49 protein-coding genes and 9 pseudogenes (1 of these 58 running past the window's edge) are annotated in these 56,084 nt (G+C 70.0%); 30 read left to right on the forward strand and 28 right to left on the reverse strand.

The features are described from left to right. Nucleotides 1–120, forward strand: a pseudogene (locus ACFYY1_RS35615) (IS5/IS1182 family transposase); the annotation flags it as partial. Between the two features lie 97 nt (nt 121–217). Here the strand turns inward: ACFYY1_RS35615 and ACFYY1_RS35620 are convergent. Continuing rightward, nucleotides 218–946 carry a DUF4253 domain-containing protein gene (locus ACFYY1_RS35620; protein WP_388593044.1) on the reverse strand — a complete coding sequence of 243 codons (729 nt, stop codon included), beginning with the start codon at nt 944–946 and terminating at the stop codon, nt 218–220. 65 nt (nt 947–1,011) lie between these two features. Here ACFYY1_RS35620 and ACFYY1_RS35625 point away from each other — a divergent pair, with 65 nt between their 5' ends. Further along, the gene (locus ACFYY1_RS35625) at nt 1,012–1,341 is read left to right on the forward strand and encodes a YidB family protein (protein WP_388593046.1); all 330 of its coding nucleotides are present in this window, start codon (nt 1,012–1,014) and stop codon (nt 1,339–1,341) included. A 220-nt stretch (nt 1,342–1,561) separates the two neighbouring features. Here the strand turns inward: ACFYY1_RS35625 and ACFYY1_RS35630 are convergent, their stop codons facing one another. Both ACFYY1_RS35630 and ACFYY1_RS35635 read right to left on the reverse strand, forming a co-directional pair. After that, complete coding sequence (locus ACFYY1_RS35630) at nt 1,562–2,770, reverse strand: amidohydrolase (RefSeq protein ID WP_388593047.1); 1,209 nt, start codon at nt 2,768–2,770, stop codon at nt 1,562–1,564. Next, nucleotides 2,767–4,176, reverse strand: coding sequence for an MFS transporter (locus ACFYY1_RS35635; protein ID WP_388593048.1), 1,410 nt, complete (start codon nt 4,174–4,176; stop codon nt 2,767–2,769). The genes ACFYY1_RS35630 and ACFYY1_RS35635 overlap by 4 nt, the downstream gene beginning before the upstream one ends. A 110-nt stretch (nt 4,177–4,286) precedes the next feature. Between ACFYY1_RS35635 and ACFYY1_RS35640 the strand changes: the two genes are divergently transcribed. Both ACFYY1_RS35640 and ACFYY1_RS35645 read left to right on the forward strand, forming a co-directional pair. Beyond that, nucleotides 4,287–5,303 (forward strand): Lrp/AsnC family transcriptional regulator, encoded by a 1,017-nt coding sequence (locus ACFYY1_RS35640; RefSeq protein ID WP_388593049.1) that lies wholly within the window; start codon nt 4,287–4,289, stop codon nt 5,301–5,303. A 627-nt stretch (nt 5,304–5,930) separates the two neighbouring features. Beyond that, a pseudogene (locus ACFYY1_RS35645) lies at nt 5,931–6,098 on the forward strand (transposase); the annotation flags it as partial. A gap of 78 nt (nt 6,099–6,176) precedes the next feature. Here ACFYY1_RS35645 and ACFYY1_RS35650 read toward each other — a convergent pair. From ACFYY1_RS35650 to ACFYY1_RS35665, 4 genes are read right to left on the reverse strand one after another with little or no spacing between them, the layout of a single operon-like run. Continuing rightward, entirely contained in the window at nt 6,177–7,661 is a 1,485-nt protein-coding gene (locus tag ACFYY1_RS35650) for an AMP-binding protein (protein WP_388593051.1), read from the reverse strand. Further along, complete coding sequence (locus tag ACFYY1_RS35655) at nt 7,658–8,884, reverse strand: thiolase family protein (protein ID WP_388593054.1); 1,227 nt, start codon at nt 8,882–8,884, stop codon at nt 7,658–7,660. Before ACFYY1_RS35655 ends, ACFYY1_RS35650 begins: the two co-directional genes overlap by 4 nt. Further along, nucleotides 8,881–9,813 (reverse strand): fumarylacetoacetate hydrolase family protein, encoded by a 933-nt coding sequence (locus tag ACFYY1_RS35660; protein ID WP_388593056.1) that lies wholly within the window; start codon nt 9,811–9,813, stop codon nt 8,881–8,883. Before ACFYY1_RS35660 ends, ACFYY1_RS35655 begins: the two co-directional genes overlap by 4 nt. Before the next feature lie 53 nt (nt 9,814–9,866). Beyond that, nucleotides 9,867–10,658 carry a cyclase family protein gene (locus ACFYY1_RS35665; RefSeq protein ID WP_388593059.1) on the reverse strand — a complete coding sequence of 264 codons (792 nt, stop codon included), beginning with the start codon at nt 10,656–10,658 and terminating at the stop codon, nt 9,867–9,869. A gap of 141 nt (nt 10,659–10,799) precedes the next feature. Between ACFYY1_RS35665 and ACFYY1_RS35670 the strand changes: the two genes are divergently transcribed. Then, nucleotides 10,800–11,408 carry a TetR/AcrR family transcriptional regulator gene (locus tag ACFYY1_RS35670; RefSeq protein WP_388593061.1) on the forward strand — a complete coding sequence of 203 codons (609 nt, stop codon included), beginning with the start codon at nt 10,800–10,802 and terminating at the stop codon, nt 11,406–11,408. 493 nt (nt 11,409–11,901) lie between these two features. On the opposite strand, the gene ACFYY1_RS35675 is transcribed toward ACFYY1_RS35670, so the two are convergent. Genes ACFYY1_RS35675 through ACFYY1_RS35705 form a run of 7 tightly spaced genes read right to left on the reverse strand, consistent with a single transcriptional unit; the run spans nt 11,902 to nt 20,265 of the window. Further along, the gene (locus ACFYY1_RS35675) at nt 11,902–13,566 is read right to left on the reverse strand and encodes an ABC transporter ATP-binding protein (RefSeq protein ID WP_388593063.1); all 1,665 of its coding nucleotides are present in this window, start codon (nt 13,564–13,566) and stop codon (nt 11,902–11,904) included. Then, nucleotides 13,563–14,765, reverse strand: a complete 1,203-nt coding sequence (locus ACFYY1_RS35680) for a serine hydrolase domain-containing protein (protein ID WP_388593065.1) — start codon at nt 14,763–14,765, stop codon at nt 13,563–13,565. The genes ACFYY1_RS35675 and ACFYY1_RS35680 overlap by 4 nt, the downstream gene beginning before the upstream one ends. Beyond that, nucleotides 14,762–15,943 carry an anhydro-N-acetylmuramic acid kinase gene (locus tag ACFYY1_RS35685; protein ID WP_388593067.1) on the reverse strand — a complete coding sequence of 394 codons (1,182 nt, stop codon included), beginning with the start codon at nt 15,941–15,943 and terminating at the stop codon, nt 14,762–14,764. Before ACFYY1_RS35685 ends, ACFYY1_RS35680 begins: the two co-directional genes overlap by 4 nt. Next, entirely contained in the window at nt 15,943–16,863 is a 921-nt protein-coding gene (gene murQ, locus ACFYY1_RS35690; protein WP_388593070.1) for an N-acetylmuramic acid 6-phosphate etherase, read from the reverse strand. Before murQ ends, ACFYY1_RS35685 begins: the two co-directional genes overlap by 1 nt. Then, nucleotides 16,860–17,747 carry an ABC transporter permease gene (locus ACFYY1_RS35695; RefSeq protein ID WP_388593072.1) on the reverse strand — a complete coding sequence of 296 codons (888 nt, stop codon included), beginning with the start codon at nt 17,745–17,747 and terminating at the stop codon, nt 16,860–16,862. The genes murQ and ACFYY1_RS35695 overlap by 4 nt, the downstream gene beginning before the upstream one ends. Next, nucleotides 17,744–18,721, reverse strand: a complete 978-nt coding sequence (locus ACFYY1_RS35700; protein WP_388593074.1) for an ABC transporter permease — start codon at nt 18,719–18,721, stop codon at nt 17,744–17,746. The genes ACFYY1_RS35695 and ACFYY1_RS35700 overlap by 4 nt, the downstream gene beginning before the upstream one ends. Continuing rightward, entirely contained in the window at nt 18,721–20,265 is a 1,545-nt protein-coding gene (locus tag ACFYY1_RS35705) for an ABC transporter substrate-binding protein (RefSeq protein ID WP_388593077.1), read from the reverse strand. Before ACFYY1_RS35705 ends, ACFYY1_RS35700 begins: the two co-directional genes overlap by 1 nt. A gap of 247 nt (nt 20,266–20,512) precedes the next feature. Here ACFYY1_RS35705 and ACFYY1_RS35710 point away from each other — a divergent pair, with 247 nt between their 5' ends. Further along, nucleotides 20,513–21,379, forward strand: coding sequence for a MurR/RpiR family transcriptional regulator (locus ACFYY1_RS35710; RefSeq protein ID WP_388593078.1), 867 nt, complete (start codon nt 20,513–20,515; stop codon nt 21,377–21,379). On the opposite strand, the gene ACFYY1_RS35715 is transcribed toward ACFYY1_RS35710, so the two are convergent. Further along, nucleotides 21,324–21,935 carry a hypothetical protein gene (locus ACFYY1_RS35715; RefSeq protein ID WP_388593080.1) on the reverse strand — a complete coding sequence of 204 codons (612 nt, stop codon included), beginning with the start codon at nt 21,933–21,935 and terminating at the stop codon, nt 21,324–21,326. The two genes, ACFYY1_RS35710 and ACFYY1_RS35715, sit on opposite strands and share 56 nt — an antisense overlap. A 402-nt stretch (nt 21,936–22,337) precedes the next feature. Between ACFYY1_RS35715 and ACFYY1_RS35720 the strand changes: the two genes are divergently transcribed. The 10 genes from ACFYY1_RS35720 to ACFYY1_RS35765 all read left to right on the forward strand — a co-directional run bounded on the left by ACFYY1_RS35720 (nt 22,338) and on the right by ACFYY1_RS35765 (nt 30,266). Then, on the forward strand, nt 22,338–22,901 hold the full coding sequence (locus ACFYY1_RS35720) for an alpha/beta hydrolase (protein WP_388593083.1): 564 nt from the start codon (nt 22,338–22,340) through the stop codon (nt 22,899–22,901). Nucleotides 22,902–23,093: 192 nt separating this feature from the next. Further along, complete coding sequence (locus ACFYY1_RS35725) at nt 23,094–23,567, forward strand: hypothetical protein (RefSeq protein ID WP_388593084.1); 474 nt, start codon at nt 23,094–23,096, stop codon at nt 23,565–23,567. Nucleotides 23,568–23,573: 6 nt separating this feature from the next. Continuing rightward, on the forward strand, nt 23,574–24,773 hold the full coding sequence (locus tag ACFYY1_RS35730) for a peptidoglycan-binding protein (protein ID WP_388593086.1): 1,200 nt from the start codon (nt 23,574–23,576) through the stop codon (nt 24,771–24,773). A 74-nt stretch (nt 24,774–24,847) separates the two neighbouring features. After that, complete coding sequence (locus ACFYY1_RS35735) at nt 24,848–25,543, forward strand: ABC transporter ATP-binding protein (protein ID WP_388593195.1); 696 nt, start codon at nt 24,848–24,850, stop codon at nt 25,541–25,543. Next, nucleotides 25,540–26,730 (forward strand): ABC transporter permease, encoded by a 1,191-nt coding sequence (locus ACFYY1_RS35740; RefSeq protein ID WP_388593088.1) that lies wholly within the window; start codon nt 25,540–25,542, stop codon nt 26,728–26,730. The genes ACFYY1_RS35735 and ACFYY1_RS35740 overlap by 4 nt, the downstream gene beginning before the upstream one ends. A gap of 66 nt (nt 26,731–26,796) precedes the next feature. Further along, on the forward strand, nt 26,797–27,480 hold the full coding sequence (locus ACFYY1_RS35745; RefSeq protein WP_388593090.1) for a response regulator transcription factor: 684 nt from the start codon (nt 26,797–26,799) through the stop codon (nt 27,478–27,480). After that, on the forward strand, nt 27,477–29,090 hold the full coding sequence (locus ACFYY1_RS35750) for a sensor histidine kinase (RefSeq protein WP_388593091.1): 1,614 nt from the start codon (nt 27,477–27,479) through the stop codon (nt 29,088–29,090). Before ACFYY1_RS35745 ends, ACFYY1_RS35750 begins: the two co-directional genes overlap by 4 nt. A 324-nt stretch (nt 29,091–29,414) precedes the next feature. Continuing rightward, the gene (locus tag ACFYY1_RS35755) at nt 29,415–29,654 is read left to right on the forward strand and encodes a hypothetical protein (protein ID WP_388593093.1); all 240 of its coding nucleotides are present in this window, start codon (nt 29,415–29,417) and stop codon (nt 29,652–29,654) included. Beyond that, nucleotides 29,632–30,141 (forward strand): hypothetical protein, encoded by a 510-nt coding sequence (locus ACFYY1_RS35760; RefSeq protein WP_388593095.1) that lies wholly within the window; start codon nt 29,632–29,634, stop codon nt 30,139–30,141. The genes ACFYY1_RS35755 and ACFYY1_RS35760 overlap by 23 nt, the downstream gene beginning before the upstream one ends. Continuing rightward, entirely contained in the window at nt 30,126–30,266 is a 141-nt protein-coding gene (locus tag ACFYY1_RS35765; protein WP_388593097.1) for a hypothetical protein, read from the forward strand. The genes ACFYY1_RS35760 and ACFYY1_RS35765 overlap by 16 nt, the downstream gene beginning before the upstream one ends. Nucleotides 30,267–30,275: 9 nt before the next feature. On the opposite strand, the gene ACFYY1_RS35770 is transcribed toward ACFYY1_RS35765, so the two are convergent. Beyond that, nucleotides 30,276–31,205, reverse strand: a complete 930-nt coding sequence (locus tag ACFYY1_RS35770) for a hypothetical protein (RefSeq protein WP_388593098.1) — start codon at nt 31,203–31,205, stop codon at nt 30,276–30,278. After that, a complete protein-coding gene (locus ACFYY1_RS35775) occupies nt 31,202–31,603 on the reverse strand; it encodes a hypothetical protein (protein ID WP_388593100.1) in 402 nt (133 codons plus the stop codon). Before ACFYY1_RS35775 ends, ACFYY1_RS35770 begins: the two co-directional genes overlap by 4 nt. Nucleotides 31,604–31,825: 222 nt before the next feature. On the opposite strand from ACFYY1_RS35775, the gene ACFYY1_RS35780 reads away from it, so the two are divergent. Beyond that, nucleotides 31,826–35,689, forward strand: a complete 3,864-nt coding sequence (locus ACFYY1_RS35780; protein WP_388593102.1) for a CHAT domain-containing protein — start codon at nt 31,826–31,828, stop codon at nt 35,687–35,689. Between the two features lie 205 nt (nt 35,690–35,894). Here the strand turns inward: ACFYY1_RS35780 and ACFYY1_RS35785 are convergent, their stop codons facing one another. The 4 genes and pseudogenes from ACFYY1_RS35785 to ACFYY1_RS35800 all read right to left on the reverse strand — a co-directional run bounded on the left by ACFYY1_RS35785 (nt 35,895) and on the right by ACFYY1_RS35800 (nt 38,383). Continuing rightward, nucleotides 35,895–36,092: a hypothetical protein gene (locus ACFYY1_RS35785; RefSeq protein WP_388593105.1), complete on the reverse strand. Its 198-nt coding sequence runs from the start codon at nt 36,090–36,092 to the stop codon at nt 35,895–35,897. 793 nt (nt 36,093–36,885) lie between these two features. Then, nucleotides 36,886–37,032, reverse strand: a complete 147-nt coding sequence (locus ACFYY1_RS35790; RefSeq protein WP_388593106.1) for a hypothetical protein — start codon at nt 37,030–37,032, stop codon at nt 36,886–36,888. Then, a pseudogene (locus ACFYY1_RS35795) lies at nt 37,026–37,314 on the reverse strand (hypothetical protein). Before ACFYY1_RS35795 ends, ACFYY1_RS35790 begins: the two are co-directional and overlap by 7 nt. 436 nt (nt 37,315–37,750) lie before the next feature. Continuing rightward, nucleotides 37,751–38,383, reverse strand: a complete 633-nt coding sequence (locus ACFYY1_RS35800; protein WP_388593108.1) for a helix-turn-helix domain-containing protein — start codon at nt 38,381–38,383, stop codon at nt 37,751–37,753. A 145-nt stretch (nt 38,384–38,528) separates the two neighbouring features. Between ACFYY1_RS35800 and ACFYY1_RS35805 the strand changes: the two genes are divergently transcribed. Then, a complete protein-coding gene (locus tag ACFYY1_RS35805) occupies nt 38,529–39,515 on the forward strand; it encodes an alpha/beta fold hydrolase (protein WP_388593110.1) in 987 nt (328 codons plus the stop codon). 1,042 nt (nt 39,516–40,557) lie between these two features. On the opposite strand, the gene ACFYY1_RS35810 is transcribed toward ACFYY1_RS35805, so the two are convergent. Then, entirely contained in the window at nt 40,558–41,007 is a 450-nt protein-coding gene (locus tag ACFYY1_RS35810; protein ID WP_388593112.1) for a VOC family protein, read from the reverse strand. A gap of 97 nt (nt 41,008–41,104) precedes the next feature. Here ACFYY1_RS35810 and ACFYY1_RS35815 point away from each other — a divergent pair, with 97 nt between their 5' ends. Then, on the forward strand, nt 41,105–41,686 hold the full coding sequence (locus ACFYY1_RS35815) for a TetR/AcrR family transcriptional regulator (RefSeq protein ID WP_388593114.1): 582 nt from the start codon (nt 41,105–41,107) through the stop codon (nt 41,684–41,686). Between the two features lie 1,163 nt (nt 41,687–42,849). On the opposite strand, the gene ACFYY1_RS35820 is transcribed toward ACFYY1_RS35815, so the two are convergent. Beyond that, nucleotides 42,850–43,218 (reverse strand): hypothetical protein, encoded by a 369-nt coding sequence (locus ACFYY1_RS35820; RefSeq protein ID WP_388593116.1) that lies wholly within the window; start codon nt 43,216–43,218, stop codon nt 42,850–42,852. Between the two features lie 270 nt (nt 43,219–43,488). On the opposite strand from ACFYY1_RS35820, the gene ACFYY1_RS35825 reads away from it, so the two are divergent. Further along, a complete protein-coding gene (locus ACFYY1_RS35825) occupies nt 43,489–44,055 on the forward strand; it encodes a dihydrofolate reductase family protein (protein ID WP_388593118.1) in 567 nt (188 codons plus the stop codon). Nucleotides 44,056–44,475: 420 nt separating this feature from the next. On the opposite strand, the gene ACFYY1_RS35830 is transcribed toward ACFYY1_RS35825, so the two are convergent. Then, nucleotides 44,476–45,108, reverse strand: coding sequence for a DUF2461 family protein (locus ACFYY1_RS35830; protein WP_388593196.1), 633 nt, complete (start codon nt 45,106–45,108; stop codon nt 44,476–44,478). Between the two features lie 99 nt (nt 45,109–45,207). Beyond that, nucleotides 45,208–45,576, reverse strand: a pseudogene (locus ACFYY1_RS35835) (alkaline phosphatase family protein); the annotation flags it as partial. On the opposite strand from ACFYY1_RS35835, the pseudogene ACFYY1_RS35840 reads away from it, so the two are divergent. Both ACFYY1_RS35840 and ACFYY1_RS35845 read left to right on the forward strand, forming a co-directional pair. After that, nucleotides 45,512–45,984, forward strand: a pseudogene (locus ACFYY1_RS35840) (hypothetical protein). The pseudogenes ACFYY1_RS35835 and ACFYY1_RS35840 sit on opposite strands and share 65 nt — an antisense overlap. Before the next feature lie 359 nt (nt 45,985–46,343). Beyond that, a complete protein-coding gene (locus tag ACFYY1_RS35845; protein WP_388593120.1) occupies nt 46,344–47,081 on the forward strand; it encodes a VOC family protein in 738 nt (245 codons plus the stop codon). A gap of 195 nt (nt 47,082–47,276) precedes the next feature. Here the strand turns inward: ACFYY1_RS35845 and ACFYY1_RS35850 are convergent, their stop codons facing one another. After that, nucleotides 47,277–47,591 carry a transposase gene (locus tag ACFYY1_RS35850; protein ID WP_388593122.1) on the reverse strand — a complete coding sequence of 105 codons (315 nt, stop codon included), beginning with the start codon at nt 47,589–47,591 and terminating at the stop codon, nt 47,277–47,279. A 159-nt stretch (nt 47,592–47,750) separates the two neighbouring features. On the opposite strand from ACFYY1_RS35850, the pseudogene ACFYY1_RS35855 reads away from it, so the two are divergent. From ACFYY1_RS35855 to ACFYY1_RS35875, 5 genes and pseudogenes are all read left to right on the forward strand, one after another. Continuing rightward, nucleotides 47,751–47,921: pseudogene (locus tag ACFYY1_RS35855) on the forward strand (ATP-binding protein); the annotation flags it as partial. A 298-nt stretch (nt 47,922–48,219) separates the two neighbouring features. Then, complete coding sequence (locus ACFYY1_RS35860) at nt 48,220–49,086, forward strand: helix-turn-helix transcriptional regulator (protein ID WP_388593125.1); 867 nt, start codon at nt 48,220–48,222, stop codon at nt 49,084–49,086. A 151-nt stretch (nt 49,087–49,237) separates the two neighbouring features. Further along, nucleotides 49,238–49,993 carry an SDR family NAD(P)-dependent oxidoreductase gene (locus ACFYY1_RS35865; RefSeq protein WP_388593126.1) on the forward strand — a complete coding sequence of 252 codons (756 nt, stop codon included), beginning with the start codon at nt 49,238–49,240 and terminating at the stop codon, nt 49,991–49,993. Between the two features lie 187 nt (nt 49,994–50,180). Continuing rightward, a pseudogene (locus tag ACFYY1_RS35870) lies at nt 50,181–51,543 on the forward strand (NF041680 family putative transposase); the annotation flags it as partial. Nucleotides 51,544–51,589: 46 nt separating this feature from the next. Next, nucleotides 51,590–52,012: a hypothetical protein gene (locus ACFYY1_RS35875; protein WP_388593128.1), complete on the forward strand. Its 423-nt coding sequence runs from the start codon at nt 51,590–51,592 to the stop codon at nt 52,010–52,012. A gap of 249 nt (nt 52,013–52,261) precedes the next feature. On the opposite strand, the pseudogene ACFYY1_RS35880 reads toward ACFYY1_RS35875, so the two are convergent. Beyond that, a pseudogene (locus ACFYY1_RS35880) lies at nt 52,262–53,256 on the reverse strand (IS110 family transposase); the annotation flags it as partial. Nucleotides 53,257–53,626: 370 nt separating this feature from the next. Between ACFYY1_RS35880 and ACFYY1_RS35885 the strand changes: the two are divergent. Then, on the forward strand, nt 53,627–54,394 hold the full coding sequence (locus ACFYY1_RS35885; protein WP_388593130.1) for a transposase: 768 nt from the start codon (nt 53,627–53,629) through the stop codon (nt 54,392–54,394). A gap of 191 nt (nt 54,395–54,585) precedes the next feature. After that, nucleotides 54,586–54,729, forward strand: a complete 144-nt coding sequence (locus ACFYY1_RS35890) for a hypothetical protein (protein ID WP_388593132.1) — start codon at nt 54,586–54,588, stop codon at nt 54,727–54,729. 71 nt (nt 54,730–54,800) lie between these two features. Here ACFYY1_RS35890 and ACFYY1_RS35895 read toward each other — a convergent pair whose 3' ends face one another. Beyond that, nucleotides 54,801–55,733 (reverse strand): type II CAAX prenyl endopeptidase Rce1 family protein, encoded by a 933-nt coding sequence (locus ACFYY1_RS35895; RefSeq protein ID WP_388593134.1) that lies wholly within the window; start codon nt 55,731–55,733, stop codon nt 54,801–54,803. 82 nt (nt 55,734–55,815) lie between these two features. Between ACFYY1_RS35895 and ACFYY1_RS35900 the strand changes: the two are divergent. Further along, nucleotides 55,816–56,084: pseudogene (locus ACFYY1_RS35900) on the forward strand (transposase) (its annotated part continues 292 nt past the right edge of the window); the annotation flags it as partial.

The following is a 56,084-nucleotide window of genomic DNA, read 5'->3' on the forward strand; positions in this document are numbered from 1 at the left end:
CTGACCGGCTACCGCCGACTCAACCACCGCTACGAACGCCACCCCCGCAACTACCTGGCCTTCCTAGGCCTCGCCGCCACCCTCTGCTGCTACAAGCGACTGGTCCGACTCACCACATAGGACACGGTCTAAGAACGCAAGCCCGAGCAATTCCTCGCCTTCGCCGACATCGCCGCCACGCTCATCTGCCACCGCCGCCTCGCCAAGAAGGCCACTCTCAATCCCACCAAAACCGCCACTCGCGACGCTGCATGAGCTCCTCGTGGTACGTGGACCAGTCCAGGTCTGGGTCCTCGTAGAAGACGTCCGGGCAGGCGAGGTAGTGCTCCGCGGCAAGGACACGGGCCTGGCGGGCGTCCATCGGCGGAGCAGCAACCGAGAGATACAGGCTTCCGTGTCCAAAACCCACGACACGGACACCAAACCGGTGCTCCCAGGAGCGCAGCACTGCCGACAGTTCCTGCGCTGTCATGTGATTCGTCATGCCCCGCCAGCTGAGGGCAGCGGGGGCATCAGCGCCCCGCGCGACCTGGACGAGTGCGAGACACCGGGCTCGGCCGTCGCGGGCGACAGAAGCCGCCACTTCCCCCGCGCACACGTCAGCGTCCGTCGCCACGGCGGCAGGCGTCGCGAGACCGGGCCACTCCTTGAAAGGCGGCCACGAGTCGTCCGTCCACTTGCTCCGGAAGTACGATTCGGCATCGGCGTCGGCCCCGTAGCCCCCGCCTGCGGGCTCGAACGAGCCGTCGGGGTATTCGAGCAACAGCGGGTACAGGCCGGTCTCACAACGACGCGCGTGCAATCGCTTCCACCAGTCAGCCGCGCCCGCGACCGGGCCGTCGCTCATCCACACCACCGGATGCGGATGATGACACGGCCCTATCAGCCTGCCAGATGGCAAGTCGTCCAGCAGCTGTCTGAGAACTTCACTCAAAGACCCGGTCACGACCAGAATCTACGCGACACCTCTGACAGCCATCAGAAACGATGTCTTGAGAAAGGCAGCATGTGATGGGTGATGAGGTTCTGCCGCAGTTCAGTTCTTGGCTTGGTGACGGCCCGAACGAGCCGGTCACTCCTGGCCAGGTGACCGCAGCGCTTGGCGATGAACGCCTGGCCGGGCTTGCCCAGGCGAGTGAGCTGGACCGGAGCACGGTCGCTGAGACGCTGGCGAAGAAGTTTCCGACGTTCGTCGACTCCGCCTCGCCCGACGGACGAATCGATCAGGGCCTCGTTCAGTCCCACTCAGCGTCCCTCGATCTGGGCGAGCTCGACCTTCTCAGCCAGACTCTGGACGGCTTCAACGACTGGCTCCTCCAGCAGGATGGCCCGGCCCTGTAACCAGCCGCGGAGATCATGCCAGCTGCCCCCGTCCGGGCAACTGCCCGGACGGGGGCAGCGCATCGGGGATCGTCTCCCATGTGGAAGGACTCAGGCGCCGCGCCCCACCCGTCCGTCCGGGAGCTGCCGCAGCGGATCGGTCGAGCGTGATGTAGAGCCGCCACGGCGTCCTTGCGGGCGCCGGGCCGGCTGCCGCACTGATCCACTGATTCACGGCGGGTCACGAGTCGAGGGCAGTCGCGGCTCGGCGGTCTGCGAGCAGGTCGAGGTAGCGCTTGCGCTGGGCCTCGTCCGTCGCCACCTCCACACCGACGTGGGCGAGGGCGATCGCGGCGTCGACCACGGCGCGGTCTGCGCCCGGCGAGTCGCCGTACCGGGCGAAGAGTGCTGTGTGGTGGTGAGCGCCTTCGGTGTCGTAGCCGATGGTCGGGTGGAGTGCGGGCAGGAGGTGGGAGACGTTTCCCATGTCGGTGGAGGCCATGACTTCGCCCCGGCGGTCCACGGGTTCACGGCCCAGGGCCCGGGCCGCGCGGGTGTAGGCGTCGGTGAGGAAGTCGTCTTGTCGTAGGTCGGCGAAGTCAAATCCGTGCGGGGTGAGTTCCAGCTCGGCGCCGGTGGCCAGGGCGGCCGCCTCCAGGCAGGCCCGTATCCGGCGGCGGGCGTGGGCGAGGTCCTCGGTGGTGCGGGTGCGCAGTTCGTAGCGGGCCCGGGCCGTGTCGGGGATGACGTTGACCGCTCGGCCGGCTTCGAAGACGACGTCGTGAACCAGGGTGCCCGGCGGCAATTGCTGGCGCAGCAGTCCCACGGCGGTGTGGGCGAGGGTGATCGCGTCCAGGGCGTTGACGCCTTCCCAGGGGGCGAGCGCGGCGTGGGCCGGCTTGCCCCGGTAGACGACGTCCCAGGCGCCGATGGCCAGAGAGGAGGCGCCGACGGAGTCTTCGGGCGCGGCGTGGGCCATGAACGCGACGGCCACGTCGTCGAAGACACCCGCCTCGATCAGCAGCGCTTTGCCGCCGATGTCCTCCTCGGCGGGCGTGCCGATGAGTTTCACGGTGATCCCGACGAGGTCGGCGACTGCGGCGAGGCCGAGGGCGGCTCCGGCCGAGGCGGCTCCGTTGACGTTGTGGCCGCAGGCATGTCCGATGCCGGGCAGCGCGTCGTACTCCGCGCACAGGGCCACCACCAGGTCGCCGGTTCCGTAGGTGGCGACGAAGGCGGTCGGCAGGTCCGCCACTGCGTAGGTGACATCGAAGCCGGCTTCCTCGGCGATGCGTGCGATCTTCGCCGCCGACTTGTGCTCCTGCATGGCCGTCTCGGGTTCGGCGTGCAGGCTGTGGCTCAGCGCGACGAGCGTTTGTTCGCGGTCGCGTACGAAGTCGGCGGCGACGGCGAGCGCGTGGTCCCGCGTCGGCGTGATCGGGTCGGTCATGCTGCCCTCCCGACGTGGGCGACGCGTGCTTCGGGCCCGGGCGCCGAGGACGGGTTACGGAAGAGCATGCCGACCGCGGCTCCGGCGAGCGCCACGACGGCACAAACGGCCCACGCCCACTGGTATCCCGCACCGGTGACGGCGCCCTGGGAGGTGGTGTGGCCGGCCCACAGGGCGCCGATCACTGCCGCGCCGATGGCCGCTCCGAGCGACAGCGCCATCTCGTTGACGCCGACGGACAACGCGGTCTCGGCCTCGCCGACCACCTCGACCGACAGGGACCGGGTGGCGGCTTCGAACATGCCGGTGGACAGGCCCACGATCAGCGCACCCACCAGGTACTGCGGCAGCGAGGAGTGGAAGAGGCACAGGCTCAGGAATCCGAGGGCGCCGGCGCATCCGCCGACCGCGAGCACGGCGCGGTCGCCTATCGCCCGGGCCAGCCGGGGCGTCAGGGTGGATCCGGCGAAGCCGACGGCGACCATGGCGAGGGACACCAGGGAGATGGCCCGGGCACCGAGTCCGAGCCCGCCGCCGTCCGGTTCCGTGCCGAGATACACGGCGTTGGCGCCGAGGAAGCCGATGGCGCCGAAGGCGATGCAGAACGTGTGCGCGCTGACCGCCGCAAGACGGGGGTTGCGCAGCATGCGGATGTCCACCAGCGGATGCGAGGAGCGCCGTTCGACCTGCACCCAGACGGCCAGCAGCACGAGTGCCCCAACGATCGTGAGCAGCGAGGACGCCGACGTCCAGCCCCAGGACCCGCCTTCGGTGAGCACCAGGATCAGGGCGCCGAGCCCGACGGTCAGCAGCAGAGCGGCGAGCGAATTGAACCGGCCCGCGCGAGGGGCGGTGCTCGTCGGCAGGGCGACAGCGGCAGCGACGGCGAGGGCGCAGAAGGGGACCGCCGTCCACAGCCCGGCGAGGGCGTGCTCGTCGCTGAGCGTTCCGGCCACGAAGCCGCCGGTGCCGATGGACAGGAGCAACGCGCCGACCAGAACCGACATGCCGACACGGCCGTGTTCGGGCGAGCGGGACCGCAGGATGCCCGCCAGCAGTGGGAAGAAGCCGACCACCGCGCTCTGGAGCACCATGCCGACCGCGAGCGTGGTGGCGGTGGGCCGGGCTGCGATGAGCAGCGATCCGACGGCGACCATGGTGACGGCGATCAGCAGCAGTCGCCGGTGGCCCCACATATCGCCCCAGCGCGAGAGCAGCGGGGTCAGTACGGCGAAGGCGACCTGCGACAGCAGGTACAGGTTGTTCTGGCCCACGCCGCCGATGCCGACATGGGCGCCCACGACGGGCAGCAGCGGGGTCAGATACCCCTGGACGACACCGCTGCAGACCACGATGAGGATCATCGTCGCGATCAGTCCACGGCCTCGGCTGATGGAGTTCGTCACGGTCTCACCTTCTTTCCCTTGGCTGGAATACGACGTGGTGGCTAGAGTGCGACCGGAGAGCCAACGGGACGGGAAAACGACGGAAACCGTCACTTCGAGAGGACTTGCTGTTGGATTCAGACATCGTGAGCGAGCTCGATCTTGCTCTCGTGCACGCGCTGCAGGTTCGCCCCCGGGCGCCATGGACGGATCTGGCGCCTCTGCTGGGTGTCACCCCGGTGACACTGGCCCGCCGCTGGGAACGGCTCACCACGCAGGGGCTGGCCTGGGTGACGGCGGTGCCAGGGCCGTCGTTCTCCTACGGCGGCTGCACGGCCTTCGTCTTCGTCCGGTGCGCTCCGGCGGCCAGGCAGCGCCTGGCCGGGCAGGTGGCGCGACTGCGGGAGGCGGCGACCGTCGAACTGGTCGCTGCGGGAGCCGCCGATCTCCTGGTGGACGTACTGACACCGGACCTCGCGGGCATGCACCGGTTCGTGAGTGAGGACCTGGCCGCCCTGCCCGACGTCCTCGACATGGAATGCGTGTTCGCCACCTCCCTCTACGCAGAAGGCTCCCGGTGGCGACTGGGGTCGCTCGACGCGTCCCAGCTCTCCCTGCTGGGAAGGACCGGCACCGCGGACGGACCGGGGGGCGCCGTCTTCGATCCGGGCCCACTGGACCACGTGCTCCTCGACGCGCTGGTGCGGGACGGGCGCACCCGGCTCGCGGAGCTGGCCGCTCTCACCGGGAGCAGCGCCGCCACCGTCCGCCGGCGGCTCGGCCGGCTCACCGCGAGCGGAATCGTGGCGTTCCGCTGCGACATGGCACCCGCCGTGTCAGGACTGCCGGTGTCCGTCACCTTCCGCGGCCGGGCCGCAGCGAGCGACGTGAACCGGCTGCACCGCACCCTCGCCACACTGCCCGAGTGCCGCTTGCTGGCCGCCGTCACCGGTTCCGCCAACGTGCTCGCCACCTACTGGCTCCGCGACGTCGGCTCGGTCCAGCAGCGCGAGACCTCGGTCTGCGCCCAACTGCCCAGCCTCGACGTCACCGACCGCGTCCTCGGCATGCACACCGTGAAGAGAATGGGGCATCTGCTGGACGGAGAGGGACGACGGGTGGAGATCTGCCCGATCCGGCCGTGGTGAGGCGGTCCGGCCCCGCCGACCCGGCGGGTCGACTCCCCTACTTTCCACGCCACATGGCTGGCGATGCGGTGGCGTTCCGTCTCGTCGAAAGCGTCGCCGGGGAAGGTGACGGGGACCCCGGCAATCGGGTATGCGTGGTGATCCAGCACGAGCGCGGCAATGAACGCCAGGCCGAGGCGACCTCGCCCTCCTCCGCCGCGTAATCCCTGCGTCGCGCCCGGGCCAGCAGTCCCCGCAGCGCCATCAGCGAGGCGGGACCGGCGCCGTGCCGCACGACGAAGGCGGTAACATGCGGTGACGCAACGGAGCCCCAGCCACCAGCAGAACCGGAGCGACGACGACGGCACCAACCGACACGGCGAGCCGGACTGCCTGAATCCTGATGGCGCTCTCTATCCGCATCGCTCCAGTCTGCCGATCAGAAGAGACTCGTCCACCGCTCTCACGGAATGTGTGCCAGAACCGACTCGGGTTCTGGTCCACTTCTTACTTCTTGTGGTCGCGTACGCAGCGTGAGTACCGATCTTCGTGTGATGGCGGTTGAGGTCGCCCGAAAATCGCCCGGCCGGAAGGCGGTGTGGTCGACAGTGCTGCGCTGTGAACGAAGTACAGCCGCAGCTGGATGAGCTGTTCAAACAGACTCTCGGCTGGGCCTGCCCAAAGATCCGCGCCCTGGAAGCGGCCGACTGGTGGACCTGGCTCACCCTCGCCGCCTACACCCGACTCCATCTCGCCCGCCCGTTGGCAGCCGATCTCCGAAGGCCATGGAAGAAACCGAGGGTGAGGCCGGCGCGGGAGCACGCGCCAGGGTGCGCTCGGTGCCGGCCGTGTGTCATCCGAGGAGGTGGAGCGGTTTGCGCGCCCGAGCCCTGTTCAGGGCTGGTTGCGGAGTTTCTTCTTGTCGATCTTGCCAAGGGCGGTGAGGGGCAGCGAATCGGCGAGATGGAGCAGTTTCGGGGCCCAGAGTGCGCCCTTGCGGGCGCGGACGTGGTTCGTCAGATCGGCTGGGGTGGCCTGCTGTCCGGGGCGCAGGACCACGGTGGCTGTGACGGCTTCGCCCCAGTGCGGGTCGGGTGTGCCGTAGACGGCGCTGGTGGCGACGGCCGGGTGTGTGGCGAGGGCGTCCTCGACTTCGCGCGGGTAGATGTTGAATCCGCCGGTGATGATGGTGTCCTTGATCCGGTCGATGATTGTGATCAGGCCGGTGTCGTCCCGGCGGGCGACATCGCCGGTGTGCAGCCAGCCTCCGTCGAGCACGATTGCGGTTTGTTCGGGCTTGTTCCAGTAGCCGTCCATCACGAGCGGTCCTCGGACGCACAGCTCGCCGGGCTCGCCTGCCGGTACGTGCCGGCCGTGCGGGTCGAGCAGGGCGATCTCCACGCCGGGCATCGGCCGACCGCAGCTGCCCAGGACGTGCGGGTCGTCGCGGTGCTGGGCCGGGTCCAGGACGGTCAGGGCATTGGGGGCCTCGGCCTGGCCGTAGTGCTGGCTGAGCACGGGGCCGAGGAGCCGGTGCGCCTGGGCGAGCCGGGCGGGGTCGGCGGGTGCGGCACCGTAGAGGACCCAGTTCAGCCCCGACAGGTCGGCTGCGGGGAGTCGAGGGTGGTCGAGCAGGGCGTACAGCATCGTGGGGACGACGAACGTGGCGCTCACGCCGTCGCGTTCGATCGCGTCGATGACGCGGTCCGGGTCGAAGGAGGGGTGGAGCTCGAAGCCGGCGCCGTGGAGCAGGCCGGGGGCGACCAGGAGCCCGGCCGCGTGCGACATGGGGGTGGTGATCAGGAAGTGGGTGTCCGGCGGCCAGGCCCAGGTGGAGCAGGCCCAGGCGTTGGCGAGCAGTGAGCGGTCGCGCAGCATCACGCCCTTGGGTTCGCCGGTCGTGCCGCCGGTGTAGAAAAGGTAGAGCGCGGGGCCGCGCGGGTCGTTCGGACCGGGGGGTGTGTCGGCGGCGAGGCGGTCGAGTTCGGCGAGGGTGATCGCCTTGGTGCCGTCGGGGCGGGCGCGGGCGGCGAAGCGGGTGTCGTCCACGACCAGGTAGTCGGACGCGCTGTCGCGCAGGACGGTCCGGTCGGTGTCTGCGGTGGCCAGCGGGTGCAGGGCGGTGTAGCGCAGTCCGGCGAGGCAGGCGGCGGCCATGACGGTGAACGCCTGCGGGTTCGGGCCGCACAGCAGGGCGAGCCCGTTGCCGGGCATGAGGCCCAGTCGTCCGAACGCGGCCGCGGTGCGTTCGATCCGTTCCGCGGTCTCACCGTAGGTCCAGGTGTGCTTTGTCCCGTCGTCGCCGGAGAAGCGGAAGGCAGTGCGCTCGGGCCGCCTGCGCAGCGCCGACAGGATCAGGTCCGCGTATCCGGGTGTCATCGGGTCCTCCCCAGGATGGTCACGGCGGCCACCGCCTCCTCGATTCCGTAGAGGCCGCCGCCGTTCTCGGCGATGGCGATGCGCGCGTCGGGGACCTGGCGCTCGCCCGCCCGGCCGCGCAGCTGTGTGACCAGTTCGAAGACCTGCGCCAGTCCGGTGGCGGAAACCGGGTGGCCGCGCGATTCGAGTCCTCCGGACGGGTTCACCGGAACGGTGCCACCGAGCGCGCCGGCGCCCGAGGCCGACCACGGGCCGCCGTCGCCGATCGGGCAGAATCCCAGGTTCTCCACCTGCTGGATCTCGCCGAAGGCAGTGGCGTCATGGACCTCCGCCACGTCGACGTCCTGCGGGCCGATGCCGGCCTTCTCGTAGGCGGCGAGCGCGGCCCGGCGGCCGATGTGCCGCCCGGCGTCGTCCGGCGCCCGGTCGGTGCCCGACAACAGGACACTGCTCAGTACCGCCACGGCCGACTCGTCGCGGATGAAGTCGGCGCGCGTCACGACGACGGCGGCGGCCCCGTCGCTGACCGGCGAGCACATCGGCACCGTCAGTGGCCACGCAACCCGCCGCGCCGTCAGGATCTCCTGCGCGGTGAATGCTCGACGGAAGTGGGCCCGGGGGTTGTGGACGGAGTGGGCGTGGTTCTTCGCCGAGACCGCGGCCAGGTGGGCTTCGGTGGTACCGAAGCGCTGCATGTGGGCGCGGGCCAGGGAGGCATAGATCTCCATGAACACCGATCGGTTGCCGTCCACGGTCAATTCGAGCGGCAGGGAGTCGGTCAGGGCGGTGAGCGCGGCCAGGGTCTCCTCGCGGTGGGCGATGTCCATGGCCCCGTCGAACACCGCCAGCCCCTGGGCGGGATCGGCGCAGACGAGTTTGTCCACGCCGACGGCCAGCGCAACGTCCGACAGGCCCGCCCGTACATGGGCGATCGCCAGCCACAGGGCCGTGGCACCGCCCGCGCAGGCGTTCTCGACATTCACCACGGGTACCCCGGCGAACCCGTGCGGGCGCAGGGCGACCTGGCCGGGGATCATGTGCTGGCCGTCGATAGCCTTCTGGCTGACCGTGGCGTGGAAGACTGCGCCGACGTCGGCCGGGGTGAGTCCGGCGTCGCGCAGTGCCTCGTGTGCGGCCTGGCCGGCGAGGTCGCCGGCTCCGCGGTCGAGGTGGCGGCCGAAGGGGGTGGCGCCGACGCCGAGGATGAGTGCTTCGCGGTTCATGACACCACTCGGTTGCGCAGCACGCCCAGGCCGGAGACTTCGAGTTCCACGGTGTCGCCCGGTTCCAGGTAGCGGCCGTGCTCCAGCCCGCAGCCGGTGGGCACGGTGCCCGAGCACAGGACCTCTCCGGCGTGCAGCCGGGTCGACTGGGAGGCGAAGGCCATCATGTCGGCGAAGGTGTGGTGCATGTCGGCGGATGTGCCGCGGCTGACCTCCTCGCCGTTGATGCGGGCGGTCATCGTGAGCCGGTACGGGTCGCCGAGCTCATCGGCGGTGACGATCCACGGGCCCAGGACGTTCGAGTCGGTGAAGTCCTTGCTCTTGCTCAGGCCCAGCCCGGTGGCGATCTCCTCCAGCTGGGTGTCGCGGGCGCTGAAGTCGTTGAAGATCGTGTAGCCGAAGATGTACGACGGAGCGTCCGCTGCAGAAATGTCCGTGCCGTCGCGGCCCAGCACGCAGGCGAATTCCAACTCGTAGTCCCGCACGGAGGAGTACGCGGGCCAGCGGATGTCGCTGTCGTGGCCGGTCACGGAGAGCCGGTTGGTCACGTAGTACAGCGGGCGTTCGAGCATGATGGCGGGCAGTTCGACCTGGTCGGCCGGGATGCCCTGGATCCGGGAGCGGGCGTTGCGGAAGTGATCCATGAAACTGCCGAAGTCCCGGATCTGCACGGGCCTGGGCAGCGGGGAGAGCCAGCGCACCTCGGATGCGGCGACGACCGCTTCGGGCGGGGCCTGTGCGGCGAGCCGCTCCAGGGTCTGTCGCGCGGGTTCGCCGCCGTCGATGATCGTCTGCATGGTGGTCAGCGCGGGGGCGTGCTCGCCGGTCACCAGGCGGTGGGCGCGGTCGAGCAGCAGCAGGCGCTCGCCCTGATCGAGTACGAGCGCGGTCCGCTCGATGCGGTCGTGCTCCACGGTTGCGAGTTTCATGGTCGGTTCCTCTCCTCAGCAGGGTGCAGGGGTCGGTCTGCGGGGATCGGGGGTCAGACGAAGGCCACGACCCGGGCGGGGGCGGCGCTAGCGCGGGCGATCTTGATCGGGAAGAACGCCACCCGGAACCCTGACGGGGGCAGTGCGGCGAGGTTCGTCAGCTGCTGGACGATGAAGACCTCCCGCTCGCGGCCGGCCCGGTGGCCGTCCCACAGCACGGAGTTGTCGCCGCTGGTGCGGAACTTGCGCGCCATCACGGGGAAGCTCAGGTCCCAGCCCGCGGCGTCGGTGCCCAGGACCTTGGCCCCGAGGTCGGCCAGGAGCAGTGTCGACTCGCGGCTCATGCCCGGGTAGCGGAAGAACTCGGGGTCGGACAGCCCGTACCGCTCCTGGCCGGTGCGCAGCAGGACCGCTCCGCCGGCCGGGACCGGGGCGCCGTTGTCGGCGAGGGCGGACTCCAGCGCCTCCACTGTGATCGGGGCGTCAGGTTCGCACCGGTCGCGCAGGTCCAGCACGAGCGCCTCGCACCACAGCTCGTCCAGGCCGATGTCGGTGATGGTGCGGGCGGGCCTGCCCTCGCAGGTCGAGCCGTAGTGCAGCGGGGCGTCCACGTGGGTGCCGAGGTGGGAGTTGAAGTCGGTGAGCAGTTCCGCACCCCAGCCCTCGCCGTCGGGCAGGTCCTCGACGCTGCAGTGCATGGCGGCGGCGAACTGTTCTCGGCCCTCGCCGGTCGGGTGCGCATAGGCCACGGCCGGCGCGATCACCGGGGCGAGCGGGCGCAGCTGCTCGGGGAGCCGCTCGCGGTCGGCGGGGTCCAGCGTCCTGGTGAGGTCGATCAGTTCCATGACAAAACCTTCCTTAGTTATTGGACGCTCAGCATAGAACTGGACGGATAACATAGCAAGAGCTCACCGGCCCCGGCGCCGCCCGGCCGACGTGACAGAATCGGCCGTGTCAGGCCGCCGCAACATTGGGAAGGACACCGCGTGGGTGCGACCCGCAAGCAGGAGATCTCCGCCGAGACCCAGCGCCGGCTGGTGGCGGCCGCGTGGGAACTCGCCGCCGAGGGCGGGTCCGCCGCGGCATCCGTCCAGGCCGTGGCGGCGCGCTCCGGCATCAGCCGGGGCTCCGTGGCCTGGCACTTCGGCTCGAAGGACGGGCTACTGAAGGCGGTGATCGAGGAAGCGTTCCAATGGGGCACGGACTTCATGCGCGAACGCCTGGCCGTCGCCGGGCCGGACGCCGGAATCGAGGCCCTGATCGAGGCGAACTTCGCCCTGATGTCCCGGCCCGAGGCGCACATCTTCTCGACACTGCTGATCGAGGCGGTGAGCCGCGAGTCGGCCCTGCGCACGACGTACGCCGAGGAGTACGCCAAGATCCGCGGCCTGTACGCCGACCACCTGCGCGCGACCGGTGCGCACGTCACCGACCCGGAGGCCGTCGCGGCGGCGCTGCTCGGCAGCACCCTGGGAATCAACATCCAGCACCGCCTGGACCCGTCCCTGGACCGCCGACGGGCTGTGACCGCGATGACCGGCATCTACAGCGACGCGCTGTCCGGAACCAGACCTGACACCCCGTCCGACACCTGACCCGCACCTGCCTCCGGGATGCGCCGGGCGAGATCGGAAACCAGGCCCGCGCGGCGAGCGCCCGAGGCTCCGGGCGCAACCGCGCGGCTTGTATGGGCGTCTCGCTCCCGAATACCGGTACGGCCGGGGCCTCGGCTGCCGCCGTGTCAGCCCGGCCCGGCTTCGGCCGGCCCCAGCGACGACGCCGCCGTAGTGCACACCCCTGGCCGGCCAGGACCTTGCTGGCGGAGCATGGCCGGTGACCACCTGCCAGGATTGGCAGCACTTCGCCACCACGCCTTCCCGGCTGCCCCTGCCCGGACCCGGAGCGCAGCGACGAGGTTCGCGGATCCGACAGCGGTCCGATGGGAACCCGTCCGCCCACTTGGTGTTTACGGCGCAGAACGAGTGGGTTCGGCCCGGCTGGCCGCATGGGCCCGGTGCTGGCCTCGGAGGTCCGGCCCGTCCGATGCTGCTGGTCGGCGAGTTGCGGACGGCCGGACGCGGGATGCGGTCACACGTGCATGCTCTTTCCGGGGATGGCGTCGATGAGTTCGCGGGTGTACGGGTGGGTGGGGCGGTCGAAGATGGCTTCCGGGGTGCCTTCCTCGACGACACGGCCCTTGCGCATCACCAGGACGTGGTGGGAGACGAGGCGGACCACGTCGAGGTCGTGGCTGATGAACAGGTAGCCGAGGCCCAGTTCGCGCTGAAGGTCGACCATCAGGTCCAGGATCTGCTCCTGCACAAGCACGTCCAGCGCGGAGACCGCCTCGTCCATGACGATCAGGCGGGGCTTGAGCGCGAGGGCGCGGGCGATGGCGACGCGCTGACGCTGGCCGCCGGAGAGTTCGTGGGGGTAGCGGTCGGCCGCGGAGGCGGGCAGGGCAACCTGGTCGAGGAGTTCGACCACCCGTGCCCGGTGGTCGGCGCGGCGGTCGCCGATGCGGTGCACGCGCAGCGGTTCGGCAATGATCCGGTCGATGGTGTGGCGGGGGTCGAGCGAGGCGTAGGGGTTCTGGAAGACCGGCTGGACGGCGCTGCGGAAGGGCAGCAGGCCGCGGCCCTTGAGGCGGGTGATGTCCGAGCCGTCGAAGCGGGCCTCGCCGGTGTCGGACTCCTCCAGGCGGAGCGCGATGCGGGCGGTGGTGGACTTGCCGGATCCGGACTCGCCGACGATGGCCACGGTGCGCCCGGCTTGAACACTGAGGCTGACGCCGTCCACGGCGCGCAAGGGCTCGCGTCGGCCGCGGAGCCTGAACTCCTTGGTGATGTTGCGCAGTTCCAGCACCGGCGGGGGGTCATGGCGGTCCGGGTCGGCGGGCACCGGCTCGATCTTGGGGCGGGCCATGCCGGGGGCCGCCGCAAGGAGCCGCTTGGTGTAGGGGTCCTGCGGGTCGGCGATGACGGTCGTGGACGGTCCGCTCTCGACGAGGCGGCCGTTGTGCATGACGACGATGCGGTCGGCGCGCTCGGCGGCCATGGCCAGGTCGTGGGTGATGAGAAGGACGGCGGTGCCGAGTTCGCGGGTCAGAGCGGCCATCTGGTCGAGCACGACGCGCTGCACGGTGACGTCCAGGGCTGAGGTGGGTTCGTCGGCGATGAGGACGTCGGGGCGGCAGGCGAGGGCCATGGCGATGAGCACGCGCTGGCGCATGCCGCCGGAGAACTCGTGCGGGTACTGCTTGAAGCGGGCCGCGGCATCGGTGATGCCGACCCTTTCGAGGAGCTGGGTGGCTTCCTTGCGGGCGGCCTCGCCCTGGGCACGGCCGTGCACTTCGAGCGCCTCGACGATCTGCGCGCCGACGCTGACGACCGGGTTGAGGTTGGTCATCGGATCCTGCGGCACCATGCCGACGCGGGCTCCGCGCATCTGCCGCATGGCCCGGTCGGAGGCTGCGGTGATGTCGAAGTCGTCCAGGTGTATGGTGCCGCCCGCGATCCGTCCGTTCTCCGCCAGCAGCCGGTTCACGCAGGCGGCCAGGGTGGACTTGCCCGACCCGGAGGCGCCGACCACGGCGACGGTCTCGCCTGCCGCGAGGTCGAGGTTGACCCCTTCGACGGCGGTGAAGTCGCCGCCCGCGGTGCGGAAGACCACGGAGAGGTCGCGGATGCGGAGCTTGGGGTCGGTGCCTGCGTTGTCGGTGCCCGCGGTCCGGGCTGCCTGAGTGGCTTTCATGGTGACTCCTGAGCCTGCGGGGTGGTGCCGTGGCCGGCGGACCGGGACGGTGCGGGGAGCGCGGCCTCCAGGTCGAGGGCCTGGACGATGCCCTGGCGGGCGTCGTGGGCCAGGTCCGCGACGGAGAGGAGGTCGGCGCGGGCGCCGGTGGCGCCGTGCAGCCGGGTGGCGGCCATCGCGACGACCAGGGAGCGGTCGGTCGCGGCGGAGAGGTGGGTGCCGGTGAACCCGTCGTGGCCGATCATGGGGACCGGGCCGTTCGGGGTGCTCAGTTCGAACCGGCGGAAGCCCAGCCCCTGGGAGGGTTCGTCGGGCGAGGCGGCGGCGGTGAACCGGGCTCGTACGGCGGCCGGCACGAATTCCTCGTCCCGGGCGAGCGCGGCCCCGAGCCGGAGCATCTCCTCGACCGGTGCGAAGAGCCCGGCGTGGCCGGCCGCGCCGCCGAGGGCATGGTGGGCGTTGCCGTCGGCAGCGTGGCCACGGACCGCCGTGGTGCGCCAGCCGGTGAAGTCGGCCGGGGTGAAGGGCACGGGATAGGGGACGCCGTCGGCGATCATGGCGTACTCGATCTGGTCGCCGTCGGCGCAGACCACCGCCCGGGTGGGATCGACGGGCCCGTAGCCGGTGCGGGTCAGGCCGAGCGGCGCGGCGACCCACGTCTGGTAGGCCTCGGCGATACCGGTCCCGGTGATGCGCTCGATGAGGCGGCCCAGGAGCTGGAAGCCGACGTCGGAGTAGACGCGCCGCTCGCCTCGGGGGTGGCTCAGCGGCAGGCCCTCGGCGAGGTCGAGGGCCTGCTCACGGTTGGTGGTGGCGCAGTACAGCGGCCACCATGGCGTGAGGCCTCCACGGTGGGCGAGCAAGTCGGCGGCCGTGACGAGATTCTTGTCGCCGCCCCGGAATCCGGTGAGGTGGCGGTGGACGGGCGCGTCGAGGTCGAGCAGCCCGGCCGCCGTCAGTCGCATGGCCAGGGCGGTGGTGCCCGCGATCTTGCTGACCGAGGCCAGGTCGAAGACGGCCGAGGTGGTCAGGTGCTCGCCGGGGGCGGTCCCGGTGGGGAGAGCGGCCCACCCGGCGGCGGCCAGGACGGTGTCGGTGGCGGGGGTGAGCACGCCGAGGCACACCCCGGCGGGCGGGCCCTCGCCCGCACCGCCGCTGCGGCGGATCCCCTCGGCGACGGAGGTGAGGTGCTGCCTCATGCACCGGCCCTTTCCAGGACCAGGATGCGGGGCCGTACCGCCGGGGTGGCCGGGAGGGTCAGGGGCGCGGTGCCGGGTGTGAGGCGGCCCAGGACGCGTTCGGCGTCGGCGCCGGTGCAGCTGGGGACGTTGCCGGGCAGGCCGTGCAGCGTCTTCCAGCCGAGCAGCGCGAAGGCGATGGCCTCCTTGGCGTCGGAGGGGGCGGCGAGGGCGTCCGTGGTGTGGACGCGGACCTGCGGCAGCCGGTCTGTGATGCCTTTGAGAAGGACCGGGTTGCGCACTCCTCCACCGGACACGTAGAGGGCGTCGAGCTTGGCCTCCACGACCGTGCGGGCAACCGTCTCGACGGTCAGCACGGTGAGGGTGGCGACCAGGTCGTTCAGGGCGGGGCGGGCGCCGATGCGGCGCAGCACCTCGTCGACGTACCCGGCGTGGAAGATCTCCTTGCCGGAGCTCTTGGGGGGCGCGAGGTCGTAGTACGGCTCGTCGAGCAGAGCGGCGAGGAGGGGGCGGTCGATCCGGCCGGAGGCGGCGATGAGGCCGTCGCGGTCGAAGCTGTCGGGGTGCGCCGGGTCAGCCGCGACGGCCGCGTCGATGAGGGCGTTGGCCGGGCCGATGTCCCAGGCGACGGGCTCGGCGCCGGGTGCGAGCACCGTGATGTTGGAGATGCCGCCGAGGTTCAGGGCGCCGGCGGCCAGGCCGCGCCCGGTCTTGGCGGCCAGGAGCATACGGTCGAGGGCCGGGACCAGGGGGGCGCCCTGGCCGCCGGCGGCGATGTCGGCGCTGCGCAGGTCGGAGACGACCGGCAGCCCGGTGGCCTCGGCGATCCAGGCGGGCTGTCCGAGCTGGAGGGTGCCCAGCGCGGTGGTGCCTTCCACCCAGTGGTAGACGGTCTGGCCGTGGGTGCACACCACGTCGGCGGGGGCTGCGGCGAGCGCCGTGCGGGCGGCGTCGGCGAAGGCCTGGCCGATCCGGGTGTCCAGGGCGCAGATGTCGGCCGCGGTCACCCGGCCGGGGGGCAGAGCGTCGACGAGGTCGGCGCGGAGCTGCTCCGAGTAGGGCACGGTGTCGTGATGGGTGACGGTTCCGTGCAGGGTGGTGCCGTCCTGCTGGAAGTCCACGACGGCCACGTCGATGCCGTCGTGGGAGGTGCCGGAGATCATGCCCAGTACACGCATCAGTGGTCCTCCAGAATGGCGCCGAGCCGGCCGGCGGCGGCGGTCAGCGCTGCGTTCGCGGTTTCCCGGTCGCAGTCGAGGGCGATCATGGCGATGGCGGTCTTCGCCTTCCAGCCGGCCTCGGCCAGGACCCGGTGCGCGGTGTCTTCGTCGGTGCCGGTGGCGGTGACGACGATCCGGACTGCGCGGTGGCGCAGCTTCTCGTTGGTGGCCTGTACGTCGACCATGAGGCTGCCGTAGGTCTTGCCGAGGCGGACCATGGCGAGCGTGGAGATCATGTTGAGCACCATCTTGGTGGCGGTGCCCGCGCGCAGCCGTGTGGACCCGCGCACGATCTCCTGGCCGATGACGATCTCCAGCGGGTGTTCCACGATTGCGGAGAGCGGGGCGTCTGCGTTGCAGGAGAGGCCCACGGTCAGGCAGCCGTGCTCGGCGGCTCGTCCGACGGCTCCCAGGACGTAGGGCGTACGGCCGCTGGAGGCGATGCCGACGACGGTGTCGAGGGAGCCGACGCCGAGGGCGTCGATGTCGGCGCGGCCCTGTTCCTGGTTGTCCTCGGCCGCTTCGACGGCGTCGGTGATGGCGCGCGAGCCGCCCGCGATGACGCCGACGACCCGGCCGGGGGGCACGCCGAAGGTGGGCGGGATCTCGGAGGCGTCGAGGACGCCGAGGCGCCCGGAGGTGCCCGCGCCGACGTAGATGAGGCGTCCGCCTCCGGCCATGCGGGGGCAGGCCGCGTCGATGACGGCCGTGATGGCGGCGGACTGCCCGCGCACGGCTCCCGCGATCTCCGCGTCGCCGTCGTTCATCAGGTGGACGAGGTCGCTGGTGGGCAGGGCGTCGAGCATGACGCCGATCCCGTCCATGCGCTCGGTGAGCAGGGAGTCGAGGGTGGTGGCGGCCGGTTCGGTGGAGCTCATCGGCGGTCTCCGGATCGAGGGTCGAGGACGTCACGGAGGCCGGCGCTGAGCATGTTGAGGCCGAGGACGAAGACGACCAGGGCGAGACCCGGCCCGGCCAGGAGCCAGGGCGCGATGCTGCTCAGCGCGCGGGCGTCGTAGACCATGACCCCCAGTGACGCCGCGGGGGGCGGGGTGCCGAAACCGAGGAAGCTCAGCGCCGCTTCGGTGAGGATCGCCCAGGACATGGTGAGGGCCACCTGGACGAGGATGATGCTCCGGATGTTCGGCAGGATGTGCTGGAAGAGGGTGGCCGTCCTGCGCTGTCCGAGGGCCGCGGCGGCGGTCACGTAGTCGGCGGAGCGCAGGGTGAGCACCGGGCCGCGGGCGACGCGGATGAAGATCGGCAGGTAGACCACGGCGATGGCCAGGGACACGGTCTGCCAGCTCCGGTCGAGCGTGGCGGCCAGGGCGAGCGCCAGGAGCAGTGACGGGAAGGCGAACAGGATGTTCGTCACCACGCCGATGATCCGGTCGGCCACCCCGCCGAAGAAGCCGGCGAAAACGCCGAGCATGATGCCGAGGACGCCGGAGATGGCGACCGAGACACTCGCGACCAGCAGCGAGCTGCCCAGGCCCGAGGCGACGCGGGCGAACACGTCGCGCCCGAACTGGTCGGTGCCGAGCCAGTGGGAGCCGTTGGGGCTCTGGAGGGCCGCGGCGACGTCCTGGGTGGCCGGGTCGTAGGGGAGCAGGCCGAGCGCGCCCACGCCGACGGTGAGCAGCACGATCAGGGTGAGAACACCGCCGATCAGGCTGGACCGGTTGCGCAGCAGCGCTGTGAACACGTGCTCGCGCTTGGCCGTCTCCTCCACGGGAGCGGGGGCGAGCGTGGTCGTCGTCATCGCGACCACACCCTGGGGTCGACCAGCCGGTAGACGAGGTCGGTCAGCAGGTTGACCAGCACGAACAGAACGGCGATGACCAGCACCGTGCTCTGTACCACGGAGTACTCCTTCTGTCCCATGCCGATGAGGACCTGTCGGCCGATCCCCGGCAGGGAGAAGATCTGTTCCACGACGACGGCTCCGCCCAGCAGGAACCCGAACTGGAGGCCGCTCATCGTCACGATGGGGATCAGGGCGTTGCGCAGCACGTGCCGGGTCTGGAGCAGGCGTTCGGGTACGCCTTTGGCTCGTGCGGTGCGGATGAAGTCCTCGCCGCGGATGTCGAGGATCGCGGTCCGGGTGGTCTGCATGATCGGCGAGGCGATGCTCACCCCCAGGACCAGGGCCGGCAACAGCATCTGCTGGAGGTTGAGCAGCGGGTCCTCGGCGAGCCGCGCGTAGTTCAGTCCGTTGGGGTTCCAGCCGAAGCTGTTGGCCAGCACGGTGGCCAACACCGTGCTGGTGAGGAACACCGGCGCGGACAGCGACAGCAGGCTGAAGGTCTGCGCGGTGGTGTCGCGCAGGGCACCGGGACGGGAGGCGGCGAAGAGACCCGCGGGCACGCCGATCAGGAGGGCCAGCAGGATCGCCAGGACGGCCAGCTCCGCGGTGACGGGCAGGGCCTGCGACGTCAGCTCCGCGACGCTCTGTCCCGCGTTCGAGGAGACACCGAGGTTGCCGGTGAGGACACCGCCGAGCCACGAGAAGAACTGTTCCACCAGGGGCTTGTCCACCCCGTAGTAGGCCTGCAACTGGGCGACCTGTTCCGGGGTGAGCTCGCCGGCGTCGATGCCGTAGGAGGCGGTGATCTGGTCACCAGGCAGCACGCGCAGCAGGACGAACGTCAGGACCGAGACGCCCAGCAGGGTCAGGACGGCCTCCCCGACCCTGCGCAGGACGGGGTGGCCGGCGAGATAGGACAGGGTCCGCATCAGGAAACCTTCGTCTTCCAAAGGCTCTGCAGGCCGGCGTCGGTAATCGCTTCGAAGCCGGTCACCCGGGTGTTCGTGGCGATGTAGCTGCGGCCGCTGTAGAGCCAGATCCAGACCGCGTTGTCCTCCAGCTCCTTGGCGATCTTGCCGTAGATCTCCTTGCGTGCGGCGATGTCGGAGGTCTCGATGCCCTGGGCGAACAGCTTGTCGAGGCTGGCGGAACGGTAGCCGGCCAGCTTGTTGAAGTTGCCGTCCGAGGTGAAGTAGCGGGTGTACGAGGTGGCCGGGTCGCTGCCGGTGCCGTTGAGGGCGATGGCGGCGTCGAAGTCGCCGGCCAGCCAGCGGTCGACGTAGGCGCTGGAGTCCAGGGTCTCGATCTTCATCGTGATGCCGGCCTCAGCGAGCTGGGCCTGGATGTTCTGGGCCTCGTCGGCGGCGCTGGAGTACAGGCCCTGCGGGACGATCGCGGTGAAGGACACCTTGGACTTGCCGGCTGCGGAGAGGTGCTTCTTGGCGGCAGCGAGATCAGGGTCGGGGCAGGGACGGGCGTCCGGCGAGGAGGCGTAGGCGGGGGAGGTGATCGGGCCGACGACCTCGCCCTGGCCGAGGGCAGCGGTCTTGACGACCTGCTCCCGGTCGATGGCGCACTGAACGGCGAGACGCACGTCAGTGTCCTTGAAGACGGCGGCGTCGGCGCGCAGTTGGAGCGCGTGGTAGTCGAGCTGGTCGACATCGGTGACCTTCACCGAGCTGGACGTGGCCGTCTTGGCGGTGACGGAGTCGTCGAAGATCGCCATGTCGACGGTTCCGGAGCGCAGCGCGGAGGCCATGGCGCTCTTGTCCTCGATGATGCGGAACTCAAGGGTGCTCAGCCCGGGGCGCCCGCGGAAGTAGGTGTCGTTGCGCTCAAGCGCGACCGACTGGTTGGCGGTGCGGCTCTTGAAGGCGTACGGGCCGCTGCCGACGGGCTTGGTCTTGAGGGCACTCAGCGGCTTGTCCGACGGCAGGATCGAGCTGTTCACACCGCTCAGGGCGGACAGGATCGAGGAGTTGGGCTTGCTCAGCCTGACGACGACATGGCCGGCGTCCGGAGCGGTGACGGCCTTGATGTCCGCCAGGGAGGTACGCGCGACCGCCTTGGTGTCCGGGTCGAGGATCTTTTCGAGACTGTACTTGACGTCCGCGGAATCCAGCGCCGATCCGTCCGAGAAGGTCACGTTCGGCTTCAGCGTGAAGGTATAGGTGAGCCCGTCGTCGGAGACCTCGGGCAGGTCGGCCAGGCCGGCGGCCGGCGCGAGGCGAGAGTCCTCGTCCAGCAGAGAGCTGTAGACCTGCCCAAGAACCTGGTTGGACTGCACGGCAGTTGCCGTCCACGGCAGCAGTTGGGTGGGGTCCGCGCTGACGCCGAACACCAGCGCCTCGCCGTTAGGGCCTGCACCGGTTCCGCCGGCGCCACCCGAACATGCGGTCGTCGTCATGAGGACCGTCGCTGCGATGCCGCTGGCCAGCACGAACTTGGCAACCGGGGCGTGTGATCTGGGCATTGCTCTCCTCTTACAGATCCGCGGCATCACGTGACTTCTGTGACACCGGACACTGCCGAGCAGCATATTCACAATAATTTTCATGCCAAGTGCCTAGCGTGTAACTTTTTCCCATGACGCTCTTTTCCCAGGCCAGAGCATGGGAGAGTGTGGACATCAGGCGCAGGAGTGCGCCGTGACGGCCACCCCCGCCGGGGAGTCGGCAGCGCCGACGCGCCTGTGCCGATCAGACACCAGAGGAGTCACCATGACGGCCGATGTCCTGGAGAGACTGCGTCAGGCACTCCCCGGCCTGCGACCGGCCGAACGCCGCATCGCCGAACTCGCCCTCGCTACACCTGCGGAAGCATCGGAGATGACCATCACCGCACTCGCCGAACAGTGCGGCACTTCAGCAGCCAGCGTCACCCGGCTCTACCGAGCACTGGACCTGTCGGGCTATCCGGCTTTCCGCATCGCGCTCGCCCGCGCAGCCGCCGACGAGCAACGCAGACGGCTCAGCTTCGGTGTCGAGGATGCCGAGATCAACCCTGATGACGACGCCCTCGCCGTGGCGCGCAAACTGGCGTACCACGAAGCTCGCGCCATCGAAGGTACCGCCGAGGCACTGGACGTCGTGGAGTTGGACCGCGTCGTGGAAGCGATCACCCAGTCACCCGTCGTCGACATCTACGGATCGGGATCGAGCAGCCTGGCCGGTCAGGATCTGCAGCAGAAACTGCGCAGGATCGGCCGCCTGACAAACTGCTGGGTCGACCCGCACCTCGCCATCACCAGCGCGGCCGTGCTGCCCCCAGCCAGTGTCGCCATCGCCTTCTCCCACTCCGGCCGTACCAGCGAGACGATCGCCGCGCTGAGGACCGCAGCGAAAGCAGGCGCGCACACCGTCGCGATCACGAACTTCCAGGACACTCCTCTGGCGGGGCACGCAAGCTCTGTGCTGACCACCGTGTCCCGCGAGACACGGTTCCGCCCCGGCGCGATGGCCAGCAGGATGGCCCAACTCGCCTTGGTCGACATCTTGTTCATCCGGGTCGCCCAGCGCAGTCCCGAAGCGGTCAACCTTTCCCTGAACGCCACCTACGACGCGGTTGCCGCACGGCACGACCGCTGACGCCTGTCCGACGCTGCCGCCGGACCTCACCCCGACGAGAACGCCCCGCCACCCGCGCGGCCAGTGCCCACCGCATCCGGTGAGGCACCTCGCCCTGGTGGTCGAACTCGGCGACGGCCGGCAGCCGCACCGCTGCCCAGTGGTAGATGCGGGGTCCCTTCGCGCCGTCGCCGCATGAGATCTTCTCCCACGCCTCGTCCGGGGCCTGTGCGAACAGAACATCGATCCGTGAACAGCCCACGCTGAATGGAGATTTGGGGACGGCCAGCACGTAGCCGACGCCCGACTGTTCCAGCAGCCGGCGGAAGCGGTTGTCCTGACCATAGGCGGAATCCCACTTCGCACCGGCAAGGAGGTGCTGCAGGCCGTCGGGGGTGGCGTGACCGGCCTGTTCGGCCAGCTGCCAGCTGTTCTTGCGGGCCACCGGGGCGAGTAGCCCGCGTACGTGGTCACGCATGCGGCGGCGAAGCGCCACACGGCCGAAATGATGGCCGATGGTCAGGAAGAGATCGTCCAGTTCCAGGTCCCACTGCGCGGTGGCAGACTCGGTGAACACCCTTGGAGGCTGCCCCGCCGCTGTCACTACCTGCGGCGTTGTCGCACGATCGAGGGGCGATCGCCGTGAGACCGCCCCCGCACGACCGATGTCCCGCTACACTCCCGCCACCCGGCGAAAGACCATCTCAGGCAGCGAAATCCTGCTGGAGTACTGGACGCACGGCCGGCCACGGGTTGGTCTACGGCCTGGCATCAGCGACCGGCGGCGCCATCGTGACCTGGATCGCCTGGTTGAGCCAGCGATGGCAATCGGGCCCGCCGCCACGAGCGGCGGGCCTTTTGTTAGTCGTTTGGGCACCGCTGACCTGCATGGACTGGATTGAGTGAGACGCATGGACGGCGGTACGCCGTCAGCGGGGGAACGCACCGCCCTGGCGATGGCGGCGCAGTATCCCCGCCTGTGCGGCGCCTGATCTTGGAGAGCGCGGTCGGCCTGATGCCCTGGCCTGAGCGGCGTACCCGACTCGCGGCGGACGTCGCTTTCACGGCTGTGACCGAACGTGCGACGTGGGCGATGATGCGTGCGCTGCTGCGCACCGCCCCGGACACGGCGCTGCGGTTGCTCATGGGCGACCTGCCCTCCCGGCCCGCCGGCGAGGTGGTGGCGGGGCTGTCCGACGCGGATCGCGACACTCTGGTGGGGCTGTTTGCGCGTACGCGTTCTGGCCATGGTTTCCGCAACGACGTCCGTCGCTTCGCCGACCAGATGGCCCGGCCACGTCAACCCGCCCTGGTGATCGGCGCCCGAAACGATGCTGCCGTGCCGTTCGCGCACGCCGAGGCGCTTGCCGCCGCGCTGCCCGCGGCCGAGTTGGTGGAGAGCGCGGCCGACAGTCACTTCGTGTGGTTCGGTTCCGGCTGGCCCGCGATCGCCGAGCGGATTCGCGGCTTCGTCGTCGCGCCCGTGGAAGGGGCGGTGTCCGGCGTCCTGCCAGTCCAAAGGTTCTTGACGGCTTCCTCATAGGTTCTTCATCACCCCGCGCCTACCTTCGCAGCCTGCCGTCGGGCGTCGGGCCAGGCGGCTGGAATGCTGTGGGGAGCCAGATTGATGGGCGTACGACGGTGGGGGCGAAGCTCGCTCGTTGCGGTGGCTTTGCTGATGGCCGTGGCCGGATGTTCCGATACCGGCGGGGGCGGGGCTGACGAAGTCGCCAACGTGTCGGGGGGTAAGCCCTCCGCCAAGAGCACCACCGAGCAGGTCGAGTCGGAGCTCGCCGAATACATCGACGGCATGCGCGCGTGGGTCGGCTGCATGCGCGAGGCGGGAGTCGATCTGCCCGACCCTGACGCCAAGGGCAACGTCAAGATCGACATCCCCGCCACGCAGTGGAAGCGCGAGCCGAAGTATCTGCGTGCTCAGGAGAAGTGCGCCGACAAGCAACCCTCCCTGTCGGACAGCCTTGAGAAGGCACAGCAGCCCGAGCTGACCAAAGAGGAGAAGGCCAAGCGCCACGAGTACGCCACCTGCATGCAGGACAACGGCGCCCCCGACTTCCCCGACGTGGGAGAGGACGGCTACTTCGTCGACGAGAACTGGGACTCCACCTCCGCCGGCGCCAAGAGCGCCGGCCGTACGTGCGACAAGTCGGTGTACGGCGTCGACCACTCCACCGTCGCCCCGAAGGGCTGAGCCGACGTGGAGAAGGTGAAGCGCAGGCGAGGCCCCCTCTACGTGAGCGTGGGAATAGTTCTCGTCGTTGCCGTCAGCGGAGCCGGGGCGCTCGGGCTCGGCGGGGGCGGCGGTGACGAGGACCAAGCCGCGGCGCGGCAGCGCACGGGAAAGGAGGTGGCCGTGACCCGGACCACCCTCAGAGAACAGGCCGAGCTGGAGGGGGAACTGGGCTACGGGCGCGAGGTGCCCTTCCTGGTGAAGGCCTCCGGGACGGTGACCTGGCTGCCCGAGACCAGGGCGAAGATCAAGCGGGGGGAAGTCGTTCTGCGAGTCGACGACCGACCCGTGGTGCTGCTGTACGGTGCACTCCCCGTCTATCGGGAGCTCGGCCTCCCCGAAAGGGACACCGAGGACTCGGGAGAGGGGAACGCCGACGGCGGCGAAAACAAAGACGCCGACGGCGGCACTGGCAGCGGCGGCAACGCCGACGGTGCCGCCACTGCAAGCCCGATGCGCGGCATGGACGTCAAGCAGTTCGAGTCCAACCTCTCTGCGCTCGGCTACACCGGCTTCACCGTGGACGACACCTACTCCGACCGCACCGCCGATGCCGTCAAGCAGTGGCAGAAGGACCTCGGCCTCCCGCAGACGGGGCGGGTGGCCACCGGTGACATCGTCTACGCCCCCGGCGCCGTCCGCATCGCCGGTAGCAACGTGCGGGTCGGTGCGGAGGCCACGGGCACCCCGCTCGGCTATACCAGCACCCGGCGCATGGTCACCGTTGCCGCCTCCGCCGCCGAGACAGGCTGGGCGACCCGGGGCACATCGGTGGACGTGGAGCTGCCCGACGGGCGCAAGGTGCGCGGCGAGGTCGGTGCAGTGGGCAAGGACGCCACAGGAGGAGACGGCAAGGAGGAAGGCGGCGACAGCGAGGAGGGCGGGAGCGATGCGAAGGTCTCCGTCACCATCACCTTCGACGAACAGACCGGGCTCGGCCGGTTGCAGACCGGCCCCGTGACCATCCGGTACGTCATGAAGGAGCGCAAGAACGTTCTCACCGTTCCCGTGGCCGCCCTGGTCGCGCTCGCGGAGGGCGGGTACGGGCTGGAGCGGGCTGAGGGGGGCCGCTTCATCGCCGTGAAAACCGGGCTCTTCGCCGACGGCAGGGTCGAGGTCAGTGGGTCCGCCGTGCGTGAGGGCCTGAAGGTGAGGATCCCGGAGTGAGACACCTGCACCACCAGTGCGGCACGGATGCCGGGGCCGTATCACCAGTCCAGCCCCACCAGGCGTGCCCTCCCATCGTCGGCTTCGAATCCGTCACCAAGACCTACCCCGGTCGCGTCACCGCCCTCGACCACACCGACCTGGCCATCTTCTATGGCGAACTCGTCTGCGTCGTCGGTCACTCCGGCTCCGGAAAGTCCACCATGCTCCACCTCATGGGTGCCCTCGACCGCCCCTCCAGCGGCCGGGTCACGGTCGCCGGCTACGCGATCGACCAGCTCACCGATCGTGAAGTGTCCGCGCTGCGCGCGCAGTACATCGGCTTCGTCTTCCAGCAGTTCCACCTCGCCGTCGGCGTACCCGTGCTGGACACCGTGGCAGACGGACTGCTGTATGCCGGCGTGCCGCTGAAGGAAAGGCGGCGCAGAGCAGAGGAGGCCCTGGTCCGGGTCGGACTGGCGCACCGGCTGGACCATCTGCCGCACCAGCTCTCCGGCGGCGAGCGCCAGCGCGCCGCCGTGGCCCGCGCTGTGGTCGGCGAACCGGCGCTGCTGCTCGCCGACGAGCCCACCGGCAACCTCGACTCCGCGTCCGGAACCGCCGTGCTCCAACTGCTCCACGATCTGCACGCCGCCGGCACCACAGTGGTCGTCATCACCCATGACCACGAGATGGCCCAGGCCTTCGACAGGCGGGTGGAGTTGCGTGACGGCCGCATCGTGGGCGACGCGAGCGCTCCCCGCACAGCACCCCAGGAGTTCCCCCGATGACCCTCCGTCCCGCCCGCCTCACACCCGCGGACCTGGTCCGCCTGGGCAGCGCGGGCCTGCGCACCCGCCCGCTGCGGGTCATCCTCTCCGCCCTGGGCATCGCGATCGGCGTCGCCGCCATGGTGGCCGTGGTCGGTATTTCCGGCTCCGGCCGCGCCGAGGTGGACCGGCGGCTCGACCGCCTCGGCACCAATCTGCTGCGTATTGCGCCGGGCAAGACGACGGACGACGAGGTGACCCGGCTACCGAAGGAAGCGGTGCCGATGGTCCGGCGTATCGGACCGGTGGAGCAGGTCTCCGCGCTGGGCGTCGTCCCCGACTCCCGGATCTACCGCAACGACCACATTCCCATCGGCCGCTCCGGCAGCATCCAGATCGCCGCCGCGGACGCGGGGCTCCTCCCGGCGCTCGGCGCCACAGTCCGCGAGGGCCGCTGGCTGACCCGAAGCACCGAGGAGTATCCGGCCGTCGTGCTCGGCGCGAAGGCCGCGCAGCGCCTCGATGTGCACGCGCCCGGGCAGCGGCTGTGGCTGGGCGGCAAGTGGTTCGCTCTGGTGGGCGTGCTCGAACCGGTGCCGCTCGCGCCCGAGGTCGACAGCTCCGCGCTGATCGGCTGGCGAGCGGCAACCAAGTATCTGGGCTTCGACGGGCATCCGTCGACCGTGTACGTCCGCGCTCGCGACGACCGCGTTCAGGCCGTTCGGGACGTCCTGGCAGCCACCGCCAACCCCGCACAGCCCAACGGTGTGGTGGTGTCCCGCCCTTCCGACGCCCTCGCCGCCCGCGAGGCCGCCGAGTCCGCCCTGACCGGTCTGCTGCTGGGCCTCGGCGGAGTCGCGCTGCTGGTCGGCGGGGTCGGGGTGGGCAACACCATGGTGATCTCCGTGCTGGAGCGCCGCCCCGAGATCGGTCTGCGCCGAGCCCTCGGTGCCACCAGCGGTCAGATCCGCGGCCAGTTCGTCGCCGAGTCGCTGTTGCTGTCGGCACTGGGCGGGCTGGGCGGGCTGGTACTCGGTACGGCGATCACCGGCGGGTACGCCTCGGTGCGGGGCTGGCCCACGGCCGTACCGGTGTGGGCGGCGGTGGCGGGAATCGGCGTAACGCTGGTGATCGGCGCGGTCGCCGGGCTCTACCCGGCGGTGCGGGCCGGGCGCCTGCCGCCGACGGAAGCACTCGCAGGCCCGTAGGCGGGTTATGTTGATGCGCCCTTGAAATGCCACACACACGGTTCGACATCACCGGAAGGAGCCCCGTTGACCGCCCGCATCCTGGTCGCCGAGGACGACGTCAAACAGGCCGGGCTGATCCGGATCTACCTGGAGCGCGAGGGCCATGACGTGCAGGTGGTCGGTGACGGGCGATCCGCCCTGGAACGGGCCCGCGGCTCGCGGCCGGACCTGATCGTGCTCGATGTGATGATGCCCACCGTCGACGGGCTGGACGTCACCCGGATCCTGCGCGCCGAGTCCGACGTACCGATCCTCCTGCTCACCGCCCGCGCCACGGAGGAGGACATGCTGCTCGGCCTCGACCTGGGGGCCGACGACTACCTCACCAAGCCTTACAGTCCGCGCGAGCTCACCGCCCGGGTGCGGGTGCTCCTGCGCCGGGCACGGGGGTCTGCGGCGACGCCGACGGTGTTCAGGGTGGGCGAACTGGTGATCGACACCGCCCGGTTCGAGGTGCGGGTGGCGGGGGAACCGGTGGTGCTCACGGGCAAGGAGTTCGCGATCCTCAGCATGCTCGCGGAGGACCCGGGGCGGGTCTTCACCCGGGTGCAGATCATTGACCGGGTCTTCGGCTTCGACCGCACCGTGCTGCAGCGGACCGTGGACGCGCACGTGATGAACCTGCGGAAGAAGATGGGCCCCGGGGAATACGTCGAGACCGTGTACGGGCGCGGATACCGGCTGTCCGACGGGGCGGCCGAGCGATGAGCTTCCGCCTGCGGGCCCTTGCCCTGCTCATGCTCGTCGCCCTCGCTGCCACGGCCGCGACCGCCTGGCTCACTCTGCGCCAGGTGAACCGTCAGGTCCGCGACACCGTCACCGCCGGCCAGCAGGAGACGCGGCGGATCACCGAGGAGCTCTCCGCGTACGCCTACACCCACGGCACGTGGGACGGCGTCTCCCCGACGATCGCCGGGTTGGCCCGGGACACCGGGCAGCGGATCCGCGTCTCCACGGAGAACAACACGTTGCTTGCCGACTCCGACGCGCTGGCCGGCCGGGCGCCGCGCCCCGCGAGCGGGCAACCGCCGCTGCTCGTCGATCCCAGGCCGCAACTGGAGCTGCCGTCGCATCTGCAGCCACGGGCACGCATCAAGATCACGGCGAGCGCGATCCTCAACTACCGGTCCGTCGTGCCGTACGCGGCCTGCCTCACCAGGGCGGGCGCCGCGCTGACAGCGGTCAAGACCGAACTCGGCATGCCCGAGGTCACCCCCGACCGAAAGGTACCCGGCTGCCGGCAGGCGTGGAACGCGTCGGCGGAGGTCGTAAAAGCCGACACCGCCGCCCTCGAACCCTGCGCCAAGGACTCGCGCCGCGACATCTGCCTGCAGCGTGTCTTCAAGGACCGGATCGCCGGCACTGCGCCGCCCCGCCTCCAGATCACCCTCGGGGTGCGCGACCAGGCGCCGCCCACCCTCGACGTCGCCCCCACTGTCGCCGTCGCCGCGGCCGTCGCGCTCTCCGCGATCCTGGGCGCCCTGCTGCTCGGCCGCGCGGTGCTGCGCCCCATCCGGGCCATGACATCCGCCGCGAAGAGCCTCGGCGAGGGCGACCTCGACCAGCGCGTCCCCGTGTCCGGCCGCGACGAGATCGCCGAACTGGGACGCGCCTTCAACCGTATGGCCGCTTCCCTCCAGACCGGCGAGGAACGCCAGCGCCGCCTCACCAGCGACATCGCCCACGAGCTGCGTACTCCACTGGCCAATCTGCGCGGCTATCTCGAGGCGCTGCGCGACGCAGTCGTGGAGCCCACACCGGAGCTGATGGACTCGCTGCACGAAGAGGCGATGCTGCAGCAACGGATCGTGGACGATCTGCAGGACCTGGCCCTCGCGGAGGCCGGTGCTCTCACCTACCACCGGTCCCAGGTGGAGCTGGGCGAGCTGCTGAAAGGCTGCCGGGCGGCGTACGCGGCACAGGCGTCGGCCGAACAGGTCCGGCTGGACGTTCAGGCACCGGCAAAGGCCCGGGTACACGCTGACCCCGGCCGACTGCGGCAGGCCGTGGGCAACCTCATCGGCAACGCACTGCGACACACCTCGGCGGGCGGGACGGTGACGTTGCGACTGGTGCCACAGGGACAACTGGCCGTCGTCCAGGTCCAGGACACGGGCTCCGGCATTCCGGCCGAAGACCTGCCCCACGTCTTCGACCGCTTCTGGCGAGCGGACGCGGCACGCGGCCGGGAAACAGGGGGCAGCGGGCTGGGGCTGTCGATCGCGCGACAGATCGTCGCAGACCACCAGGGGACGATCGGCGTGGAGAGCACGGTGGGCGAGGGCACGGTGTTCACCATCGCGCTGGCGATTGTGTGAGGGATGATCGCTCCCCGTCTCCCACCAACCGATGCCCAGACCCCAGGCCCGCCGGAAGCGCCGGCCGCACCCGCCTCAGTCGCCACCGTCTACCGCCTCCTCGCCAAAGCCGAAGCGTCCGGCGACACCGACGAGTGAGCCGGGCGCCCTCGATCCGAAAGCTACTGGCGGGCGCGAGTTACTTGCCACCTGGTTCGCCGCTCGCTCACAGCACCCCGACTGGGTTCACTGAGACGGAAGGCGAAACGACTGGGTTCGCCGAGTAAACGCCGCGATTGGATGAGGGCGGTCAACAGGCGGGGCGCCGAACCGGAGACACTCGCGATGGTGTGGTCGGAACAGGACGAGGCCTGGGCGGACGGGATCGCCGTCGCCAAGGAATTCGCCGCCGCCCACGGCCACTTCCTGCCCCGACGACCGCGGTGTGGGAGGGGCATCCGATCGGTGTGGGCGAAGAACGCCCGCGCGGCGGCGCGCAGGGCGCGGGAGAACGAGGAACTGCGCGCGGCCGGCCGTCCCGTGCGGTCGGCGGCCGGGGGCGATGACCGAGGCGCGGCGGAGTGAGCTGGACGCGGTCGATCCGGGGTGGTGCCCGGTCTGGGACACCGGATGGCAGCGGTGCTACCGCCTCGTCCAGAGCCACGTCCAGGCCGGCGGCACCCTCCCCACGGTCGACGGCGACGTCGACGTACAGGGCGAGGATCTCGGACGGTGGGTGAACGCGCAGCGGTTCGGGTGGGAGCAGCTCCTGCCCGTGCAGCAGTGGATTCTGGAGACCACCCTCGGGCTCCAGGCGGCTGGGGAGGACGAGCGGCCGGTGAAGCAGACGCAGGATGCGCGGTGGGCGGCCAACCTGGCAGCAGCACGACAGTTCCACGCCCGCGAAGGACACCTACGCGTGCCCCGCAAGCACGTCGAGCAGGTGTGGGATGCGGGCGCGGTCCCGGCAGACCGTCAGGACGGCGCTGACGGGGTGTGGTGGTCAGGCTCAGGACGTGGCTCGACAAAGGTGCCGGCGTCGTCGGAGCCGATGCCGTGGCTGCACGCGTAGGTGGAGCCGTCGCCGGTCACGGTCCCGGCTGCCAGGTCGACGCGGGCGACGGTGGTGCTGCCCAGGCGTCCGGAAGCGTGCTCGTTGTTGCCCTCGCGTTCCACTGGCTGCAGACCGCCCTCTGACCACGGCCCCTACAAGGCCCTGTCCGAGATGCTTGGGGCCGTGGTACGCAGGCGTCCGGTGATCGCCTGTCCGGTGTCCGGGGCGGGCGTGGTGGTGGGGATGCCCAGGCGGTCGGCCAGATCGTTGAGGTGCAGGTCGCAGGCGGTCTCGATCAGGTCGGCCAGGACATCCGCGGCGGCAAAGGCGCGTACGGCGGCAGTGGTCAGGACGGCGGCGCCGATCAGGGCGGCAGGCCACCAGGCGGCGGCGAGGGTGAAGTAGAGCAGCCCCCAGGCGGCGAGGCGGGCGGTGGCGGCGTAGGTGTCGCGGGCGGCGGCGAGGTCGGTGCGGAGCTCAGCGGACTGCACAGTCCACAGGCGTGGCCAGGCCAGGGCCAGGTCGTCGAGGCCGTTGTTCTGGGCGGCATGGAGCGTAGCGAGCGCGAACCGGTCGCCGATGCGGGTGGTGTGGCCGGGCCGGGCGGGGCCGAGACGGGCCTGTCGGCGCTGCCGGGCGCGCACCTGGGCGGCGCGGGTCCGGGCGGCACCGTCGTCCGTGGCCCGGGCGGCGTGCCGGATCGCGGTCTTCAATTGCTCGCCTGCCGTGTCCCAACGTCTTTGGCGCCAGGCACGTATCCAGGAAGCAGGTGGGAGGTCGCCGGGCAGCGCCCACAGCTGCTCGACCAGGCCGCCGAGAGTGCCGGCGAGGAGTCCCACACCGGCGCTGGCCAGCAGTACCGCGGATGCGGCGAGTGCGACCGTGCCGGGGGCGTGGGCGGCGGGGCGGGCGGCGAGCTGGTCGAGCCAGCCGCCCAATCGGTCGACGGCGAAGGGGTGATCCTGGCCCAGGTGCAGGCCTGTTGCGAGCAGCGCGGTCCACAACAGGCCGGGCATCAGTAGCGCGTTGAGCCACCGATCGGCGAGTTTCGTGCCGATCCCGGCCAGAAAGGTGCTCGTCACCGCAGGCCGGGCGAGTAGGGCTTCATCCGTCCGTCCTCGCCCAGGGCTGCCGCACAGGTTGGCGGGTGCGGGGTCTCGTCCTGAAGGACCACCCGGCCGCACCTGCCCAGCGGGCAGGTCCACCCGGCAATCCCCCCTGTGTCCGCTCCCATGCCTGGCGGCAGGGACGGGACACGACGGGTCGGCGCGGGCAGGCCCTGCCGGGCGCAGGCGTCCTCGATCACGTCGATCAGCGCGGCCACGTGCCGCTCGTCGGGCTCGGCCCGGTTGGCGAGCAGCGCCAGCAACTCGCTCAGCTGCGGCAGCGCCCCGGCGTCGCGGATCATCGTCGCCAGCTCCGGCCAGCGGCTGAGCTCACCGCACAGCGCCGCCACGCGCTCGCCCACCACGTCGTCCATGCTGCCCCCTCTGCACGGTTCCACCTGGCTGGTACTCGTGGGTCCTGCGCCAGCAAACGGGGCCCTGCTCCCCCGAGTTGACCAAAGTATAGGTTGTGCGGCTTGTGCCGTGGTTAGCATCCACACAAGGCGCAACGCCCATGTTGCGCGTGCAGTCGCGGCTTGCCTGGGCATGCAATTCGGGCCCCGACAGTGATGCTGTTCCTTCGGGGGATATCTGCCATGCCGGACCGCGATGCGGCACTCGCCGCCCTCAACAGTCACCTCGCCCTCAACGCCGGCGACTCCACTCACATCCTCAAAGGTGAGGTCCGCCGTGCCGCCCGCGACTTGGAGCGTGTCACCGACCCCGAGCACGACCTGTCCGCCGCGCAGGTCCTGGGCTGGTACCACTGGCTGCGCCACCTCGCCCTTTCCGAGGGCCACGGCCGGGATGATCTGGCAGCTGCTACCCGGTTCTTCGCCCCCGTCCATCGAGTGAGCCCTCAGTCCGTTCCCGAGCCTTTGCACCGCACGCTGCAAGAATCTGCCGCCGGGACCCCCGTGCCGGAGTTCGATCCGCGCGCCATGGCCACCGCGCAGGCTCGTGCCGTCGATCTGCTCACCGCATACGAGCGCACGGGGCAACGGGACGTACTCGATCAGGCCGTCGCCGCGTTCCGCACGGTGCACACCATGCTTCCCGAGGATCACCCCAGCCATGCTGCCGGTCTGCACAACCTCGGGAACGCCTTGCAGTTCCTGTCCGAGCGCGTCGGCGAGATCGAGGTACTGGAGGAAGCCGTGCAGGCCGGCCGGGGGGCCGTGACCGCCACCCCCCAAGGCCACCCCGACCGCGCCGGGTACCTGAACTCATTGGGGGCCGCTCTCTTTCGGCTGTTCGAGCGCGTCGGTGACATCGAGGTACTGAAGGAAGCCGTAAAGGTCCAGCGGAAAGCAGTGGCCGCCATCCCCCAAGGCCACCCCTACCGTGCCATGTACCTCAACAACCTCGGGAGCACGCTGCGAACCCACTTCGAGCGCATCGGTGACCTTGCGGTACTGGAAGAAGCAGTACGGGTCGGCCGGGAGGCTGTGGCCGCCACCCCCCGCTACGACCCCGGCCGAGCCATGAGCCTCAACAACCTCGGGAACACGCTGCGAACCCACTTCGAGCGCATCGGTGACCTTGCGGTACTGGAAGAAGCAGTACGGGTCGGCCGGGAGGCTGTGGCCACCACCCCCCGCGACCACCCCAACCGCGCCGGGTGCCTGCACAACCTCGGGAACACGCTGCAGGCGCTGTTCGGGCGCGTCGGCGACATCGAGGTACTGCAAGAAGCAGTACAGATCAGCCGGGAAGCAGTGGCCGGCCTCCCCCAAGGCCACCCCCACCGCGCCATGTACCTCAACTCCCTTGTGAACGCGCTGCAGACGCTGTCCGGACGCACGGGGCAGCCACAGGCACTGGAGGAAGCAGTACAAGCCGGCCGGGAAGCAGTGGCCGCCACCCCCCACAACCACCCCAACCGCGCCGGGTACCTGACCTCGTTGGGGGTCGCTCTCCAGCGCCTGTTCGAGCGCGTCGGTGAGATCGAGGTACTGAGGGAAGCAGTACAGGTCGGCCGGGAAGCCGTGGCCTCCGTCCCCCACAACCACCCCAACCGCGCGACCCCCCTCAACAACCTCGGGACCGCCCTGCAGACCCTGTTCGAACGCACCGGTGACATCGAGGTACTGGAAGAAGCCGCACAGGTCGGCCGGGAAGCCGTGGCCACCACACCCCACAACCACCCCCACCGCGCCGTGCACCTCAACAACCTCGCAGGCAAGCTACTGGCCCTGTTCGAGCACTTCGGTGAGATCGAGGTACTGAAAGAGGCGGTACAGGTCGGCCGGGAAGCCGTGGCCTCCGTCCCCCACAACCACCCCAACCACGCCGTACACCTCAGCAACCTCGGAAACATCCTGCAGACCCTGTTCGAACGCACCGGTGACATCGAGGTACTGGAAGAAGCCGCACAGGTCAGCCGGGAAGCCGTGGCCACCACACCCCACAACCACCCCCACCGCGCCGTGCACCTCAACAACCTCACAGGCACGCTGGCAGCCCTCTTCGAGCTCGTCGGTGACATCGAGGTACTGAGGGAAGCTGTAAAGACCAGCCGGGAAGCAGTGGCCGCCACTCCCCACGACCACCCCAGCCACGCCATGCACCTCTACAACCTCGGAAACACCCTGCAGACCCTGTTCGAACGCGTCACCGACATCGAGGTCCTGGAAGAAGCCATACGGGTCAGCCGGGAGGCCGTCAGCGCCACCCCCCACGACCACCCCCACCGCGCTGTGTACCTCAACAGCCTCGGCGGCAAGCTGGCAAACCTGTTCGAGGTCACGGGAAGCACGCAAGCGCGGGAGGACGCATGCCGCCACTTCGGCGAGGCCGCGGGCAGCACGACAGGTGACACGGTCACCCGCATCAAGGCGTATCGGCGCTTCGCGCTCCTGGCCTCCGGCCCCGACGCCGCCCAGGCAAGGCTGGAAGCCGTGGAGGAGGCCATTGGCCTGACGGCGTCCCTCGCCCCGGGCAGTCTGGGCCGCGCGGACCGCGAGTACCAGCTCGGCCGCCTGCCAGGTCTACCGGCGGAGGCCGCCGCCGCCGCGCTCGCCGCAGGCCGGCCGGCGCGGGCCGTGGAGCTGCTGGAGAGCGCCCGCGGAATCCTCGCCGCCGACACCCTCGGTCTGCGCAGCCGTGATTCCGTCCGCCTGCGCGAGCACGCCCCCCACCTGGCGGACGAGCTGCGCCAACTGCGGGCCCGCCTCGACGCCCTGAACCACCCCCGCCCCACGTCATCGGCGGAGGCCCCGGAAGCGCTCCGGGAGGCGAACCAGCGCCTGGCAGAGCACCGGCGCGAGGCCCACGACGCCTGGCAGAGCCTCCTCGGGCGCATCTCCGGCCTCCCGGGCTTCGAGGACTTCCTCCAGGCGCCCCCGATCAACGAGCTCGCCCGCCATGCGCACGAGGGGCCCGTCGTCTTCGTCACCGCCAGCCCCCGCCGCTGCGACGCCCTCGTCCTCACTGATTCCGCCGACGCCCCTGTCCGGGTCGTGCCCTTGCCCACGCTGACCCAGGATGCCGCCTACGACCAGGGGTATCGACTTCTGGCCGCCCTGCACGCCACCACCGACCACGAGATCGCCCCCAGGGCACGCGTCGAAGCCCAGCAGGAGATCCTCGCCGTTCTGGCCTGGCTGTGGGACACCGTCGCTGAGCCTGTTCTGACCGACCTCGGGCACACGACCGCCCATCAGCCCGGCGAGCCCTGGCCCCGCCTGTGGTGGTGCCCGGTCGGCATCCTCGCCTTTCTCCCCCTCCACGCGGCCGGCCACCACACCGACGACCTCCAACGGGAGGGCGGACCGCGGACCGTCCTCGACCGTGTCGTCTCCTCCTACACCACGACCGTGCGCGCCCTCGCCCACGCCAGAACCAGCCAGTCCGGGCCGTCCACCCCCAGCACCCTGGTCGTCGCCGCCGCCAACGCCCCGGGCACCCCGCCGCTGCCCGGCGTCCGTGTCGAGGCCGCCGCCATCGCGTCCCTGATCCCGGACGCCCGCCTCCTGGCCACCCCCACGCGCGACACCGTTCTCAACGCGCTGCCCAGCCATGGCATCGCCCACTTCTCCTGCCACGGCGAAGCGGACTGGACCGACCCCGCCCGGAGCCACCTGGTCCTCACCGACCACGCCACCGCCCCCCTGACCCTCGCCGACATCACCGCCCTGGACCTGACTGCCGAGCTGGCCTACCTCTCCGCCTGCGACACCAGCAACACCGCCCCCCGCCTGGCCGACGAGTCCCTCCACATCACCGGAGCCTTCCACCTCGCCGGCTACCGGCACGTCATCGGCACGCTGTGGCCCGTCGACGACCGCACCGCTGCCCAACTCGGCACCGACTTCTACGCCCACCTCACCGACAACGGCACGGCCCCGCCCCGGGCCGACCGAAGCGCCCTCGCCCTTCACCTCGCCACTACACGCCTCCGCAGCAGGTACCCCCATGCCCCCAGCCTGTGGGCCGCCCACACCCACACCGGTACATGACCCCGCCCACCTGCTTTCACGTACGGCGTCGGCCCTGCCCGTGGGTGAGGGCCTCGCGGGCGCGGCGGGCGGCGATGGCGTGCAGGGCCCTCGCTCTCATCGACGAGGCTCAACTGGTGCAGGGCCTTCAAGGTGGCGCGAACGTCCTTCCTCGTCACCTCGCCGGGCCAGGCGGCGATCCCCTTCTTGAACTCGCCCAGCACCTTCAGTGCTCGGTCGCCGAGCAGGACGTTCTCCGGCACGCCCTCCGGGCCGAAGAGGGCGACCAGCCGGAGTACGGGGAAGCCCGGGCCCTCGGGGCCATCTCCTGCGCGGCCTCGACGGACTGCCACAGCGGGGTACTCGTGACCGATTCGTCCACCGCGGACCCGGCGATGCGGTCGAGGAACGTGTCGAGGGGCATGCCCCGGCTCACGAGGTACTCGGCGGCGGGGACGAATGCACAGACGCCGGCGGCGGTGACGGGCTGATGGCCACGACAGCGGCCAGGACGTGCAAGGAGAGAAAGAGGCTCATGGAGGCTGGAAGGCGTCCTGCCTTGGAGGTTCCCTCCAGGGTGTCGCCGTCGTGCCAGGCTCTGCTCGTCGATGTCGCCGGGCATCCGGACTGGTGGCCGGCCCCTCGCGGCGAGGAGGTCGCCCACGCCTTCGAGGTGTGGCGCTGGATCTCGTACGTGGCCTACGCGGACGGCCCGGAGGTACGCGACATCGGCTGGGTGCAGTGGCCAGGACGAGGTCCGGCCGGCCAGCACGGAACGGGTACGGGCAGCCGCTCCCCGCATCGATCACACCTGGCCGCGCCACGCCCGTGTGAGCCCGGTCAGTCGAACGCGCGCAGCAGCAACCGTGCGACTCCCGTGATCCCCCGCCCGATCAACCTGAGCAGTCCCGTCTCCACCGCCAACTCGGCGGCATCCGAGGCCACGTCCGCACGGTTCGAACCGGAACGGCACCGGGGACAGGAACGAGGCCAACTACTTTTTCGCGCGCCGCACTTCTTGCACATCGCCATGCCAGCATTCTTCCCTGGCCGGCTGCGGGCCTCGTTGACCGTTCCGCAGGACGGGCCCCGGCAGCGGAGTCAGGGAACCGAAGCGGTTCTCGGCGGGGCTCAAGGGAGCCGTTGTCTCTACAGTATCCGCTGCTGCTTCCAGGCTGTGGCTGCGGTGAACGCGGTCATCGCTATGCGGAGGGAAACTACAGGAACATGAGCCAGGCCGCCTCCGTGCTGGGCTCAACAGCCGGTCCCTCGCGCAGCGCGGTCGCCTTGAAGGGGCACAGCAGTACGGTGCGGGGCGCAGTGAACCGTCGTTGGGCGGCGGGCTGATGGGGGACGGTCAGCACTTCGGCTCCGTGACGGGCCAGACCTCGATGTACGCGACGACCACGACGGTCCGCAGCTCGGTGACCCAGTACAGAAGCCGGACGCGCTCGATGTCGTCGGTGTGCTGGCGCAGTCGGGTGGGCGGTGGTGTCGCCTGGGAGCGGTTCGCCGGCGTCGGGGTCGACGGAGATGACGACCAGGGCGCGGTCCAGGGCGTGGAACTCGGCTTCGCTGGTGAGGGAGTCCAGCTGCTCGGCGGCGGCGGAGAGGGCGATCCGGGCGCGGCGGCCGTGTGGAGCCATCAGGCGACGGCCGGGCGCTGGGCGGCGAGCCGGACGTCGGCCGCCGGGACAACCTGGATCGGAGGCCCGACAGCGGTGAGGAGGTCCAGGAGAAAGGCGCGGCGCTCGGTGCACGGGCGGCTTCGGCAGTCGCAGATCGCTGTGGCCGGATCTTCCACCGCAGCGCGGCGTGCGCCTGCTCCCGACGCCGCCGCTCCTGCTGCTCCTTGATCTCCAGTTCCCGGATCCGGCCCCGGAGCATGCGGAGCTGCCACTCCAGCCATTCGCCGGAGCCCGGTGCTTGTCCAGGTCGGATATGCCGCCGGACACGGCCTACAAGGGCACCCTCCTGAGCCGAAGCACGCTGGTTGTCACCGGCGGCTCCGGATGACGTGGCGAATGAGACGAAAGAAGCAGCGTGGTTGTCACCAACGAGGCACGCGGCTTGTCACATTGCTCATTCAGCAGCCTTTCTGTCACCGGTTCCGCGACGACCAGCGGCTGGAGGGGTGCGCGGCCGTAGACGTTCTCCCTGAGGTCCGAACATGATCAGATACTCGACGGGCCCGTCGGATCCGGCGTTCGCGACTCCGTGAGGGACGCGGGTGTCGAACTCGACAACGTCCCCGGCAGTGAGGACGAGGTCCTGGTCACCGAGTACGAGCCACAACCGCCCGTACAGGACGCACAGCCACTCGAAGCCCTCGTGGGACACCTGCCGGGGCCGCCCCGGCGGCCTCTCGACTGCAGGCAGGACATGCTTGTGGGCGTGCAGGCCGCCGACGTACCGGGTCAGCGGCAGCACCGCCTTGTCGTCGCCGAGGCTGTGCGGCGCCGTGCTGCGGGGATCGGCCGCAGGGGCGGGTGCGGTGCCGGCCAGCTCGTCCAGGGAGACTTCGTATTCCTTCGCCAGCTGTAGCACCACCTCCAGGGTGGGCTTGCGCCGACCGGTCTCGATCCGCGACAGAGTACTGGGCGAGATGCCGGTCGCGCAGCTGACATCGGCGAGTGTGACACCACGGCGCTCGCGCACGACCCGCAGCCGGGGCCCCATCGCCGCCATCGCCTGGGCCACGTCGTCTCCTGCCACTGTCCCCATTCCTTCCCGCCGTGTCGTTTCACCGCTGTCTCCTGCGAGCTTGCCAGATTGGCAACGCCGATCGCGCCGAGCGGCCGCCGCGCCGCATGATCGATGGACACCCGCCGACCGCCCGCGAACCGAGGAGAAGTCCCCCATGCAATCCGAGCCGACCGCTGCACTCCGCCACCGCACCGTCGAGGCCCCTGCCGGGCGCCTGCACCTGGCCGAGCAGGGCACGGGCCCGCTGATCCTGCTCGTGCACGGCTTCCCCGAGTCCTGGTACTCCTGGCGCCGCCAACTCCCGGCCCTCGCCGCGGCCGGGTACCGGGCAGTGGCGATCGATGTACGCGGCTACGGCCGCTCCTCCAAGCCCGCCGCGACCGACGCCTACCGAATGCTCGACCTGGTGGAGGACAACGTCGCCGTCGTGCGCGCCCTCGGCGAGGAGAGCGCGGTGATCGTCGGCCACGACTGGGGCTCCAACATCGCTGCCGCCTCCGCCCTGCTCCACCCCGAAATCTTCCGCGCGGTCGGCTTGCTGAGCGTCCCGTACGCGCCACCCGGCGGCCCCCGCCCCACCGACATCTTCGGCCAGATCGGAGGCCCCGAGCAGGAGTTCTACGTCTCCTACTTCCAGGAGCCCGGCCGCGCCGAGGCGGAGATCGAGCCCGACGTCCGGGGCTGGCTCGCAGGCTTCTACGCGGCCCTGTCCGCCGACACCATGCCGGCCGAGGGCGAACCCGACCCGCACTTCGTCTCCCTGGGCTGTCAGCTGCGCGACCGTTTCCCCGCCGGCCCGCTCCCGGCCTGGTTGAGCGAGGAGGACCTCGACGTCTACGCCGGGGAGTTCGAGCGCACCGGCCTGACCGGCGCCCTCAATCGCTACCGCAACATGGACCGCGACTGGGAAGACCTCGCCCCCCACCGCGGAGCCCCGATCAAGCAGCCCGCCTTGTTCGTCGGCGGCGCACTGGACGCCTCCACCACCTGGATGGCCGAAGCCATCGACGCCTACCCCACCACCCTGCCCGCCCTGTCCGCCTCCCACCTTCTGGATGGCTGCGGCCACTGGATCCAGCAGGAACGCCCCGACGAGGTCAACAGCCTGCTGACCGACTGGCTCGCCACGATTCAGGGCTGAACCAGGCGGGCTACACCTTGGCGCCCGATGATGGCGTTTCGATCAGGCCCGCAACGGAGGCGAGACGCTGCGGACCCGACTCGACGTCCAGGGCCTGCAGGACTGGCCTTCACCGTGATGACACCGAGCACCCGCCTGCATCCGTACCTCCGGGTGCAGGCGGCCGCACGATCGGGAACATCTCCGGCGGGACGTCCCCGCTCGGGCTTGGGATCGACGCCTCGGGCCCGGGATCGACGCCTCGGGCCCGGCCGCCGCAGCGGCGGCTACCTCGTCGGGCCCCGCTCGATCGTGGGCGGTCCGCCGTACTCCATCGTCCACGACGTTCCGGTGGCCGCCGCTTCCCGGCTGGATCGCCGAGCATCTCCAGACTCAGTAGGAGGCACCGAGCGCTTGCAACCGGTACCTGAGTACGGGTCTACCGTCGCAGGTGTCCCGGCCGGGGACGTGATGACGGGAGTGAGCGCGATGAGCGATCTGGCATGGGTGCGTAGATCGCCGACCTCACCACCATCCGCACCGCGCTCGCCGCAGCCGTCGAAGCCGGGTGCGACGACCTGACCCTCTGCGCCGGAAGTTCCTGCTGCCCCATCCCCTTCACCGACCTCGCCGAGGAGAACCGCCATACCGGACCCTGCTGCTGCCCCCTCCCCCACCGTGCCCCGAAGGCCCTGGGCGGCCTGGCCGCTCTGGCCTGCGTGGCGTGCTGCGCCCTGCCGGTCCTGATCGGTGCGGGGGTCGTCGGCGCGGGCGCCGGGGCAGTGGTGGGCGGGCTGCCCGCCGACGCCGCCGTGCCGGCCGTGCTCGCCGCCGGCACCTGGTGGTACGGCCGGCGCCGCCGCTCTGGTTCCTGCCCTGCGCGCCGAAGGCGGCGGGACAGGGTGGGTGCGGGTGCTGAACGATTCCGCGCCTGCTGCCCGTTCCCGTGCGGGCCAGAAGCTGAAGTCGACAGGGAGGATCAAGGATCCGGACTCGTGATACCGGCGCGGAGAGCGCGGGTGGTCCGACTGCACCATCTGGTGGATCAGGTCGACGCGGGGAATCAGGAGTCGGTGTACTGAGCGGCGTATTCCTCGCTGGGCGGGACAACGGTGATGACGTCGATCAGCACGCCGTCGGGGGCGGCGACGATGAAGTGGCGCTGGCCGAACTTCTCCGTGCGCAGTGGCAGTACCTCGGAAAGGCCGGCCTCAACCACGAGTCGCTGGTGCTCGGCGTCCACGTCGTCCACCTCGAAGTTCAGCAGCAAGCCGCCCCGGAGCGCGACCCGGTGGCCTTCGGGAAGGGTCGGGTGGGCGTGGTCCAGGAGGGCCAGCTCGTACTGCGGGGCGTCGGATCGGCGCAGACTGACGTACCAGTGCGCCTCGAAGGTCACTTCGAACCCGAGGTGGCGGGTGTAGAAGTCGCGGGAGGCCGCAACGTCCCGGGTGGCGAGCACCGGGTAGAAGCCGCCGAGTTCGGTCGTGGGCATGGTTGTGAGTTCGTTCGTCATGGCAGAGGCCCTTCGGATCCATTTCACATACCCCGGGTATGTGAACCGTGGCGTTAGCATACCCTCGGTACGCGAAATAGAAAGGGCGGTGCGCGCGATGGCGGTCAACCGGGCGGAGCAGCGGGCCGCCACACGGCAGGCTCTGCTGGCCGAAGGACGGCGCCGGTTCGCCGCCGACGGGTACCACCACGTGGCGCTGGCCGAGGTGGCGCGGGCTGCCGGGGTCACCAAGGGGGCCGCCTACCACCACTTCGACAGCAAGGCGGGGCTCTTCCGGGCCGTCGTCGCCGAGGTCCAACAGGAACTCGGCGAACGGGTTGCGACGACAGCCGAGCGGTACGAGGACCTCTGGGAGCAACTCCGGCACGGCTCCCGGGCCTTCCTGACCGCGGGGACCGACCCGGCGGTGCGGCAGATCCTGCTGGTCGACGCGCCGACCGTGCTGGGCTGGGACGAATGGCGGGCCCTGGACGAGGAGTCCTCCGCCCGACACCTCGCGGACGCCCTGACAGCGCTCACCGCGGCCGGGATCATCGCCGATCAGCCGGTGGAGCCCCTGGCCCGGCTGCTCTCCGGGGCGATGAACGAGGCCGCGCTCTGGATCGCGCGGGGCGGGGACCCCCATGCCGCGGAACAGGCGCTCGACCGGCTCCTGGCCGGGCTGCGCACCCCGGCCTGACGTCCCGCGCAGACGCTCAGCGCCATTCGAGTTGATGCAGAGAAGGCTGAAGCTGCGGACCCGTACGACAGCGGAAGGGATCTTCCCTGTCAAGTTCTTCTGTCCAGTCCTGCAGATGCTGCTCGGGCCCCGTTGGGGCTCTCTGAAAGAAGCTCTGCCTGGGGTTCCGTGAAGGATCTTGAGCTTGGTGTAATGCCGGGGTGATGGTGAGCGCCGGTGATCGGCGCAGCTCGGTGTGTGGGCGGGGACGGGTGGAGAGATGGCGGCAGCAGAACGTCGGGGTGCCGTGAAAGGGCCGGCGTAATGGGACTGGGAGCTGACGCCCCTGGAAAGCGTCGGCCCACTGTGTTTCGGCATGCGTATTACCGAGGTCGCCGCGGTGCTGCCGGGCATGACCGAGCTGCGTCGGTTTCAGACGGACCCCTCGTTTCCGGAGACCCTCGGCGTGGAGTTCGGCACGGGGCGTGAAGAGCCTGCCGCGTACTCCTACTTCGTCGACGGCCGGTTGTTCTGCGTTGCGGTCGATGCGGTTCACGGACCGCAGGTGACGCTCCGGGGAAGGGAGTTGGCTGCCTGCGTTCCAGCCGATCTGGAGCAGTTCCTCCTGCACGCTGACGGATGTGGGGTGCTCGATGTGTCCTATGGTCCACGTGCGAACCCCGGAGTAAACGGGCTTGGCCTGGTGGTGCGGGTGCAGGAGGTCGCCGACGACATGATGACCCGGCCGGTCATGGTGGGCCGGAGCTGGGCCGATCGGTGCACCGACGACTGGGAAGGCCCGATCCCGGAGTGTGAATGGGTGGGCCGACTGTGGCCCCGTGCAGGCGAAACGGAATCCTGGCCCCCGCCCGGCCACCAGACGCACTGGGGTGGCTGGCAACCGCCCTTCCAGCTCGCCCCTTTCCTGCGGCGAAGCTCCGGCTCGTACGGCGTTCCGAGGAGTCCGACCTGCGGATTCCCGGAAGTCGGTCATGGCTCAGGGACCCTCACCGCCACGAGTGGGACGAGGCCACCCCGACATACAGAAGGCCGGTGCGTCCCCGAATGGGTGCAGCTGTCAGGTGGTGGGTGGGCGAAGCGGGATGACGTTGCCGGGAGGCGGGGCGAGGTTCGTTGACATGCTCTGCTCTTCGGTGAGCACGGCGCCGGCAAGGGGAGGCTGCCTACGAGATCCTGGTTCCGCTGTCCGTCAGTGCGGGCGACAAGATCAAGGTCGACATCCGCGAGGGCACTCTCGCGGAGGGGGCCGCGTCGGGGGTCGGCCGCCAGGACTGGCGGCCGTTCCAGTGGCTCAGCGGTGCCCAGCCCAGCATGGGTTCACCGGCACGCTCGGGCTCGGCGGGAACGAACCGCCACCGCTGGCTCTCCGCGCTGTCGTCGTGCTCGCCCAGGACGATACGGGTGCCGTCCGTGCCGGGTTCGGCGAGGTCGAGAACAGTGCTGTCGGCCGCGCCCTGCTTTGTCTTGAACCGGGGCAGCCTCTTCTTTCCCGGCGCCCCGGTCCGCTCCCCCGGCCTGTGAGGTCTCGCCACTCGTGACATGTCGATCTTGCCTGACCTGGGCGTTCCTGGCTGTCTCACGGCCCTGTCACCCGTCCCGTGATCAGTCTCAGATCCGTGGCATCTCCTCGCGAGGGCGCGGGCGACGGCGAGGTCGAGATCAGACGGCTTGCTCGTGTCGGTCGAGTACACCACGCTGAGCCCCGAGCACGAGGACTACCGGCGAGCCCGGATCGCGCACCGATGAGTTTCCCGCGCCGCGCTGGTCCACACGTCGGACACCCACGGACGGAAGGCTGGGCCATGAGGAAACTGATCTACGGCATGAACCTGACTCTGGACGGCTACATCGCCGCGGCCGGCGACGACATCGGCTGGAGCGGACCGCCGAGCGACGAGCTGTTCCAGTGGTGGCTCGACCACGAGCAGGCGAGTGGCCTGTCGCTGTACGGGCGCAAGCTGTGGGAGACGATGAGCTCCTACTGGCCGACCGGTGACCAGCAGCCCGACGCCACCCCGGCGGAGATCGAGTTCGCGCGGAACTGGCGGGACACGCCGAAGGTGGTGTTCTCCTCGACGATCGACAAGGTCGGCTGGAACACCCGCCTGGTCACCGGCGACGCGATCGCCGAGATCACCCGGCTCAAGGCCGAGGACGGCGGCCCGATGAACATCGGCGGCGCAACGCTCGCCGGGGCGGCCATGCGTGCCGGGCTGATCGACGAGTACGCGATCGCCGCCCATCCGGTCCTGGTCGGCAGCGGCACGCCGTTCTTCACCGCGCTGGACAGCTGGGTGAACCTGAACCTGGTGGAGACGCGGACGATTCCCGGCGGCGTGGTCCTGACCAGGTACGAGACGAGGCGCTGAGCAGGTTCCCGCTGTCTCACGGCTTGGATGGGTGCTTCCTCTCGCCGTCACAGCGATCTCCAATCGACCGTGCGAAGGCTCATGTGAGCCCATGCGGGCCGCAGGATGTCCTCGGGCAGCGTTTTGAGGACAGCGTCGAGACGTAGCGCTTCGGTATCGGTGAGTGGTCCTGCCTGCATGACCGTCGCCTGGTTATGTGGTGGGACGAAGCGGTGACCGTCTGGCCAGCACACATAGGCTGCACCTACTTGCCCGCCTGTGCAGGGGCCGTCCAGAACCAAGCGCACACCGGTCCGGGTATGAAGGGCGTCGACCGTCCGGGCGGCATCGAGCCGCTCAGCACACGCCCAACTCCGAGGTGGAGAGTCACTGGGCCGACCATCGCTGCCCGCCTCGCAGCCGTCAGTGGCCGAGGTGATGTCATTCGGCGCTCTTCACGTGGCGGACCAGCCACATCAGCAGGGCGTCCAGGTCAGCGGCGGCCGAGAGGACCCGGTCGACTGCCTCGGGGGTGTGCAGCCACTCCACGCAGCCGAGGGGACGGGCGGCGATCAGCGAACGGTGGCGCAGCAGGTTCGTACGGGGGTGGTCCGTCGGATAGCCGCGCGGCAGGCGTTTCATCACGTCCCCGGAGATGTCGTAGCCCATCTTCCGCACGTCCTCGACGATGGCGCACAGTTCACGGCCGCTCCCCTCGGAGGCCACGGCTTTGCGGAACATGTCCACCTGGCCGGGATCGGGGTACCACCAGGCGCCCTGGATCCGCAGGCCGTCCAGGGAGAACCGGAGGCCGATCTCGATCTTGCGGCCGAGTCGGATCACCGCGCCCTGGTGCTGCCACCACCAGGAGTTGGTGCGGTAGTGCCAGACGGAGAAGTCCTCGTACCGGGGGTCGGCGTCCGCGACCTCGTTCAGCAGGGCGATCATCGGCTGCCGGACCAGGCGTTCGCGATCCGCGCGGTAGCGCTCGCGGGTCGCGCGGGTCGGTTCGCCCTGAAGCTGCCACAACACGTCCATGGCCTGTTCCGGCCAGCCGGTGAACTGTCCACGCATGCGCGGAGGATAGCTGACCCGCGATCCGCGTGCGGAGAGCGGGACGGGCAGGGAGGCATGACCCCAGACGATGTGGGAGGTGCTGCGGCAGGGCTCGGTGCTTGCTCCGGGCTCGGTACGGGTGGCGATCACCGCGGTGTCGACGTGGGCCACTGCTGTCACGTCGCCGATGCGGTGAAGGACGCGGTCTTCGACCACTGGGCCGAACCAGCCTGCTTTGATGGCTTCTTCTCCCGAAGCGATCCACATGTGGTCGCCCAGTGTCTCCCGCCAGGTGGCGAGGACATCGGTGGAGGCGCCCGGTTCGGTGTATACGTGGCGGGCGCGTGCTTCGCCTCCGAGCGGTGCGACTCCTGCTTGCAGGTCCCATTCGTGGTCGAAATCGATCCGGTCCTGGGGGGCGATGTCGACCATGCCGTGGTCGGAGGTGATGTACAGGGCCGAGCGGGGCGGCAGGCGATTGGCGATCGCCCGCAGGCGGGTCGGCACAGCGCTGGCTCCGGACGACGGCGACACCGCCGACACGGAGACCACCCCGGATCCGCGGGACGCGGGCGTGCCGTCGGCGCCCCGGGATTCGGCGACGCCGAGGTCGCAGGTGCCGGTGTGGTGTGAGGGGCTGGCCTGGTCCGGTGCTGTTGGTGGACTACCAGCGCATCCTGCAGGCACTCGCGGACCGGATCCGGCTCGGTCAAGGGCCGCTGACCTGCCAGGAGATGGCCGCCGTGTTCGGCATGGACGTGGTGCCGACGCGGGTGGAGGCACTGCGGTCGTAGGCGAAATGCCTGGTCGCGCGGGGCTGGCTGGCTGGCCGAGCAGCAGCCGGGCCGGTTCACGCTCGCACAGGATGTGGCTGATGAGGATCTCGGAAATTAGCCAAGGCTACTCGTCGCCCCACTTGGTCCGGTTGGTCCGGCGTTCAGCAGACTGGGGAGCTTAAGCGAGCGTCGCGCACGTCGTCGCCGGGACCGCCCACCCGTGGACTGTGCGGGCCGAGCTGACCGGTCAGGGGCGCGGGGCTTGAGCAGCATCCGCTCGGCCAGTGACGTGAGCGCCCCGCCGGAGTTCGGGCTCCGTGCCACTGGCCGGTCGAATGCAGGCAGCGCGGTCGAACCTCGCCTTCGCCAGCGAGGACTTGCACAGTCTCTACGAGGGCGACCACGGTCGGTACCGGGTCGAGCACATTTCTGATCCCGGCGGCCAGCAGGCCAGCGGCAGCTTCTAAGATCTGCTGCGTGGCAACACGACTTGTGCAGATCAATATGAAGGCCCAGGACGACTCCGTGCTCGGCCGGTTCTGGGCGGAGGCACTCGGCTGGGGTGTCGACAGCGAGGGCCCCGGCGTGACCAACCTCGAACCCGTGGGGTTCGCCTACCCCGACCCTGCGGCCGTCTGCATCGACATCGTCGCCCGCCCGGAACCCAAAACGGTCAAGAACCGGGTGCACCTTGATCTGGCCACCACCTCGACCGCCCATCAGGCGGAGTTGGTCGCACGCCTGAAGGATCTCGGCGCGACGCTCGCCGACATGGGTCAGGGCAACGTCCCCTGGACGGTCATGGCCGACCCGGAGGGCAACGAGTTCTGCGTCCTGGAGCCCCGCCCGATCTACCGGAACACCGGGCCGATCGCCGCGGTGGTGGTCGGCTGCACCGACCCACGAGAGATGGCCCGGTTCTGGGGCGAGGCGATGGACTGGACGCTGCACGAGGTCACCGACGACCACGCGACCATGCGCTCCGCCAAAGGCGTCGGCCCCTACCTGGAATTCCTCCGCAGCCCCGACACCAAGAGCGTGTGGAACCGCGTCCACCTCGACGTCTGCCCCTACCCCGGTGACGACCTGGCATCGGAGGCAGCCCGATTGCGCGCCCTGGGAGCCACCGACCTGGTTATCGACCATTCCGCCATCTCCTGGACGGTTCTGGCCGACCCGGAGGGCAACGAGTTCTGCGTCCTCACCCCTCGCTGACGACACCACCCGCTGGCCCTCGGCCACCATGAACACTCCGCTCGCCCCCGGAGCGGGCTGTCCATCGGGCGGCCGTCCCTGTGACGCCCGGTCAGGTCAGGCACGGCTGGGGAGATCCATCGAGCACGTTGGGTAACTCCCGTTCAAGGGTGGCCGTATTCAACGAGCCTCATCATGGCCGGGCCGGACGGCGGGTCATGAGCAGGTCATCGACCAGTAGACCATCGCCTCGGCACTGGTGGTGCGGCGCTCGAAGTCGCGCACCAGGCGGCGGGTGCCATCAGCCCAGACAAGGGCCAGCCGGTGGTGCGCGTCGGCCACCTGCTCAAGCAGGACCTGGGCGGCGGCAGGGTCACCGGCGTCCGCGGCAGTGACCATCACCCCCAGCGGCAGACCGCGCGTGTCGACCACGACGTGCCGCATGCGCCCATTGATCAGCTTGCCGCCGTCGAAGCCACTGCTGTCGGAGCCGACGACTGCGTCCGCCTTGACTGACTGCGAGTCGATCACGTCGGCTGTCGGATCCGTGTCCCGCCCCTCTCTCTCGCGGATCCTCGATCGCAGCCGATCGTGGAACTCCTGGACCAGCATGTGGTCGCGCCGACGGCGGAAGAACGCGTATATCCGGTCCCACGGCAGGAAGTCGGCAGGCCTGGCCCGCCACCTGATGCCGAAGTCAAGTCGTTCAGCGACTGGACCAAGACGTCCACCGACCCCCGCCTCTGCGCGGCCATCGTCGACCGGCTGACCTTCAACGGCACCACCATCGAGACCGGCACTGACCCTTACCGCCTCGCCAGCACTCGGGCCCGAGTTGAGGAGCCCGCCAAGGCCGGCTGACGCCTGCCACCGCCTGTCTCAACGGCCTGCCGCCCTGACGGGCGGCGGACCGGCCCGCATTCGCGGGCAGTGCTGCCCTGCCGCGGGATTCGTGTGGACGGTCAGGTGATTCCCCACCGACTTGGTCACGTGATTCCCCAGGTGCTCGCGAACTGTGCCCACTGGGGAGAGGTTCTGGAGCAGCCCAGCTGAGTCCGACGTCCGTCGGTCGGCCCGTGCGGTGCGCTGCTGTGGCGAAGCAGGTCGCATCCGGGCCGGCCGATGATCTGCTCGTCGGGGCGGGACCTACCCTGGCTCCATGGAGATCGCCAAGCTGTCCGCCGCGGCGCGGGCCCGACGGAGCGCCGAGATGCGGGAGTTTCTGCGGTCGCGGCGGGCTCGGGTAACCCCGGCCGATGCCGGCATGGCGGTCGGTGACGTGCGCGGGCGGCGCACGCCCGGGCTGCGTCGCGAGGAGGTCGCGGTGCTCGCCGGTGTGGGGGTGTCCTGGTACACGTGGCTGGAGCAGGGCCGGGAGATCAACGTTTCCGCGGACGTGCTGGATGCGATCGCCCGGGTGCTGCGGATGAACGGTGCCGAGCGTGAACACCTCTATCTTCTGGCCGGGTTGAACCCTCCGCAGGCGCCCGCGAACTCCGGCCGTCGGGTGCCGGACGAGCTGCGCCGGGTGATCGACTCCTGGCTGCCCCACCCCGCCTATCTGATCGACCGGCACTGGAATCTGGTGGCCGTCAACCGCGCGGCGGAGCTGGCCTTCGGCTACCACGAGCACGACCGCAACTGCCTGGTGACCTTCTTCACCGGCGCCCTCTATCGGTCCTCGCTGGTGCACTGGCGGGACGCCGCGCAGGTGATCGTCGGCCAGTTCCGGGCGGACGCCGCACGCTACCCGGACGATGTCGAGTTCGGCCGGCTCGCGGCGGACATGTGTGCCGCCAGCCCGGAGTTCGCCGAGATCTGGGCCGAGCACCGCATCTGCGATGCCACGTCCGGCAGCAAGGCCGTCGCCCACCCGAAGGCCGGCGAGCTCGTCTTCGACTACACCGCCTTGACCCTGCCCGAACTCCCCGGCCACCGCCTGATGCTGCACACCCCGGCGACGGGCACGCAGTCGCAGGAACGGCTGACCGCCCTGTTGGGGGCCGCTGTCCCGCAGCTCGACTGACCGCCCGCCCCTGGGCGCAGCTGACCGGACGATGCCCGAGACGCACCGGTGCGGCGATGCTCCGTCGACCGCTGACCGTGAAGGTGGTGGTGGCAGACCCATGTTCGTCCCGCACTGCTGATCCTCGGCTGCCCGGCGGAGGATCATCCGCATGAAGCGACTCAGCAACCGAACAGTCCTGATCACCGGCGGCACCTCCGGCATGGGCCTGGCCACCGCCCGACGCCTGCTCGACGAGGGAGCCTACGTCGCCATCACCGGACGCGATGAGTCCCGGCTGGCCAAGGCGGCCGCCGCCCTTGACGCAGGGGACCGCCTGCTGACTGTGCGTGCGGACGCCTCGAACCTGACCGACCTGGAGGTCCTGATGCGCCGCATCGAGACCTGGCGCGGCAGTCTGGACGCCGTCTTTGCCAATGCCGGTACGGGCGTCTTCAAGCCCAGCGCCGACGTCACGGAAGCCGACTTCGACCACTTGACCGACGTGAACTTCAAAGGCGTGTTCTTCACCGTCCAAAAGGCCCTGCCGCTGTTGAAAGAGGGCGGCGCGATCGTCCTGAACGCCTCCTGGACGCTGTATCGCGGACTGCCGGTCGCTTCCGTTTACTCGGCGACCAAGGCTGCTGTCCACAATCTGGCCCGAACCCTCGGCTCCGACCTGGCCCCGCGCGGCATCCGCGTCAACTCCGTCAGCCCCGGCTACATCGACACCGAGATGTACCGCGGCACCAACGTCGACCCCGAGGCCGACGCGCGCAACGCCGCGCAGGTGCCGCTCGGCACCGTCGGTCACGCCGATGAGGTCGCCGCCGCCGTGGCCTTCCTCGCCTCCGACGACGCCTCCTACATCACCGGTCAGGACCTGGTGATCGACGGCGGCCTGGTCGGCTCCGTGCCCAGCCACTGACGCCACGAGGTGCCACCGCCCGCCGCAGGAGCACCGCACCCCAGGAGCGAGCTATTTGGTCGAAGGGTTCGGCGGGGTCCTTCGGCCTCTCGTCGGGCCCCCGCCGTCCGCCCAGAGGGTGGGCGTGTCGACAGCGCAACGAACATGCGTGCCGGGCGTCGCAGCGCAGACGGGACGACTTCTTCGCCTGCCTGTGCGCGGGGACACGCTGTTCGAGCTGACCGACGCGTTGCTGTGCGCGGACGCCCCGGTGACCACGCCGGTGGACCTCACGCTGACGGCCGAACACCAGCGCGGGCACGGTGCGATGTACGACGCGCTGAACAGCGGGGACGTGGATGTGCCGCGGCCACGGCGGGTGCTGGTCGGGCTGCCGCAGCCCGAGGCCGCCGACGGCGCCTGGTCCTGGCGGTGGACGTCACCCACTGACTCCGGCCGTACGCACCGACTGGCCGGGACCGCTTGTTCTGCCACGTCTACGGGCGCAGCGGCCGGTCCTCGGACCAGTTCGTGCCCGGCCGCCCCTACTCGTTCGTCGCCGCGCTGGAGCCGGGCCGGACCTCGTGGGGCTCCTGGACGCGCTGTGGCTGGGGCCGGCGGACGAAGTCGCCGAGGCCACCGCTACCCAGGTCCGCCCGGTGGTTGAGGACCTCATCGACATGCGCCGTCAGCAGGCGCGTGGCCGCGGCATCCTGGTCGTATTCGACGCCGGCTACGACGCACCGCGCATGGCCCATCTGCTGGAAGGACTGCCGGTGGAGGTGTTGGGGTGGATGCGCACGGACCGAGTGACGCGCAAGCCCGTCCCGGCCCTCCTGGATCTCGCCGCTGAAGGGCAGGCGCCCACCGAAGCACGGCAAGGAGTTCCGCTTTGCCGAGCCCGACACCTGGGGTGAGCCTGATGCCGAGACCATGCAGGTCACCGACCGTTACGGCACCGCTCGTGCGATGGCCTGGGACCGCTTCCGTCCTCGGCTGACCACCCGCTCCGCGTGGATCGACCACACCGGCGAACTCCCCGTCATCGAAGGGACGTTGATCCGCCTGGAGGTCGACCACCTGCCCGGCGGTCACGCCCCGCTCCCCGTCTGGCTGTGGTCGTCGGCGACCGGCCTGGCGGACGAGGCCGTCGACCTGCGCCGGCAGGCGTTCCTGCGCGGATTCGACCCGGAGCACACCGTCCGGATGATCAAGCAGACGCCGGGCTGGACCCGCCCGAAGCTCCGCACCCCGGAGGCAGCGGACCGGTGGACCTGGCTGGTCATCGCGGCCCACACCCGACTCCGCCTCGCCCGGCCGCCGACCGCTGGCCTCCGCCGCCCCTGGGAGAAGCCGGCCGAGCCCGGCCGGCTCACACCCGCCCGGGTCCGCCGGGGTTCGGGAACCTCCGCCCGACCCTGCACTGCCCGGCCCATGCGCCGAAACCATCGCGGCCAGGCACCAGTCGCCCGCTCTGCCCGAAGAACAAGCATCCCGCCACCCGCTATGACGTGGGCAAGACCGTCAGACGCCCGGGCACCCTGATCGAACGTGATCAAGCCCGGCCGTGAGGCCGTGATCTGGGTCTGTCAGTGGCGCCGGGCAGAATGCACTCCCGTGAGCCTCCACTACGAAGTCGTCTTCACGTGCTTCCTCCGGGACGACACGCCCGACACGGTCCTGGCGGCCCTGCGATGGCACCTCGGCCTGGTCCCCGAGCGTCCAGCAGAGCTCGACGCGGAGGAGCACTCGTATCCACTGCTCTCCCAGGATCCGGACAGTCGCCTGCCAGGAGGCGATTTCGTGTCCCTACGACGCCAGTCCCGAGGCTTCACGCCCGGTGGTGAGCTCCATGCATGGGGACTGTTCAGCCGAAACCTCTGGCTCGACGACATGATGGGTGACCTCTACACCGTCCTGGACCTGCTCGCACCCCACGTCGAAGAACCTGGCTACAGCGGGTACTTCCGGGAGGAGTTCGACACCGAGCCCACCGTCTTCACATTCCGAGACGGCACCCTCGGGCCACTGAAGCTCTGAATCCAGATCAGTCCCTGAACGCCGAAAGGGTTAAAGAACTTCCCAATAGAGATGTCAAGCCGCCAGCGTGACTGATGGTGCGGGTTGGTAGCACGCTCCGTCGCGGAGCATGGCCCAGAGAACGTTGGCCCGGCGGCGTGCGAGAGAGAGCACTGCTTGCTTGTGACCCTTCCCCTCGTCGCGCTTGCGTTGGTAGTACGTCCGCGACGCGGCGCATGTCCTGAGGCTGGCCATGGAGGAGAGGTAGAAGGCCCGCAGCAGCCCATGGTGGTAGCGGCGGGGGCGCCGCATATTGCCGCTGACGCGCCCGGAATCTCGTGGCACGGGGGCCAGGCCGCGAAGCCGGCCAGGCGGTCTGGTGTGCTGAACGCGTCCATGTCGCCGCCGGTCGCGGCGATGAACTCGGCGCCGAGCAGGGCGCCCATCCCGGGCAGGCTGCGGATCACCTCGGCGTGCGGATGTTCGCGGAACCGTGCCTCGATGAGCGCGTCGAGCTCGGCGATCTCCTCGTCGAGGGCAATGACCCCCTTCGCGAGACGGGCCACCATGGCGGCGGCCAGCTTCTCGCCCGGCAGAGACGTCTGCTGGCCAACGGCAGCTTCGATGGCTGAGGCGGCGATGGCTGCGGCATTCTTGACCTTGCGGTTCCTCAGCCACGTCTCGACGCGCTTCGCGCCGCTGCGACGGAACGCGGCCGGGGTCTGGTAGCCGGTCAGCAGCAGGACCGGGCCCCTGTTCGTCAGCACAAGAGTCCGTTCCAACGCCGGGAAGAACTCCAGGAGTTGAGCGCGGAGTCGGTTGATCTGCCGGGTGCGGTCGCAGACGAGGTCGGTTCGGCGCACGGTCAGGGTGCGCAGGTCGACGGCGATCTCGCCGCCGGGCCGCAGCAGGCCGAGGTCGTTGCGCATCCGGGCCTGGTCGGCGATGACGAAGGCGTCCTTGGCGTCGGTCTTGCCCTGGCCGCGGTAGCCGGCAGATGCCTGGTGGACCGCCAGGCCGGTGAGGTAGGTCATCGGCTGGCCGTGGCTCAGGAGCAACCCGATCAGCAGGGCCGCGCCGCCGTGGTTGATGTCCACCGCCCACAGGATGTCCTCGGAGAGGGCGAGTACATCGCCAATGAGCTCCAGCAGGACCGTCTCGTCGTTCAGGACCCGGCGTGACAGGAGTCGCTTGCCCTGGGCATCGATCACCACGCAGTGGTGATGCTCCTTGCCGATGTCCACTCCGGCCCATATCTGGGGCATGGCCACCTCCGCCAGCTCGTCGTCTCACATTGGTCCCAGCAGACGACCTCGCCGGCGTTGTCCTACGAAGCGATCAAGTCGCGTATCCCAATCAGCGGTCGAGTCGTCGCGGGGCTCCGGGCGACCAAGTTCTTTGAGCCATCAAGCGGCGACAAGCTCACAGCCATACCCGGAACCCCTGGGCTTCCCCGATCCTACGAATGATCAGATCCGACCCGCTTGAAAGGTAGGACAAGCTGAGCTTGTCGTTTATGGTCCGGCGTCGAACGCGGCTCGAACCTGATCGGCATGTCCGCAGTTCAGCGGACGTGAAGGCGGCCTTCATCTGATCCGTGGTACGTCACAGAGGCGTAGGAACAGCGCGAAGGCCGTGATCGTGAGTTTGGCGCATCAGAACGTCCTGACGAACGCGTTCGCGGAAGTGTCACGCTTCCGGTCGGAGCTGTATGCGTGTCCGACTGCGCGGGAGGACGCGTTGTTCGAGTTGTGCGACGCGCTGCTGTGCACGAACGGGCCGGTGCGGACGTTGGCCGATCTCGCGCTCACGCCCGAACACCACAGTGGTCACGGGGTTCTGTACGGCGGGCTCAACCAGAATCGGATCAATGTTGCTCGGCTGCGTCGCGCCTTGGCCGGGGCGCCGTTACCGAGGGCGGCGGACGGTCTGCTGCTGTTGGCCGTGGATGTCTCGCCGTGGCTGCGGCCGAATGCCAACACCTGTGCTACTGATCACGCATCTTGTCGCGCATTCGGCCGGGAGGAGGGTAAGCATCAGATGGTGCCCGGCCGGCCATACTCGGTGGTGGCCGCGCTGGAGACGGGCCGCACTTCTTGGACGGCGGTGCTGGACGCGGTCCGCCTGGAGCCCGGCGCCGATACCGCTGCCGTCACCATGGTCCAGATCCGCGGGGTTGTCGAGCGGCTCGTGGCCGCCGGCCAGCGACGGGGTGAACAAGCCGGTCTGGCTGGGGTGGTCAGGCACGGGCGCCACGGAGGCGCGACGTCGACCGCTGCCGGCATTCGTTCCTTCGGCGCTTCGACATCGAGCACACGTTTCGCCTGTTCAAGCAGACCCTCGGCTGGACCAAGGCCCGGCTTCGCGGTTCGGATGCGGCCGACCGGTGGACTTGGCTGGTGATCGCTGTCCGGCGGCCCTGGGAGAAGCCAGCCGAGCCGAACGAACTCACACCCGCTCGCGTCCGCAGGAGGTTCAGGAACCTGCACCGAAGACCGGGGCTCCAGCCAGTGCACCGAAACCGTCCCGACTCGGACCAGGCAGGCCGCCAGGCTCGAAGAACTACTCCTGGCAGACATGGCTGGTGCGGCTGCGTGGCATTCGCTGTTCTGTCCCTCGTCTGGTTCATCGCCACCCCGTTTCTGCCGGAGCGGGTGTTCTGGTTCCCGTTCTGGCTGGGAACCGTGATGTGGAACGGAACGGACGGCCAAGGCGGCATCAGCCACTTGTTCGACTAGCGGTAGCGACGATCAGAGCAACGGCCCGCCCGGGGCGTCCGCCGACAAGTCGAGAACGTTGAACGACACGCTTACAGTTTGCGGATCGATGCGGGGTGAGGGACGGTTCGGGCCGTGTAGAAGGATGGCTGAAGTCGGCCGGTCAGCGTCAGGAAGGCGACGAATGCGCCTGTGGCGATCCAGCCGGGCCATCCCGCCATGCTCATGTGCAGGGGATCCAGGGCTGCCTTGGAATCGGCGAACTCCGTGACCACGGCGACACTCACCGAACTCACGAACGCATGCCCGATGACGGCGGGTACGACCGAGCCGGAGCGCAGACGCAGCCACGTGAAGACCGGCAGAATGAGGAGGCAACTCACCAGCATGGCGGGCACTGACACATACCAGGGCCGACCTGGATACTGGCCGCCCATCAGCAGCGTGGGCAGGTGCCACAGGGCAAAGGCCGCGCCGGTGATTGCGTACGCCCGTATCAGGCTCTGGCGGTCACCGTTCTGTGCGAGGCGCGGAAAGAGGTAGCCCTGCCAGCCCAGTTCCTCGCCGAAGAACAGCGGAAGCGACACCAGCATGTTCAGCACCGCTGCGGCCGCCCACGAATCGAGCCCGTTCCAGTGCACTCCACCGAACGGGTAGCGGCCGGCGAAGGTGCCGATGACAAGAGCAGCCGTGGTGAGGCCGGCGGGGACGACGAAAGCCATCAGGCACGCCCGAGCAGCACGCCCCCAGGGCTTCGTCCAGCGCAGGGCGAGAGTGTCCCGCACCCGGCCGCTGTGCTCGACCCAGCGGACGACGAGGATTGCGGCGAGGGCAGGCGCCAACATCGCGGCCGCGATGCACACCTGCTCCAGTGCACCAGTCTCCTCGCGTGCGTCACCGCGCCGGTAACCGCTGGCCAGGAGCGGTGACATGGCCGCCCACATGCCGATGTAAGCGACACCGAGGAAGATGAACAGACCACGTCGCCTGTTGCCGAGCGGTAAGTGCCTGGTTGAAAGCGTCATGACGTGAAACCTACGGATCGGCGCAGCAGCAAGGAATCCAGCTAGAGCGCATATCGGCAGTGGAGCTGACTCCCCTTCCTGCAACGGACTCCTGCAACGACTGGTCCGGAAGGCCGAAGGCCGCGATGCCGAGCCCAGCGCCTGCATCCTCGACGCCCAGAGCATCAGAACCTCAGCCAACGTTCCCGCCGCCGGGCAGGGCATCGACGCGGGCAGGAAGATCGCAGGTCGCAAACGCCACATCGGCGTCGACACCGCCGGACTCCTCTTGGCCGTACTGGTCACCGCCGCCAGCGTCTCCGACAACGCCGGAAGCATCCACCTGCTCTCGAACATTGCCGAAGGCCACCC

Source organism: Streptomyces sp. NPDC001890 (genome assembly GCF_042891445.1).
GTDB lineage: Bacteria > Actinomycetota > Actinomycetes > Streptomycetales > Streptomycetaceae > Streptomyces.

What these genes read in the sequence shown, in the direction of transcription:
- ACFYY1_RS35625 (WP_388593046.1), top strand. Translation starts at nt 1,012, where the DNA reads ATGGGTGATGAGGTTCTGCCGCAGTTCAGTTCTTGGCTTGGTGACGGC.
- ACFYY1_RS35630 (WP_388593047.1), bottom strand. Translation starts at nt 2,770, where the DNA reads ATGACCGACCCGATCACGCCGACGCGGGACCACGCGCTCGCCGTCGCC.
- ACFYY1_RS35650 (WP_388593051.1), bottom strand. Translation starts at nt 7,661, where the DNA reads ATGACACCCGGATACGCGGACCTGATCCTGTCGGCGCTGCGCAGGCGG.
- ACFYY1_RS35655 (WP_388593054.1), bottom strand. Translation starts at nt 8,884, where the DNA reads ATGAACCGCGAAGCACTCATCCTCGGCGTCGGCGCCACCCCCTTCGGC.
- ACFYY1_RS35660 (WP_388593056.1), bottom strand. Translation starts at nt 9,813, where the DNA reads ATGAAACTCGCAACCGTGGAGCACGACCGCATCGAGCGGACCGCGCTC.
- ACFYY1_RS35665 (WP_388593059.1), bottom strand. Translation starts at nt 10,658, where the DNA reads ATGGAACTGATCGACCTCACCAGGACGCTGGACCCCGCCGACCGCGAG.
- ACFYY1_RS35675 (WP_388593063.1), bottom strand. Translation starts at nt 13,566, where the DNA reads ATGAAAGCCACTCAGGCAGCCCGGACCGCGGGCACCGACAACGCAGGC.
- ACFYY1_RS35680 (WP_388593065.1), bottom strand. Translation starts at nt 14,765, where the DNA reads ATGAGGCAGCACCTCACCTCCGTCGCCGAGGGGATCCGCCGCAGCGGC.
- ACFYY1_RS35685 (WP_388593067.1), bottom strand. Translation starts at nt 15,943, where the DNA reads ATGCGTGTACTGGGCATGATCTCCGGCACCTCCCACGACGGCATCGAC.
- murQ (WP_388593070.1), bottom strand. Translation starts at nt 16,863, where the DNA reads ATGAGCTCCACCGAACCGGCCGCCACCACCCTCGACTCCCTGCTCACC.
- ACFYY1_RS35695 (WP_388593072.1), bottom strand. Translation starts at nt 17,747, where the DNA reads ATGACGACGACCACGCTCGCCCCCGCTCCCGTGGAGGAGACGGCCAAG.
- ACFYY1_RS35700 (WP_388593074.1), bottom strand. Translation starts at nt 18,721, where the DNA reads ATGCGGACCCTGTCCTATCTCGCCGGCCACCCCGTCCTGCGCAGGGTC.
- ACFYY1_RS35705 (WP_388593077.1), bottom strand. Translation starts at nt 20,265, where the DNA reads ATGCCCAGATCACACGCCCCGGTTGCCAAGTTCGTGCTGGCCAGCGGC.
- ACFYY1_RS35710 (WP_388593078.1), top strand. Translation starts at nt 20,513, where the DNA reads ATGACGGCCGATGTCCTGGAGAGACTGCGTCAGGCACTCCCCGGCCTG.
- ACFYY1_RS35740 (WP_388593088.1), top strand. Translation starts at nt 25,540, where the DNA reads ATGACCCTCCGTCCCGCCCGCCTCACACCCGCGGACCTGGTCCGCCTG.
- ACFYY1_RS35750 (WP_388593091.1), top strand. Translation starts at nt 27,477, where the DNA reads ATGAGCTTCCGCCTGCGGGCCCTTGCCCTGCTCATGCTCGTCGCCCTC.
- ACFYY1_RS35755 (WP_388593093.1), top strand. Translation starts at nt 29,415, where the DNA reads ATGGTGTGGTCGGAACAGGACGAGGCCTGGGCGGACGGGATCGCCGTC.
- ACFYY1_RS35760 (WP_388593095.1), top strand. Translation starts at nt 29,632, where the DNA reads ATGACCGAGGCGCGGCGGAGTGAGCTGGACGCGGTCGATCCGGGGTGG.
- ACFYY1_RS35775 (WP_388593100.1), bottom strand. Translation starts at nt 31,603, where the DNA reads ATGGACGACGTGGTGGGCGAGCGCGTGGCGGCGCTGTGCGGTGAGCTC.
- ACFYY1_RS35780 (WP_388593102.1), top strand. Translation starts at nt 31,826, where the DNA reads ATGCCGGACCGCGATGCGGCACTCGCCGCCCTCAACAGTCACCTCGCC.
- ACFYY1_RS35785 (WP_388593105.1), bottom strand. Translation starts at nt 36,092, where the DNA reads ATGCCCCTCGACACGTTCCTCGACCGCATCGCCGGGTCCGCGGTGGAC.
- ACFYY1_RS35805 (WP_388593110.1), top strand. Translation starts at nt 38,529, where the DNA reads ATGCAATCCGAGCCGACCGCTGCACTCCGCCACCGCACCGTCGAGGCC.
- ACFYY1_RS35810 (WP_388593112.1), bottom strand. Translation starts at nt 41,007, where the DNA reads ATGACGAACGAACTCACAACCATGCCCACGACCGAACTCGGCGGCTTC.
- ACFYY1_RS35815 (WP_388593114.1), top strand. Translation starts at nt 41,105, where the DNA reads ATGGCGGTCAACCGGGCGGAGCAGCGGGCCGCCACACGGCAGGCTCTG.
- ACFYY1_RS35825 (WP_388593118.1), top strand. Translation starts at nt 43,489, where the DNA reads ATGAGGAAACTGATCTACGGCATGAACCTGACTCTGGACGGCTACATC.
- ACFYY1_RS35830 (WP_388593196.1), bottom strand. Translation starts at nt 45,108, where the DNA reads ATGCGTGGACAGTTCACCGGCTGGCCGGAACAGGCCATGGACGTGTTG.
- ACFYY1_RS35860 (WP_388593125.1), top strand. Translation starts at nt 48,220, where the DNA reads ATGGAGATCGCCAAGCTGTCCGCCGCGGCGCGGGCCCGACGGAGCGCC.
- ACFYY1_RS35865 (WP_388593126.1), top strand. Translation starts at nt 49,238, where the DNA reads ATGAAGCGACTCAGCAACCGAACAGTCCTGATCACCGGCGGCACCTCC.
- ACFYY1_RS35895 (WP_388593134.1), bottom strand. Translation starts at nt 55,733, where the DNA reads ATGACGCTTTCAACCAGGCACTTACCGCTCGGCAACAGGCGACGTGGT.